Source organism: Vibrio sp. G-C-1, assembly GCF_021728015.1.
In the GTDB taxonomy this organism is placed as follows: domain Bacteria; phylum Pseudomonadota; class Gammaproteobacteria; order Enterobacterales; family Vibrionaceae; genus Vibrio; species Vibrio splendidus.
Map to the genome: position 1 here is coordinate 173,015 of NZ_JAKKCR010000010.1, position 57,671 is coordinate 230,685.

The window sequence follows — 57,671 nt, forward strand, 5'->3', positions numbered from 1 at the left end:
CATAGGGAATCTCGCTTTTAAACGAAGTTAAAGGTATGAGAATTTCAGTATTTTATCGACCGCCTAACCACGGGTAGTCAAACAGGAAAAATGTGGGATAATAAAATGTTGAACGGCAGAAACCAAAAAGCCCGAACATTTCTGTTCGGGCTTTTTAATTTGGAGCGATACATCGGGTTCGAACCGATGACCTCAACCTTGGCAAGGTTGCGCTCTACCAACTGAGCTAGTATCGCATTTGCTACATCCGTTAAGACGTAGACTTTAATAGATGGTGCCCCGGGCCGGACTTGAACCGGCACAGCGCGAACGCCGAGGGATTTTAAATCCCTTGTGTCTACCAATTCCACCACCAGGGCACGCAATTCTTTATTGCGATGCCGATTACTGAAAAGTAAAACACCATCTTAATGCTGACGCCAATCAACATTACAAATTTTGGAGCGATACATCGGGTTCGAACCGATGACCTCAACCTTGGCAAGGTTGCGCTCTACCAACTGAGCTAGTATCGCATTTTCATTACTCTTCTAAACGAAAGAGATAATGGAGGCGCCTCCCGGAGTCGAACCGAGGTCCACGGATTTGCAATCCGCTGCATAGCCACTCTGCCAAGGCGCCTTAGTAACTCCAATCGAATCGCTTATTGCCATCCTCTTGGGTACGGGATGCATTCTACGGATTCAGAGGATTGAGTCAATATTATTTTTGTATTTTTAATTCGTTTGAATAGATTTCATACGAAACAGGCTAAATAGCTGACTTTGTGTGCAAAGGACTTTGTGGACAGGCCATTCAAAGGCGATCTATATCACATTAGATATCCACTATTGATAACTTAACCTTAGGTTAAAGATCAAAAAAGCGAGCCTCAGCTCGCTTCTTCATCAATGATGTTTTTCGTCTAACAAATCGTCTTTGGCAGCCATCAAGTATTGCGCCATTGACCAGTATGTAAGAACGGTTGCAACATAGAGCGCAATGTAACCTACCCACACCATCCAGTCGTCGTATCGCCAGATCAGTACCCAAAGAGCGAACATCTGAGAAACGGTTTTGACTTTACCAACCCAAGATACCGCAACGCTTGCACGTTTACCGATTTCAGCCATCCATTCACGAAGCGCTGAGATAATAATTTCACGAGCGATCATGGTAACCGCTGGAATCGTTATCCAAATCGAATGGTAATGCTCAGTCATCAAGATAAGAGCCGTAGCAACCAGCACTTTATCCGCTACAGGGTCAATAAAGGCACCGAAGCGAGACGTTTGCCCGAGTTTACGAGCCAGCATGCCGTCTAGCCAGTCAGTAAAACCCGCTACCCAAAACACCATTGCAGCAGCAAAAGGAGCCCATTGGTAAGGTAGGTAAAAAACAACAACGAATACTGGGATCAAAAATAGTCTCAGTAAGGACAAAATGTTAGGTATATTCAAACGCATATTATTGGGCTCTTATTAATTGCGCTTTAATGGTGCGGGATTTTTACTATTGTTTCAATGCTTGATAAATGTTTTCTGCCAAAGAATGACTAATGCCCGGTACTTTGGCTATTTCTTCGACAGTTGCACGCTTAAGTTCTTGTAAGCCACCCATATATTTCAGCAAAGATTGACGGCGCTTAGGCCCTACCCCTTCAATTCCTTCAAGCGCACTGGTTCTACGCGTTTTACCACGTTTTGCTCTATGCCCTGCAATCGCATGATTATGGCTTTCATCACGAATATGTTGGATAAGGTGCAGTGCTGGCGCATCACTTGGTAAATTAAACTCTTCACCTTCAAGGGTCACCAAGGTTTCCAAACCCGGTTTACGTGTTACCCCTTTCGCAATACCCATCATTCTTGGTCGAAACGGCCAATCATCCCAATATTTGGAAATGATCTCATGGGCACGATTCAACTGACCTTTACCGCCATCGATAAAAATGATGTCGGGGATCTTGTCGACATCGAGTTGTTTTGAATAGCGTCTCTCAAGCGCTTGAGCCATTGCAGCGTAGTCATCACCACCGGTAATACCTGTGATGTTGTAACGACGGTATTCCGGTTTAACTGGCCCTTCTTGATTGAAGACCACGCAAGATGCAATCGTACTTTCACCCATGGTGTGACTGATATCGAAACATTCCATGCGTTTGATAACGTCCATCGACAGCACTTCTTGAAGCTCCTTAAAGCGCTGATTGATCGTCATCTTGTGATTAATCTTGGTGGTAATGGCTGTTAATGCATTGGTGTTAGACAGTTTAAGGTAGCGACCACGAGTTCCAGAAGGATTGGTATTGAAGTGGATCTTACGACCGGCAACTTCACACAAGGCTTCTTGAATCGGTGTGACATCTTCCATCAAATCAGCATTAAGGATGAGACGAGTTGGGATGGTTCTCGCTTCATTATGTGCAAGATAGTATTGGCTTAAAAAGCTCGAAAAGACTTCCTCTCGCACCGTATTGTTTGGAATTTTCGGGAAATGGCTTCTACTGCCTAAAACCTTTCCTTGGCGAATCATCAAGATGTGAATACAAGCCACGCCATTTTCTTGAGCAAAACCTAACACGTCCATATCTTCCATTGAGTCGTCAGATACGTACTGTTGCTCTTGCACGCGTCGAATCGCTTGGATCTGGTCACGGAAAGCAGCAGCTTGCTCAAAGCGAAGCTCTTGGCTTGCCTTGTCCATTTTATCGATGAGAGTCTCAAGAACTAGCTTGTCTTTCCCTTGCAGGAATAAACGAACGTAGTCGATAAGCTCGCTGTACTCTTTATCAGAGATGATTGAGCTGACACATGGCGCAGCGCAACGACCAATCTGATACATCAAACACGGGCGCGTTCTGTTGGCATAAACCGTATCTTCACACTGACGAGCAGGAAAGATTTTCTGTATTAGGTGCAACGTCTCACGCACAGCGCCGGAATCAGGATAAGGACCAAAGTACTCTCCCTTTTTCTTCTTAGCACCACGATGCATCGACAAACGAGGATGTTTGTGACCACTAATAAAAATATATGGATACGACTTATCATCACGCAGAAGTACGTTGTATTTCGGTAGATACTGCTTGATGTAGTTGTGCTCAAGGATAAGAGCTTCTGTTTCTGTATGCGTTACAGTGACATCGATTTTGTTGATATTGCTAACTAAAGCGCGCGTTTTTTCACTGTCGACTTTTTTACGGAAATAACTGGAAAGGCGTTTTTTGAGGTTCTTAGCTTTACCGACGTAAATAACAACAGCCTCGGCGTTATACATACGATAAACGCCGGGCTGTTCTGTTACTGTCTTGAGAAATGACACTGAGTCAAACAAGTTGGTCACTATACGATCTCAGTGTTAAAGGGTCTCAGTGTCTAACATTCCATGTCTAATCGCTAAATGCGTCAGCTCTACATCGCCACTGATATCCAATTTGCTGAACAAACGGTAGCGGTAACTGTTGACTGTTTTAGGACTTAGATTGAGTTGTTCTGAAATATCCGTCACTTTCTGACCTTTGGTAATCATCATCATGATTTGAAGTTCACGCTCAGATAAGTCTGCGAATGGATTTTCAGACGCAGGCGAGAATTGGCTCAAAGCCATCTGCTGCGCAATTTCTGGTGAAATGTATCGTTGGCCACTATTAACCACTCGAATTGCATTTACCATTTCATCCGGACCTGCCCCTTTAGTAAGGTAACCAGCAGCTCCAGCTTGCATCACTTTAGTTGGAAACGGATTTTCCGTATGAACAGTTAAAACGATGATTTTAACATCAGGGTTGAAACGCAAGATTTTCTTGGTTGCTTCTAAGCCACCAATACCAGGCATATTCATATCCATCAAAATAACGTCAGTATTATTAGTACGACACCATTTTGCAGCATCTTCACCGCTTTCAGCTTCCCCTGCTACGTTCATTCCACGGACGTCTTCAATAATACGTCGTATCCCTGTGCGAACCAGCTCGTGATCATCTACAAGGAAAACATTTATCAAACTTGTATCTCCACACTATTAATTGGCTCTGCAACCACTGTGTCATTTCATCTGTTTGAAACAATTGAACAAAGGAACAGTGGATCGCAGCATTGAGTACATCTTAACTTAATTACTAAAAAAAAGCTCTGTTGAATATGTGCTGAAACACGAACTTTAGCAAGTACTTATTAACAAATAAGCTAACTAAAACAACAAGCTTTTTCTAAAAATCAACCAGTTAAAACAACACCCAATAAAATTACACAAGATAAAGATATTTTCAATACCATTGAATAGCCATTCGCGACAATTTCACTTATTTGCTTATGGAGTCCCGTTATTTGCCTCTGTTAACTAGAATTTAGTTAGTATTTTGGTTGCCTGTTGTGCGCAGAGAGCCGCTAGATGGTAGTATTCGATTCCCCATTTCAATAGGTTACTACATTGGATATTCAGCAAGGCTTTGTACTCACAAGACAAGCGAGAGACTTTTCAGGGCGTACCCAAATTGATTTGTGGTTAAGCTCCCCTCAAGGCCCAACTCTGCTGACGATTCAAAATGAAAAACCTGTATTTTTTGTCGCTCAATCTGATGTTGAAGAATGTCAGGCAATCGCAGCGAAAGAGTCGATTGATTGCCAATTCAAGTCCCTAGAACTAGCCACATTCGATCAAATTCCTCTCGCCGCATGTTACACCTCACTATCGAGAAGTAGCGCTGGTTTAGCACAAGCCCTTCACAGCGAAGAGATTCAGACCTTTGAGAGCGATATTCGACTCGCCGATCGATATCTGATGGAACGCTTTATCAAAGGCAGCATTGAGTTCACTGGGACTGCCGTGCAAAAAAGTCAGCATCTTAGAGTTTCCAATGCAAAATGCAGAGCGGGCGATTACTTACCCAGTTTATCTGTGGTTTCGCTTGATATTGAATGCTCGGAAAAAGGCGTGCTTTATTCCATTGGCTTAGACAGCCAGATGGACAGTCGAGTCATCATGGTCGGCGAACCACAAGAGGCTGACACAAACGTCCAATGGGTTCCTAATGAGAAAGCTCTACTCGAGGCGATGATTAGATGGTTTTCTGAATTTGATCCCGACATCATCATCGGTTGGAATGTCATTGATTTCGATTTTAGGCTGCTGCACAAACGTTCAGAATGGAACGAAGTGAAGCTCAGCATCGGTAGAGACAATCAACCAAGTTTTTTCCGTAGTTCTGCACAAAACCAGCAAGGCTTTATCACTATCCCAGGCCGCGTTGTGTTGGATGGCATCGACATGCTCAAGACAGCGACCTACCACTTCCGCTCTTGGTCTCTTGAATCTGTATCTCAAGAGCTACTCGGCGAAGGCAAAGACATCCATAACGTTCATGACCGCATGGATGAGATAAACCGGATGTTTAAGTTCGATAAGCCTTCGCTCGCCAAGTACAACCTTCAAGACTGCGTGCTAGTAAATCGCATCTTCGAACACACTCACCTACTCGATTTCGCGATTGAGCGCTCTCGATTAACCGGTGTCGAGCTGGATCGTGTTGGTGGCTCTGTTGCGGCCTTTACTAATTTATACATGCCTCAAATACACCGAGCAGGTTACGTCGCGCCTAATTTAGAGCCCGAGAACTGGATCGCTAGCCCCGGTGGCTATGTGATGGATTCGATTCCCAATTTGTACGACTCGGTTTTGGTACTCGATTTTAAGAGCCTATACCCATCGATCATTCGATCTTTCTTGATTGATCCAATGGGGCTGATAGAAGGACTAAAGTTAGAGTTAGGCTCTGAAGAAGACCAAGCGGTGGCAGGGTTTCGTGGCGGTCAGTTCCACCGCTCTAAGCACTTTCTACCAAAGATGATCGAAAACCTGTGGGCAGCACGTGACGTTGCAAAGAAGAACAACGAAAAAGCGTTCTCTCAAGCGATTAAGATCATCATGAACTCCTTCTATGGTGTGCTTGGCTCTTCTGGCTGTCGCTTCTTCGATACCCGTTTGGCCTCATCGATCACTATGCGTGGGCATGAGATCATGAAGCAAACCAAGGTTCTAATCGAGGATAAAGGTTATCAAGTAATTTACGGAGATACCGATTCAACCTTCGTATCGCTAAACGGCAGTTACGATCAGCAAAAAGCAGATGAGATCGGGAACGCACTGGTCGCTTACATCAACGATTGGTGGACGAATCACTTAAAAGAAACCTACAACCTAACCTCAATACTCGAACTTGAATACGAGACTCACTATCGCAAGTTTCTAATGCCAACCATTAGAGGTTCAGAAACCGGTTCGAAGAAACGATATGCAGGCTTGATCAATCAAGGCGATCAAGAGAAGATCATCTTTAAAGGGCTTGAAAGTGCGCGAACCGATTGGACACCTCTCGCGCAGCAATTCCAACAAACCCTGTATGAAATGGTATTTCACGATCAAGACCCAACGGACTATGTCAGACAGTTTGTCGATGAAACCGCTGCTGGTAAACACGATGATTTACTGGTGTACCAAAAGCGTTTGCGCCGCAAACTACACGAGTATCAAAAAAACATTCCGCCACAGGTTCGCGCAGCTCGTCTGGCCGATGAGATAAATGCCAAACTTGGTCGCCCGCTTCAATACCAAAACAAAGGGCGTATTGAATATTTGATTACTCTGAGTGGCCCTGAGCCAAAGGAGTACTTGAAGAATGGTATCGATTATCAACATTACATCGACAAGCAGATTAAACCGGTCGCAGAGGCTATCTTGCCCTTCATCGGTTTAGATTTTGAACGAGTCAGCGGGCAGCAGCTAGGTCTGTTCTAGATTGAGCCCTCTTTTCGAGGCGACATTAGACTCGAGATATCTATTAAAACTCGAGCCAAACATCAAAACGAAAAAAGCAGAGAAGTGCTGTGTTACTCAGCCCGCTCTGCTTTTTAGTATTCATTAGGAGGTTACGAACCCCTACCCGATTCGAAACTCAGTTTTCTGATACTGCTTAACCAGCCACTCGCCAAAGCCATCAAGAATACCAATCACCGAACGTTTAGGAATCGGTCTACCAGAAAGTAAAATGCCTAACCTTTGGATTTCGACGTCTTTATCTGGATGATACTTCAAGAACTGTTGACCACACTCTATTGGGTCATCGAACCAATATTTGTCACGATACATTACCAAAGAGTAACTGGCTCGCAGAAGCTTCTTGGCAATAATCATCTGCGCGCCTACTTGTTGTTCAGGCGTTGTTGCTCGGGCGATCTTATTACGATAAACCGCCAACCAGTTTTCAGCGTCCATATTCCAGTGCTTGGCAATTTCCCAACTTGTTTCAAAGTCACCATAGCAATCTGATAAGTCTTCACCATGCACGCACACAGCCAAATGCTTAAGCATAAAGCCCCACGTGAATATGTTGTCGAAATCAACGATCTCGCTCACCAAGGTAGTTTTAATCGCCACTTGAGTGACCTGCGGGAAGCTCTTTTGAAAACGCCATTTGATGGTATTCAGCAGCGTGGTTCGTTGATCTGGGAAAGGACGATGGGTAACCACAACCACATCTAGATTCGAGCGACCGACGACGGCTTGTTTGCGTGCCACACTGCCATAAACATAGACACTGTGTAGATTGGATCCTAACCCACCTTTTAAAAAGGTAATCAGATCGTTAACCACAGGTTGGAATTCAGGTTGAAATGGCTGTGTTGGGTCAATAACAGGTAGCTGCATAGGTCGTTTCGGTAAATAAAATAATGATTTAACTGTCTCTCTATGATCGCTTAGGTGACTTTATGATTCAAGCTATTCCTATTTATAGCGTCTACGAGATATAATCACCGGATAGACCCAATAAGGACAAACACAAAATGCCTAGAGCAAGTGAGATTAAAAAAGGTTTTGCGATCAACGTTGATGGCAAAACAGTACTAGTAAAAGATATCGAAGTGACAACACCAGGTGGCCGTGGTGGTCAAAAGATTTACCGCTTCCGTGGTCACGATGTAGCAACTGGCGTTAAAACAGAAGTTCGCCACAAGGCTGACGAAATCGTTGAAACTATCGACGTAACTAAGCGTGCAGTGATGTTCTCTTACGTTGACGGCAACGAGTACATCTTCATGGATAACGAAGATTACTCACAGTTCATCTTCAACGGTGAAATGATCGAAGACGAACTACTGTTCATCAACGAAGAAACTCAAGGTATGTACGCGATTCTTATCGACGGTACTGCAGCAACGCTTGAACTACCAACTTCAGTTGAGCTAGTGATCGAAGAAACAGACCCTTCAATCAAAGGTGCATCTGCTTCAGCTCGTACTAAGCCAGCTCGTCTGTCTACAGGCCTTACTGTTCAAGTTCCTGAGTACATTGCAACTGGCGACAAAGTTGTTGTGAACACAGCTGAACGTAAATACATGAACCGCGCAAGCTAAGATATTTATTATGACCGAAGCTAACGACCTAATGTCTTACGACGACGCAATTGACACTGCATACGACATCTTTCTAGAGATGGCTCCTGATAACCTTGAACCAGCAGACGTGATCCTATTCACGGCTCAGTTTGAAGATCGTGGCGCTGCAGAGCTCGTTGAAACTGGTGACGATTGGGTTGAACATGTTGGCTTTGAAGTCGACAAAGAGATCTACGCTGAAGTACGCATTGGTCTTGTAAATGAAGCTGATGATGTCTTAGATGACGTATTCGCTCGTCTGCTGATCAGCCGTGACCCTGAACACAAGTTCTGTCACATCTTGTGGAAACGCGACTAGGCTCTTCTTAAATCAGCTCAGAGTACTGAGCTGATTTTCTTACGACTTCATAGCCTCATCACTTTACCAAACTGCAACTCTACAAAATTATGACCAAAGCAAAGACAGATACACTATCCAAAGGCTATGCCTGTGTTGGATTAGTAAACCCCAAAACACCTGAAAATGTTGGCTCAGTAATGCGAGCGGCTGGTTGCTACGGAGCAAACTCTGTATTTTATACTGGCACCCGTTATGACCACGCTCGACAGTTTCATACCGACACCAAAGAAAAGCACCTTGAGCTACCATTAATTGGTGTTGAAGACCTGAAAGACATTATTCCAGTTGGCTGCGTACCAATCGCGGTTGATTTGATAGAAGGCGCTAAGCCTCTGCCTGATTATAAGCACCCACCTCGTGCTTTTTATATCTTCGGCCCTGAAGATGGGACTCTGAAAAAAGAGATCACGGACTTCTGTCGTGAAACCATCTACGTTCCGACTAATGGCTGCATGAACCTTGCTGCTGCGGTCAATGTCATTTTGTATGACCGCATGGCGAAGGGTGATAACTTTTCTAATCATTTGAAAGTGACCTAAAACCAATCGTAGTCCATAGCTAGTCACCCTAGCTAGTGAAGCACTTCTACCTGGTTAATCGTTTCTACTTGGTAAGCACTTCCACATGATTTGAACTGCGCCATATTCAAGACGAAAAAAAACCTGCTAAGTTAGCAGGTTTTTTAGTATTCGAAACGTTGGATTAAGCTTTAAGCTTAAGAACTGTAGCAACTACTGGTGTAATTACTTACGTGATCTTGGCTTAGCCGGTTTAGCCGGGCGTCCGTTGTTCAGTTTAGGCTTTTTGGTAGCCTGAGGTTTGCCATTGGTCGCTGGAGCACTACGGCCTGAATCAGGTGTTGTAGTACCGCGAGTTGCAGGCTTCTTACGCTTAGTCTGGTTGCTACGGCCTTTAGGAGCATTTGCACGCTCTTCGTGACGCTTAACAGCACGACGAATTTTTTGGCTACGAGAACGCTCACGCTTACGAGAAGTGTTTGCAGGATCAAGATCCAACAGTGTCTCTTTTTCTGGCTGAAGTTCAACAAGCTCACGCAAGTAGTTTACTTCTTGAAGATCTAGCTCTTTCCAACCGCCACGAGGCAGTTTCTTATCAAGGTAGATATCACCGTAACGTACACGTTTCAGACGGCTTACTGTTGTTTCTTGTGATTCCCAAAGACGACGAACCTCACGGTTACGACCTTCGTTAATCGCTACGTAGAAAGTATGGTTCATACCTTCACCGCCAGCGTAAACCACGTCTTCGAAACGAGCCATACCATCTTCAAGTTGAACGCCACGAGTCACGTTCTTAACTTTTTGCTCAGTCACTTCACCAAACACACGTACTAGGTACTCACGCTCAACCTGACGGCTTGGGTGCATTAGGCGGTTTGCAAGTTCACCATCAGTAGTGAAAAGCAAAAGACCCGATGTGTTTGCATCAAGACGGCCAACTGAAATCCAACGAGAACCACGGATCTTAGGTAGACGATCGAAAACAGTGCGGCGGCCTTCAGGATCATGACGAGTACAAAGCTCACCTTCCGGTTTGTAATAAGCAAGTACACGACAAACCACTTCTTCAGAGGCTTTGCCTGTAATAGTGTGGCCATCGATACGGATCACTGAGTTCTCGTCTTCAAGACGCTCACCCAATTTCGCAACTTGACCGTTAACACTTACACGACCAGATTTAATTAAACCTTCTAGTTCACGACGAGAACCGTGACCAGCTCGCGCTAAAACCTTCTGTAATTTTTCGCTCATTTACTCTTTTCTACCTAATTGTCGTCTTCACAGACGTCGAATGAATTTTTCGCGACCAAATCGCGGTCGCGTATTATCGCAAATAACCTGCCAAAAAGCACTTGTTATTTACTCTGGCAGGTTTGCTGTTTCGTTACAGACTGTTAATCAGTAACGCTATTATTCAAACGGCGCTGGATCGCCGGCACCACGACGTAAAACAACGGCATCATCGTCACTGAAGTCAATAACCGTAGTCGGTTGCTCACCTAAGTAGCCGCCATTCAAAATGACATCAACCGCATGCTCTAGGCTGTCGCGAATTTCTTCTGGATCCGATTCAGTTGTCTCGTTACCCGGAAGAATCAGAGACGTCGACATCAATGGCTCACCCATTGCTTCCAACAGGTCAAGTGCAATCTTGTTGTCTGGGACACGAATACCAATCGTTTTACGTTTCGCATTCATCAAACGCTTCGGTACTTCTTTGGTTGCTTTGAAGATAAACGTGTAAGCACCGGGCGTGTGCGCCTTAAGTAAACGGAAAGCAACGTTATCAACTCGTGCATACAGTGACAATTCAGAAAGATCGCGGCATAACAACGTGAAATTGTGCTTATCATCGATTCGACGAATTTTACAGATGCGTTCAAGTGCTTGTTTGTTTTCAAGCTGACAGCCCAGCGCATAACCGGAATCTGTTGGATAAACCACAATGCCGCCATTGCGAATAATCGCAACCGCTTGAGTAATTAAGCGCGCTTGTGGGTTATCCGGGTGTACATAAAAAAACTGGCTCATTGTTGATCCTCGTTATCGAATCTCTCGACTCTATCATCAGAAGGAGCTGGTTCACCTAAATACTGTCATCGGTATCAGTTGGTGAAACCGTTTGAAACTCCCAATCTTTCCATACTTCTTCGACCCCAGAAGGTAGCCAGAGATTACGTCCAAGCTCCATCCATGGGGATGGGTAATGGAAGTCACTGCCTTGGGAGGCTAATAGTTTGTATTGTATAGCATAATCCGCAAGTGTGCGTCTTTCTTGTTGCGCTTGCTGAGGCTGAGCGACTTCCATAGCGTCACCTTTTGCTTCAACAAATGCAGCTAACAGACGCTTAACCCACTTCGCTGTTAAGCCATATCGGCCGGGGTGAGCTAATACGGCTTGACCACCAGCAGCATGAATAGCCGTTACAGCATCACTCATTGAACACCACGTTGGCGGCACATAACCTGGGTTATTGCGAGTCAGAAACTTTTTAAACACCTGCTGCATGGTTTTTGCGTAGCCGTTATCGACTAACCACTTAGCAAAGTGAGCACGAGTGATAGGCGCATCACCCGCAATCAATTTAACTTCTTCTAGCAAGCCTTCACGAGTCGCTTTCTCAAGACGTTGAGCAATCATCTCTGCACGCCCAACACGGTGTTGCTTCTGTTGTTCAATTAACGCTTTTAGCTCTGGTGACTCCGGATCAACATTTAACCCAACAATATGGATATCTTTGTTTTGCCAAACGGTCGAAATCTCAATGCCGTTGATCAACTGGATAGGAAGGTTGTTATCAGCAATATAGCTGCGTGCTTCAGCAAGCCCATCAGTCGTATCATGATCTGTAATCGCTAACGCTTCGATGTTAAAGCCTAGCGCTCGGTCAATCAGTTCAGGTGGAGTAAGTCGGCCATCTGAGGCTGTTGTATGACTATGTAGATCAATTCTCATATATTCTTTTTCATTGTTTTCAATTTTTATCGTTATATTTGTGTCAACGCACTTGACCTGCAAGCGCAAAACTAGTTAACTAGTACACAAATACGAAGTATCACATTTGATAGGTTCACCATGTTACAAGAATTTAACCAAAACCATAAAGATAAAGTTTTAGAACTTTCTTCAGTAGAAGCAAGTTCAGAGCTTAATTGGTGGCGCACGTGGACAAGTTCTTGGTGGGCTAACGTGTACTTCTAGTTAAACAGTTTGTTTATAAAAAAGTTATCACTAAGCCCGCTTTAATAGCGGGCTTTTTAATTTGTCGAACATCTCACATTCAACTGACTAACAAATCATCGAATTGACCATATTCTAGATTGGGTGAAAGGTATCTTTATGCGACTATGTACGGCAGGAAATTTAAAGAATCATAAAGGAGGTCTTGTGAACAAGGCCATTGAAATCAAAAAGCTGGGAACCATTGAGGTCATCAATTCTTCAGTTCCTTACTCGCAAGATCCAACCAGCGTTTTTCATACTTTGTGTGAAAACAAAACAGACAGCCTGTTGTTGGAATCTGCTGAGATTGAATCTAAACAGAACCTGACAAGCCTACTCCTTATCGACTCTGCTGTTCGCATCGTATGTCGCGGACACGAAGTAACCTTCCAAGCATTGACTGAAAATGGTCAAGCGCTTATCGAACATCTAACTCAAAACGTTAAAGCAGAAATTGAATCTGACCTTACCAATAACGTTTTGACGCTGACTTTTGTCGAGCCAAGCAACGAATTAGATGAAGACTCACGTTTAAGAGAAGCTTCTTCATTCGATGCACTGCGTTTGGTTCAACACAGCTTTGAGCAAGACGCTGATAACAAGCACGCGTTATTCATGGCGGGCCTATTCGCTTACGACATCGTGGCGAACTTTGAACCGCTAGGTGATGCTGAAGCGACTAACAACTGCCCTGACTTTGTTTTCTACGTTGCGGAAACACTATTGCGTTTCGATCACCAAGAGAACGAAGGTCTGCTTCACGCGAGCTTGTTCACTCAAGATGAAAACATCAGAACACAATTAACTGAGCGTCTAGCTGACATTCAGACACAATGCCAGTCATTGAAAGCCATCACAGAAGTGACGCCGCTCGACAACGTTGAAGCTGTACCAAGTGTTTCAGATGAAGACTTCTGCCAAACGGTTCGTGACTTAAAAGAGTACGTAGTTAAAGGCGATGTGTTCCAAGTGGTACCTTCACGCCGCTTCACGCTGCCTTGCCCTGCTCCACTTGCGGCTTATAAAGAGCTCAAGCAAAGTAATCCAAGCCCTTACATGTTCTATATGCAAGACGAGCTGTTTACTCTGTTTGGAGCTTCTCCAGAAAGTGCTCTGAAATACGAAACCGAAACCAACCAAATCGAGATTTACCCAATTGCTGGTACTCGTCGCCGCGGTAAGCGCCCAAATGGCCAAATCGATTTCGACCTAGACAGCCGTATTGAGCTTGAACTGCGTACCGACAAGAAAGAAAACGCTGAGCACATGATGCTTGTTGACCTAGCACGTAACGATGTGGCTCGTATTGCCGAAGCCGGCACTCGCCACGTAGCAGACTTGCTGAAAGTGGATCGCTACAGCCATGTAATGCACTTGGTTTCTCGTGTTGTTGGTCAGCTACGTGAAGACTTAGATGCTCTGCACGCTTACCAAGCTTGTATGAACATGGGCACGCTAACGGGCGCACCAAAAATCCGCGCAATGCAGCTTATTCGTGACGTAGAAAAAACGCGTCGTGGTAGCTACGGTGGTGCAGTCGGTTATCTAACCGGTGAAGGGACTCTAGATACTTGTATCGTGATTCGTTCTGCTTACGTTGAAGATGGCGTTGCACAAGTACAAGCTGGCGCTGGTGTGGTGTTCGATTCAGACCCACAAGCAGAAGCCGATGAAACTCGCGGCAAAGCACAAGCGGTTATCTCTGCGATTCAAGCTGCTCATACTAAAAATACGGCACCAAGCCAAAGCACACCAAATAAGAAGGAGTCGTAATCATGGCTGATATTGTATTCATCGATAACTTCGACTCGTTCACTTACAACCTTGTAGACCAGTTCCGTTCATTGGGTCACAGCGTGAAAATTTACCGTAACAACATTCCAGCAAAGGTAGTTGAAGCGGCGATCAACGAACTAGACAACCCTGTTGCACTGCTTTCACCAGGCCCTGGCGCTCCAGCGGATGCGGGCTGCATGCCTGAGTTAATTCAGCTGCTAAAAGGCAAAGTGCCAATGATTGGTATTTGCTTAGGCCACCAAGCGATTGTTGAAGCCTACGGCGGCACCGTTGCAGGCGCTGGCGAAATCATTCATGGTAAGGTGTCGATGATGGAACACCAAAACCATGCGACGTACCAAGGCTTACCTTCGCCGCTGGCTATCGCTCGCTACCACTCTTTAGTGGCAACGCATGTATCCGATAGCCTAACAGTGACCGCTGAAGTCGATGATTTGGTAATGTCTGTAGTTCAAGAACAAGACAAGGTTTGTGGATTCCAATTCCACCCTGAATCGATTATGACGACCTACGGTGCAACGCTTCTAGCGAACGCTATCGAATGGGCTCTTGAGAAACCTCTTCATCTAGAGAAAAGCTCTACTCTTGATAAAAAGACTAACTAGGAAACGATCATGGAACAGATTAATAAACTTTACGAACAACAGTCTCTTACTCAAGAAGAAAGCCAACAACTGTTTGATGTGATCATCAAGGGCGAACTAGACCCAATTTTGATGGCTTCTGCGCTTACTGCACTGAAAATCAAAGGCGAAACGCCGGATGAAATCGCTGGCGCAGCGAAAGCACTGCTTGCCAATGCAAACCCGTTCCCACGTCCTGATTACGATTTTGCAGACATCGTAGGTACAGGTGGCGACGGTCATGACACCATCAACATTTCTACAACTTCTGCATTTGTAGCAGCAGCGTGTGGTTTAAAAATAGCTAAGCATGGCAACCGCAGCGTATCGAGCAAATCAGGCTCTTCTGACTTACTGGATTCGTTCGGTATTAACCTAGCGATGACAGCAGAAGACACTCGTACTGCAGTCGACGAGCTTGGCGTAGCATTCCTATTTGCTCCGCAATATCACGTCGGTGTACGTCACGCGATGCCTGTTCGTCAGACGATGAAAACGCGCACTATCTTCAACATCCTTGGCCCACTGATTAACCCTGCTCGCCCTAACATCGAGTTAATGGGTGTTTACAGCAAAGAGCTAGTACGCCCTATCGCAGAAACCATGCTGCAAATGGGCATGAAGCGTGCTGCCGTTGTGCACGGTAGCGGCCTTGATGAAGTGGCTATTCATGGCGAGACTATCGTTGCTGAAATTAAAGATGGCGAGATTCACGAGTACACAGTGACTCCAGCTGACTTTGGTTTGAACACTCACCCTCTTGAAGCAATCAAGGGCGGCGAGCCAGAAGAGAACAAAGCCATCACAACTGATATCCTGACGGGTAAAGGCACTGATGCTCAAGTTGGCGCAGTAGCCGTCAACGTTGCTCTGCTGATGCGTCTATTTGGTCACGAAGATCTAAAAGCCAACGCACAACAAGCGATTGACGCGATGAACTCTGGCAAAGCGTACGAGCTTGTACAAAAGCTTGCTGCACACGCCTAACGAACGACGAGACAAAGAACATGACACAGACTACCGATAAACTGTCGACCCACGTTTCAGTCAAAGAAGCTGAAATGGCGGAAGTATTAGCAAAAATCGTTCGTGACAAATACCAATGGGTTGAAGCGCGTAAGCAAACTCAACCATTGGACGAGTTTAAAGCAGCGTTAACCGCAACAGACCGCAGCTTTTATGATGCACTGAGCGGCGAACAAACGGTTTTCATCACTGAATGTAAGAAGGCATCTCCGTCAAAAGGGTTAATCCGTGACGAGTTTGATTTGGACTACATTGCATCGGTGTACAACAACCACGCCAATGCAATTTCAGTACTGACAGACGAGAAATACTTTCAAGGTGACTTTGAGTTTTTACCAAAGGTTCGCAGCATTGCTAAGCAACCTATTCTTTGTAAAGACTTCATGGTTGATACCTACCAAGTTTACCTAGCTCGTCACTACTCAGCTGACGCAATTTTGCTAATGCTATCGGTATTGGATGACGAAGAATACAAAGCATTTGCTGACGTCGCTCACTCGCTAAATATGGGTGTACTAACCGAAGTCAGCAACGAAGAAGAACTTCATCGCGCTGTCGCTTTAAAAGCAAAAGTGATCGGTATTAATAACCGTAACCTACGTGACCTTTCGACTGATTTGAACCGTACCAAAGAGTTGGCGCCGCTGATTCGCGAACTGGCTCCAAACGCAGTCGTGATTTCAGAGTCTGGCATCTACACACATCAACAAGTTCGTGACCTTTCAACATTTGCAGATGGCTTCCTAATCGGCAGCTCTCTGATGGCTGAAAAGAACCTAGAGCTTGCGGTGCGTAAAGTGACACTCGGTGAAAACAAGGTGTGTGGTTTAACTCAATCTGACGATGCAGCAAAGGCTTATCAAGCCGGTGCAGTATTCGGTGGTCTGATTTTCGTTGAAGCATCTAAGCGTCATGTTGATATCGAAGCAGCTCGTTTAACCATGAGCGGCGCACCTTTGAACTACGTGGGTGTGTTCCAAAATCATAGCGTAACTGACGTTGCGAAAACGGTTTCTGAGCTAGGTTTATTTGCGGTGCAACTGCACGGTGATGAGTCTCAAGCATTTGTCGATGAACTAAAACAATCTCTACCTGAACACGTTGAGATTTGGAAAGCTTACGGTGTGGCTTGCAGTGCTGAAAACGGCGCTGAAAACGGTGCTAAAAGCACGCTACCAGAATTACTGAAAAGCAACGTGACTCGTCACCTGCTAGATACTAAAGTGGGTTCTCAAACGGGTGGTACAGGTCAAGCGTTCGATTGGAGCCTAATCAACAACCAAAGCGCAATCATGTTGGCGGGTGGCCTAAACCCAGACAATGCTAACCAAGCCGCTAAGTTAGGTTGTTTAGGATTAGACCTAAACTCTGGTGTTGAATCGGCTCCAGGTAAAAAAGACGCAGACAAACTGCAACGCGCTTTTGCAGCGATTCGTAATTACTAGTTCGGTTTCTAGAATTTGAAACCTAGAACTTGAAATCTAGAGTCCAGAGCTTAGAAGCTAGAAAGCAGAATCTCAAAACTAATTAGTAAGCTTTGCCTTTGCGAAGCTTAAACAAGATTAAATGACTTGGTGTGAATACACATCGATAGAATTGAAGGAATAACACAATGGCTAAACTCGATGCCTACTTTGGTGAATACGGTGGTCAATACGTACCGCAGATCCTAGTGCCAGCACTAGACCAACTGGAACAAGCATTTATCGATGCACAAGCAGATCCTGAGTTCCGCAGTGAATTCATGACGCTTCTTCAAGAGTACGCAGGTCGTCCAACGGCACTAACGCTAACGCGTAACCTGACTAAAGGTACAAAAACCAAACTGTACCTAAAGCGTGAAGATCTCCTTCACGGCGGCGCTCACAAGACAAACCAAGTTCTTGGCCAAGCATTGCTAGCAAAACGCATGGGTAAGCAGGAAATCATCGCTGAAACTGGCGCAGGCCAACACGGTGTTGCAACGGCTCTAGCTTGTGCTCTATTGGGCCTTAAGTGTCGTGTTTACATGGGTGCAAAAGACGTTGAACGTCAAAGCCCGAACGTGTTCCGTATGAAGCTAATGGGCGCAGAGGTTATCCCTGTTCATTCTGGCTCTTCAACGCTAAAAGATGCATGTAACGAAGCGCTACGTGACTGGTCTGCAACTTATGAAGACGCGCACTACCTATTGGGTACTGCGGCTGGCCCTCACCCATTCCCAACGATTGTTCGTGATTTCCAACGCATGATTGGTGAAGAAACGAAGCACCAAATTCTAGCGCGTGAAGGTCGCCTTCCAGATGCCGTTATCGCTTGTGTCGGCGGTGGTTCAAACGCTATCGGTATGTTCGCTGACTTCATTGAAGAAGAGTCTGTTCGCCTGATCGGTGTAGAGCCTGCTGGTAAAGGTATTGATACCGACCAACACGGTGCGCCACTTAAGCACGGTAAAACCGGTATCTTCTTCGGTATGAAAGCGCCACTGATGCAAGATGAGAACGGCCAAGTAGAAGAGTCGTACTCTGTTTCTGCAGGCCTAGATTTCCCATCAGTTGGTCCTCAACACGCGCACCTAAATGCTATTGGCCGTGCTGAATACGACAACGTAACCGACGATGAAGCGCTAGAAGCGTTCCAATTGATTGCACGCAAAGAAGGTATTATCGCAGCGCTAGAGTCATCTCATGCTGTCGCTCACGCTGTCAAAATGGCTCACGACGACCCAGAGAAAGAACAGCTATTAGTCGTTAACTTATCTGGTCGTGGTGACAAAGATATTTTCTCTGTACACGACATTCTTAAAGAGAAAGGAGCATTATAATGGATCGCTATCAATCACTCTTCACTCGCTTAGCTGAAAAGAATCAGGGCGCATTTGTACCATTCGTAACGGTTGGCGATCCTAACCCTGAGCAATCACTTAAGATCATGGAAACGCTAGTTGAAGCGGGTGCTGACGCACTTGAGCTTGGTATCCCATTCTCAGATCCGCTTGCAGATGGCCCGACAATCCAAGGTGCGAACATTCGTGCGTTAGATTCAAAAGTAACGCCAGATGTGTGCTTCGATCTTATCGGTCAAATTCGTGCTAAATACCCAGAGCTACCAATCGGCCTACTGATGTACGCAAACCTGGTTTACGCACGTGGTATCGAGAACTTCTACGAGCGTTGTGCTAATGCAGGTATCGATTCAGTATTGATTGCTGATGTACCTACCAATGAAAGCGGTGAATTTGTTGCTGCAGCTGAAAAGTTTGGCGTTCACCCAATCTTTATTGCTCCACCGACAGCAAGCGATGAAACTCTTCAATCAGTTTCTGAACTAGGTGGTGGTTACACCTACCTACTTTCGCGTTCTGGTGTAACGGGTGCTGAAACAAAAGCAAACATGCCAGTAACGGCACTGCTTGATCGCTTGAACAAGTTCGATGCGCCACCAGCACTGCTTGGTTTCGGTATCTCTGCTCCTGAACAAGTGAAAGAAGCGATTGTAGCTGGCGCTGCAGGTGCTATCTCAGGCTCAGCCGTAGTTAAAATCATTGAAAACAACGTTGAACAACCAGAAGCAATGCTTAAAGCACTTGCTGCGTTTGTTACACCAATGAAAGCGGCTACGCAGAAATAATCGACGCTCGTAATCAATGGTCATTAAATAGAACCAGCGATTCAAATACTCAAAGGCTCCACAGTTGTGGAGCCTTTTTTATTGCTCTTCATTTGAGCCAATCACTCATCGGCTTTCATCGCTTTCTTAATCGCTGCCTCATTGAGCGTCGCTTTGATCGGGTCGGTTATCTTCTCGACCAGATCGATGGGCATTGGGAATATGATTGTGGAAGTTCGCTCATTAGCTACTTCTGTTAGTGTTTGCATATATCGCAATTGAATGGCGTTGGGCGCTTGATTAAGAACCTCTGCAGCCTCTTTCAGCTTGGTTGATGCTTCTAATTCCCCTGTTGCATGGATCACCTTAGCTCGACGTGAACGTTCCGCCTCGGCTTGCTTAGCAAGGGCTCGCACCATACTGTCATCAAGATCCACATGCTTGATCTCGACATTGGCAATCTTAATCCCCCAGTTATCGGTGTGTTGATCCAGTATCGCTTGCAAGTCTCTATTGAGCTCTTCTCGCTCAGACAGCAATTCATCCAACTCATGCTGTCCTAATACTGAACGCAACGTTGTTTGTGACAGTTGACTGGTCGCTTCGAGGTAGTTCTCTACGTTATTGATCGCCATCTTCGGATCCAGCACTCGAAAATAGACCACGGCATTCACCTTCACTGACACGTTATCGCGTGTGATCAAATCTTGCGTCGGCACGTCCAACACGATAGTTCGTAGATCCACTCGCACAATTTGTTGGATGAAAGGAATGATGATAATTAACCCCGGCCCTTTAACACCGTAAAAGCGCCCAAGGAAAAACACCACTGCACGTTCATATTCGCGCAGCACTCTGAACATGCTGGCTATCAACAAGATAACGAGCACAATGACAATACCTATAGTGTGTATAAACATAACCGCCCCCTAATGGTAACGATGGCTAAGCAATTAATAATTCAATAACGTTTGTTCTAGCATTCCACTCTAACAGTCCGCGCTAGCTAGATTTCGATGATGTATCATCGGGCAGCGCCTCAACATCCAAAGATAGCCCCGTCAGCTTGGTCACTCTGATGATCTGCCCCACTTGCAATTCACTCGCACATTTGGCTTGCCAGATCTCACCTTCGACTAGCACATGCCCCGCACCGGGGAAGCCGCTTACCACTTTGCCCGTGTCACCGACTACCGCTTCCATCCCCGTAATCACTGGTTTGTTTCTCACTCGGACTAGCATTGATATTGTTACGACGATAAAGGCAACAGAGAACAAACTGATCCCGATAATTAACGGCAATGCGATTTGATAACCCGGCACTTCGGTATCCATCAACATGATCGAGCCGAGCGTAAACGCAGCGACGCCGCCCAAACCGAAGATGCCAAAACTGGGGCTAAAGGCCTCTGCGACCATCAAAGCAATTCCCAATAGGATTAAAGCAAGGCCCGCGTAACTCACAGGCAGCATTTGTAAGGAGTACATCGCTAATAACAGACAGATACCGCCCAAAACACCCGGTAGCCCGACGCCGGGGTTATAGAATTCGAGTAACAAACCGTAGATACCAATCAGCATCAAAATATATGCAACGTTCGGGTTCGTGATCACTGACAGCAAACTAAAGCGCCAGTCTTGTTCCCGCTCGATAAAAACCACCTCATTGAGCTGAACTTCCTGACTGACACCGTTGATGGTGACGGTGCGCCCGTTACTCAGTTCAACCAATTGCTGAAGGTCGCTAGCAATAAAATCAATCACGTTAAGTGTGAGTGCGTTCTCTGAGTCTAAACTTGCTGCCTCTCGCACCGCTTTTTCTGCCCATTCTTCATTACGGTTGTGTAGCTTAGCCAAACTGACAATGTAAGCCGCAGCATCATTGATGACTTTCTTCTCCATCGCAGTGGTGGCTTTTACTTGGTCTGAGTTCTCTTGTTTGGTTTCGTCTTGATCACTCGCCGAAGTGTTATCATCTTTATTAGCATCGTCTTGAGGAGATAACGGATTAGCAGGCGCTTTGCCCCCACCGAGCGACACAGGGGTTGCTGCACCTAGATTAGTTCCGGGCGCCATAGAAGCGATGTGACTAGCAAGTAAAATATAGGTTCCCGCACTCGCCGCACGTGAGCCTGCTGGCCCAACCCAAGTTGCTATCGGAATCGGTGACGTGGTGATGGATCGAATAATGTCACGCATCGACGAATCTAACCCGCCAGGCGTGTTCATTTTCAAAATGATGAGCTTTGCTTGCTCATCGTGAGCTTGTTCTATTTCTCTAGTGAGGTAATCACTGGTCGCCGGACCTATCCCTCCGTTCACCTCAATCACCCAGACATCATCGGCCTGAGCGAATACAGAGCTGAACAACAGAAGAAACGCAAACAAGTACTTTAATATAAAAGTCATAGCCCCCCTCCTTACAACTGAGATGCTAGATAGACGTTTTATTTAAAGCGCAGAGGTAACATCTTGGTAATAAATAGATACCTTAAGCATAGTTCAGGCTAAATTTCACACAACACGTAACTGTGGATTCACCCCCAACATAGGCGTTCAAAAAACACTCGCAAATGAAATCAAAATGTTAACAAGACGTTTTCAATACCAGCGCTTGCAAATCATTCACAAAATCTCCAGAGAAAAGGCTTTTATAAATTCAACAAATAACATCGTAATAAAAAACCAAGGCAAACGATTGCATTGTTGTTCAAAATCAACAAATGACATTAGACCACCTGTTTTTCAGAGACTTTCACCTCTGCTCATATTGATAAATGTAAAGGATACGTGTAAAACTCGTCGCGAAATATTAATCCAATGGTACATCGTACATTGGTGAGTAGTTCTGGGATTTTTATATTTAGTAGCACAGAGGTTATGGAAGTGTTAAAAGAAAAGAGTTTACTAAGCAACATCGGCGTTCAAGTCGTTATTGCAATGATCATCGGTACCGCTGTCGGTGCAATGATGGGTGACAGCGCAACAATGTTCGCTCCACTGGGCGCAATCTTCATCAGTTTAATCAAGATGCTGGTTATTCCTCTAGTCGCAGTCGCCCTAATTTCAGGTGCTGCAGGTCTAGGTAATAGCTCATCAGCAGGTAAAGTTGGTGTGGTTACACTGGGTTACTTTGCACTAACGTCTGCACTTGCTGTAGCACTAGCGCTTGTAATGGGTGAAGTATTCGAACCGGGTCGTGGTATCGATGTTTCTGGCGTTGAAGGTATGTTCTCTTCTGAATACGCTGCGAAAGGCGAACTTCCAACGTTCTGGGCAACCATCACGGGCATGATCCCGACCAACGTTTTCCAATCACTGAACGAAGCTAACATTCTGCAAATTCTCGTTTTCTGCTTATTCTTCGGTATTGCGATTTCTAAACAAGCGAAAGAAAAACGTGACCCAATCATCAATGGCGTAAACGCGATTGTTGACGCTATGGTATGGATGATCAACAAGGTTATGATCATTGCACCACTTGGTGTATTTGGCCTAATGGCAGAAGCAGTCGGTACATTCGGCTTTGGCGCACTTATGGTCGTGTTCAAGCTGTTCATTGTCTACATCGCTGCGATTCTGATCTTCGGCTTTGTGGCTTACCCACTGATGATTCAAATCTTCACTAAGACTTCTGCGAAGAAGTTCCTAGTGGCGATGAAGAAGCCTCAAGCGGTTGCACTATCAACAGCCTCTTCAATGGCGACACTGCCAGTAACAATGGAAACGGTAGAGAAGGAACTTGGCGTTCGTAACTCTACGGCTTCATTCGTTCTGCCTCTTGGTGCGACGATCAACATGTCTGGTAACGCAATTTACTACGGCCTAGTTGCTATCTTCTTCGCACAGCTGTTCAACATCGACCTATCTATGGGTGCTTACGTTGCTATCATCGTAACGTCTACCCTAGGTGCGGTTGGTCAAGCTGGTGTTCCAGGTCCTTCTTTCCTAGTGGTTGCGGTTCTTCTAGCAGCTGGTATCCCTATTGAAGGTCTACCTCTGTTGTTCGCTCTAGACCGTATCTTCGACATGATCCGTACTGCTCTAAACATCACTGGTGATGCAGCATGTGCAGTCATCGTTGATTCTCTAATCGAAGACGAAGCGAAAGAAGCTGAGCTACAAAAACAGCAAGCGTAATATTAAGCTTCAGTTTGATTTATAAATAAAACCGCCTTCATGAGGCGGTTTTTTATTAGGTAATGATCGATATTGATTCGGTAAATCTTACCCTTGTCAGGCTAATTGATGAGTCCAAACGCACGAGGCAGAGCCAAACTAATTTCAGGAATAAAAGTAATGGCCAACAGTGTGACGATCAATACGGCACAAAACGGCATGATACTTCTTATAACATTCTCAATCTTGGAGCCACTGACACTACAACCCACAAATAGCGCCGTGCCAACGGGTGGCGTTGCAATACCAATACATAAGTTGAAGATAATCATCATCGCAAAGTGAATTGGATGCATGCCTAAATGCTCAGCAATCGGCATAAAGATAGGGGTAAAGATCAATACGGCTGGCGTAAGGTCCATAAACATACCCACGATCAGTAAAATCAGGTTCATCAGAATAAAGATGATAATTGGATTATCTGAAATAGAGAGCATCCAATCGCTGATCATGGTTGGTAGTCCGGTAAACGCCATAGCCCATGACATGATGGTAGAAGCACCAATCAAAAACAGCATAATGCCAGTGACCTGAACGGTTTCTCTACAAATTATCGGGAAGTGTGCCCATTTAAGAGTTCGGTAACAGAGTGACAGTATAAAAGAGTATAGAACCGCTATACATGCCCCTTCTGTTGCAGTGAAAATCCCACCAATAATACCGCCAATAACCACAACAATAAGCCCTAAGCTTGGTGTTGCTTGCCAAACAATATTCAGCACATCTTTCGTTGTGAAGCCGTCATTCGCACTTGTTTTGTAGCCCTTCTTTTTAGCGATGAAATAGGCGACGACCATACAACTTAAGCCCATTAAAATACCTGGGACATAACCTGCGATAAACAGCGCCGCAACGGATGTTCCACCCGATACCACTGAAAATACGATCAGGGAATTACTCGGCGGTATTAGTAAGCCTGCCGGGCAAGATGCAACGTTTACTGCTGTTGCTAAGTTTTTATCATAGCCATCTTTTTCTAATTCAGGACCTAAGGTTTTACCAACCGCAGCAGCTGCTGCAACAGCTGATCCTGAAACAGCGCCAAACATCATATTGGCGAAGATGTTCACGTGAAAAAGTGAGCCCGGAATCCAACCAACCAAGAGCTTTGCAAGGTTGATAAGTCGACTCGCGATGCCACCCACATTCATTATATTCCCAGCGAGGATAAAGAAAGGGATGGCTAATAAACTGAAACTATCGATACCGGTAATGATTTTTTGACCCGCAGTAATACTCGCGACTTCAAACGGTAAGATGAAATACATGATGGTTAAAGATGACATGGCAATTGCAATCGCAATCGGCATGCTTATCGCGATCATGAATAAGAATAGGCCTAGCAGCCAAACACCAATGGACAAATCCATAATATAGAGTCCTTTTAAAACTTACTTTTTGTTGGGTTCACAAAAAAGATCAAACGTATTCATGACCAAATAGATGAGGATAATAACGGCTGAAATCGGCAATATTGAATACACCGTCGACATCGGTAATTGCAGTGCTGGAGAGAGTTGTTGTGTGGTCCTTCCCATTAAGGCAATACCACCTTGAAGCATTGCCAGAAATACAAATGCGCCAGAAATGACATTGATGAGTACATGTAATGCGATATGTGCTTTACCCTTAAGATAACCATCCAATAACGTTATAGCTAAATGCCCTTTGATACCGAATAAGTAGCTTGCTCCTAATAAGCCAAGCCATACCATCGCATAACGAGCAAGTTCATCAGTCCAGTTACTTGGATCATTCAAAACATAACGACTAAAGACCTGCCAAGTGACAGTAACGACAAGTAACATGAGTGCAAAAGAAGAGACAAAAAGAATCAGCCTATCAAGTAGGTTTCTGAAAGTTGCTAACATGGTGTGATACCTCAAAAAATTTTGCCTTAGCAAAGCCAAGGCAAAATTATATTTTCACTAAGACTGATTAAAGAGCTTCAATTTTTTCAATGAATGGAGCTAGTTTTGGATCTTTTTTCGCCTCATCAATCATAGGTTTAACAGCTGCACGGAAAGGGGCTTTATCAACTTCAACAAACGTTACGCCTTCTTTCATTCCTTTCTCTTTGTTCATGTCATCTGTTGCGTCCCAGATTTTGATCTGCTCTTCAAGAGACTCAGCAGCAGCTTCTTTTAAGATCTTTTGCTCTTCTGCCGTTAATGAACCCCATTTGTATTCTGAAATGATGATCACGTCAGGTGTCATCATGTGCTGATCCATAGAGTAAAATTTGGCAACTTCACTGTGTTTCATTTCAACTAAGCTAGAAATATTATTTTCAGCACCGTCAATTACGCCTTGTTGCAGCGCCGTGTATACCTCATTGAAAGGTACAGGCGTTGCTTTACCACCTAATAGGTTAACCATTTCCATCATCGTTGGAGAACCCGGAACTCGAACTTTCATACCAGCGAGATCAGCCGGTGAGTTAATGGCTTTTTTAGCGTAGAAGCTACGTGTGCCTGAGTCATAGAACGTAAGACCGATGAAGCCTTTACCTTCACTTGAAAGTAACATCTCTTGTGCTGCTTCACTTCGCATGAAGGTTCTCATATGTGGAACGTCACGAAATAAGAAAGGCAGTGCATTAACTTTAAACGTTGGTTCAAAAGATTCGGCTAGCCCACCGTTGATTTTAGCCATATCAATCGCGCCGGTAACAACTTGCTCAGCTTGATCACGTTCAGAGCCTAGTTGACCGTTTGGAAAGATCTTAATCGTAAGGTCACCATTCGATTTTTCTTTCACTTTATCAGCCATGATCACCATGCCTTGGTGAGCTGCGCTTTCTAATGACATTGCATGCCCTAAGGTCAAAGTTTTTGCTTGAGCGCCAAATGCCATAAGAATTGAAGCCGCTGCAATCGTCAGTAGGTGTTTTTTCATGTTCTTCTCCAGAATCCATTTTGTAAGAGGTACAGTTTTTATATGCAACGCTATAGCTAAGTTTGAAAGCTAACGTTCTATTGCACATCGCTCATAGCAGTAACGTTTCATTACAACATTCTTACCCTTATGAATTTTGTATTACAATACTATGTGTATATTTTGTGAACTAAGGTTTATCTATTGGCCTGAGAACCTAATTGATTGTGATACCAATCATATTTGGGACTAATTGGACCATTAAGCAGCCCTAATTTGTATTTTTTGGGAAGTTCGATTACTTTCAACTGCTTTAAGAACAATCTCTTAGCAAAGAAACACCTATATATTTATGTTATTTTAAGACATTAAATTCAGTTATGGAGCACGACAAAGAAGGTCTCCTCGATTGAAAAAGCGAGTCGTGAAATGCGGTTTCTGAGGTGGTCGAGGTAAGGTTTTAGGCTGAGCGTATGGAACAAGAGTGGATAAGCAGGGATAAAGACAACGGTGGGAATCTTACTAAGACGAATTATTTGTAACAAAAATCCGAGAGCTTTACAGCCCTCGGATTTTTGTTTTTAGTGGTCTAGTTTTTAGGCGTTAAACGAATTACAAATCAGCGCCATAAATATCAAACGTGAAGTACTTAGCAGCGATCTTGTCGTAAGTACCGTTCGCTCTGATCTCTTCAATCGCGGCATTGAATTGTTTCGCCAGTTTTGAATCCTGCTTTCTTAACGCTAGTGCCGTGCCTTCGCCAATGTAGGCTTTGTCGGTCACTGCTTTGCCTTTGAATTCAAAGTCCTCTCCTTCTTTTTTATCTAAGAAAGCTAATGACAGTTGATCCGAGTTACCAAACGTTAGATCTAAACGACCATTCTGCAGATCCAGATAAACTTCATCTTGGCCGGTATAGCGTTTAATGTTTGCCACATCACCAAACTTGTCTGTTACGTAGCGATCGTGAATCGTACCTTGCTGAACACCGATGGTTTTACCTGCTAAGCCTGCCTCATCGACGCTGAATTCCGCGCTTTTAGCAGCAACAAACACGGCTGGTGTTTGGTAGTACTTATCGGTGAACAAAATCTTACGCTTACGCTCTTCGGTAATACGCATTGAAGCCATGATCACATCTGACTTTCTTGCCAACAAACTTGGAATTAACGAGTCCCAACTTTGTGAAACCCAAGTACAATCGAGTTTGGCTTGCTCACACAAGGCATCAGCTATCTCAATATCAAACCCGACAGGCACACCGTCACTGTTTTTATAGTTGAATGGCGGATACGTAAAGTCCGACGCCAAACGGATTTCTTTCGCCTGTACCGTTGTACCAAGTAAAGCGGCCGCACAAGCGAGTCCTAGTATTATCTTTTTCATCATTACCATCCTAGATATGATCTTTATCGAGTTGAGATTGAGTTTCTTTATGTTGAGATTGTTGAATTTGTTTGCCTTGTTGATTCTTTTCTAATTCGGTTTGGTAACGTGTTAGTGACGTTATCACTTCTAACATGCTCTCTTGGCTACCAATACTGATTCGAACACAGTTACGCAAAGCAGGTTCATGGTTTTGATTCCTTGTCACAATGCCATCCTTCGCCAATACACTGAACACTTGATGCCCAGGTTTTTGACGCAGCAAAATAAAGTTCGTCGATGAAGGGTAAACAGACTCGATGAAATCAAACTGAGTTAACTCACAAGCAAACCAGTTACGTAGTTCGACCAGCTTTTGTGTGGCGTCTTGCATCACTGAAACTCGCTCATCAGACAATGCGTCTAACACGATTTGCGATGAGCAATCCGGCATCGGATAAGGTGGAATTAATTTAGCGACATACTGCATCACATTTTGACTCGCTAAGATAAAACCACAACGAACCGCAGCCAGTCCAAAAGCCTTAGACAAGGTGCGAATCACTACCAGATGCGAATAACGCTCAATAAGGCTCACCGCTGACGTTTGTGGTTCAAACTCGATATACGCTTCATCGACTACCACTAGAGACTTTCCAATCGTACCTTCCAGTACCTGAATCAAATCCGATTTAGGAATCACATTGCCCGTTGGGTTATTTGGTGAGCAAAGAAACACGATATTAGCCAACTTCGCTTTGTTCACAATATCAGTGACGTTAAGGCTGAAGTCTTCCTGCAATGGAGAATCCAAGGTATTAATCGCTAATGCATCGGCGCAAAACTCATACATTGCATACGTTGGTGAACAAATAAGTATATTGTCACTCGCTGGCTTACAGAATGTTCTGGTCAGTAAATCTATCGCTTCATCGGCGCCACGAACGGCAACCGTTGCAACATCAGTTCCGCAATACGCTTGATAAGCCTTAGCAATATCTTGCGGTAAAAAATCTGGGTATCTATTGTGGCTTGCTTCTCCTGGAAACAACGAGCTTTCCAATTCATTGGCGTTTAGCCAGACTCGTCCATCACCACCAATTCTTCTTGCTGATTGATAAGGTATTAATTTTTTTACAGCCTGAGGTACTAAACTATCGATAAAAGATGTCAAGAAGCTATCCCTTTCACAAAATCACAATGTCTTCACCACTGCGTTCATATTCAATAAATGCGACTTATACACATATTGAATCACAAATGATGATTAAGTATTTACATTCAAACAGAACACTATTGATAAATGAATCGAAATAATCACATAATAGCCATGATAAAAAATCATAGGTAAAGATATGAATCGCACACTTCCTTCAACCAAAACTTTGCTCGCGTTCTTGTCGACGGCAAGGCATCTCAACTTTACGCGCGCGGCACATGAGCTCAATGTTACGCAAGGTGCAGTAAGTCGTCAGATATTGTCGTTTGAAGAAAGCCTTGGCTGTGATCTCTTCTATCGACACGCTCGAGGATTGTCTTTAACTCCGAAAGGCAAAGAACTGGTTCCCCTGATACAAGGAACGATTCATCAACTGCAATCGGCTCTCAATCAAGTGGCAAGTTCTCCCTCTAAGATCAAACTCAACGCCCCCAGCTGTATTACCTCTTGGCTGCTACCCAAATTGATGTCTTTTCAGCAAGCCTACCCTGAAATTGATGTCGAGCTCACGTCGACCATCAAGCACGTTTTTGAACCAAGCTTTGACCCGTTTGACGCCGTAATCACCTATGGAAAGAAGCCAAACCAACAATCGATTGTGAGCCAGTTATTGTTCAACGAGCAGCTGGCTCCGGTCTGCCAGGCGCAAAGCATTACGCAGGGCCATCTTGTAAGTAGCGCTTCTACTTTCATCAAGCCACACAAGCTCGCTCAATACACTTGGCTACACGCCAACAATGAGCAGAGTGATTGGCGACTTTGGTTAGAGCACATAGGAAGTCATGACCTTTCAAGTAAGAACAACCAACAATTCGCGACACTTGATCAAGCGATGAATGCAGCCATTCAAGGGTTTGGCATTGCCATAGGCGATATCACGCTGGCTAAGCAAGATATTGATTTGGGCAGGTTGGTGAAAGTGAGTGAAGGCAGTGTCTTTTCTGGAAATGGTTACTTCTTGCTGCAGCCTAAGAATCGACAAAATACATCTTTATCTACGCTGGTTGATTGGCTTGTCGATTAGCGGCAATCACCATAGATAGAAGCACACTATAAACGGCAGTAGAGCGTCATAATGAGAATTTCATCGTTCTCAAAATGAAACTATTTTATGTCTGTTACGTATTGGTTGTCAGAGAATAGAACGTACCTCGCCTTAACTATTTGAAAAGAAGTTCAATTCTATCTGGTAGGGAAAATGTTCCGTTCAACTAGAGAAAATGGCATTCGAATTGCTTTGTCATAGATAACCCAACCAATATACAGCAGGTTGCAACAGTTTCACTGCAGCTTGTCACGGAGGATAGGCTATGACCTTACAAAGACATACGTATTACGGCTTGATTCACCATGGAATTAAAACCTTATTAATGGACAGAATTGGCCACTTCACAGAGCGTGAATATCACGAGTATCTCGACCTAACGACAGGCAAATCGACGTGTTTTGCCATGAGTGAGCAAGAGCTCGAAAACACCTTAGACAGCTTAAAGAGCGAAGGTTACCTTGAAGATATCAAGAAGCTAATACCTCGCTACCAAACCACATCAATGCGATAACGTTATCCGACTCGATGATGAAAAGATCCGACTCAATAAACCAACTAGATAGAATTAATTAGCACCCAATTGTCTCGGGCTATTTAGCATCGAGACAGTTTTCGTTAGACTGTCTGCAACTCAACTAACTGGACAGTCAGTGCCACATGAAGCAAATCCTTGATTTCATTCCTCTCATTATTTTCTTTGCGCTGTATAAGATGTATGACATCTACACGGCTACAGGTGCATTGATTGTTGCTTCCGCAGTACAAATCGTTTTGACATACGTCATCTACAAGAAAGTAGAGAAAATGCAGATCATCACATTTCTGATGGTTGCCGTATTTGGTGGCATGACCATTTTCTTGCACGATGACAACTTCATTAAATGGAAAGTAACCATCGTTTATGCATTGTTCGCTATCGGCCTGACCGTCAGTCACTTGATGGGCAAATCAGCAATTAAAGGCATGCTGGGTAAAGAGATCACACTTCCTGAAGCGGTATGGAGCAAGATCAACTGGGCTTGGACTTTGTTCTTTACTCTATGTGCCATTCTCAACGTTTACGTTGCTTTCAGCCTACCCTTGGATGTCTGGGTAAACTTCAAAGTGTTTGGCTTACTGATCGCTACTTTTGCATTTACCTTGCTAACGGGTGTCTATATTTATAAGCATTTGCCAAAAGACCAGCATCTACAAAAAGATCAGCATTTGCCAAAAGAACAGCATCTACAAAAAGACCAGCAGAAAGAGTTAACGGATAAAAATACCGACGAGAAGTAACCCTAAGGGATGAGTCCTCATCCCCTTTTTGATACAATTATTATCAATACGCTATTTAACAGTGGCCAATGATACTCGTGATCATTGGCCACTGATTGTTTGTGTTCGGTGAATACGTTAAAAATACGACCACCGCGAGCCCCGCAAACACATCTATTTAAATTTAAAACAATCAATACCATTAAGAGTACAACAATGACTATTCAATCAACTTTGAACCCGATTGGTTCTTTACTTCTTCGCACTTTGGCGATGCCTTCTGATACCAATGCAGCAGGCCAGATTTTCGGTGGTTGGATAATGTCTCAGCTCGACCTTGCTGGCGGGATACTGGCGAAAGAGATCTCTAACGGCAAGATAGTCACGGTTTCAGTATCAGGTATCGAGTTCAAACAACCAGTTTCAGTGGGTGATGTGGTATGTGTTTATGGTGACTGCACCAAGATTGGTCGCAGCTCGATGAATATCGACCTAGAAGTATGGGTTAAGCCGGTACTTGATCACGGCATCGGCGATCGTTACAAGGTATGTGGCGCGACATTCAACTACGTTGCTGTAGACGAAAGCGGTAAACCCCGCCCAATTAATAAATAGTACTTTCGACAGCCCTATCGTACTGTAAGGTCTTTAGCCATTTCGATTAAAAATGCTAAAGACCTTCTCACTCTCCCGCACCATTTCACAATTTCTTATCATTAGCTCTTCCAATACCAATTAGTTCGCGTAAATTAGCAAGATAGCGAATTTAAACGCCCTCAATTTAGTGAAGTAAAATAAGGATATCTCAATATGTGGTACGTGATTTTTTCTCAAGACGTCGAAAATTCATTAGAAAAACGCCTAAGTGTTCGCCCACAACATCTAGAACGCCTACAAACACTTCACGATGAAGGCCGCCTTTTGACAGCAGGTCCAATGCCAGCGATTGATTCAGATAACCCTGGTGAAGCGGGCTTCACAGGTTCTACTGTGATTGCTGAGTTTAATTCTTTAGACGATGCACAGGCATGGGCAGACGCAGACCCGTACATTGCTGCAGGTGTATACCAAAATGTGATTGTTAAACCATTCAAGAAAGTATTTTAACGTGAAAAAATGGATTATCGGTTCACTGGCCGCTGTTCTGCTTGCAGGCTGCAGCTCATCAAGTGAACAAGACAAACAAAGACAGCTAGAAATGATGGCGCAGCATCGCGCTGGCGTTTTATCCGCAGGCCTTCCGATTGAGTATGGCCCGCTGTCGGTCATGCGCGTGCTGGCAAAGAACACGGTTATCGAAATCATGATGATCTACAACCAAGATGCAAAAGGTGCTAAACCTTTAAACCAAGTTGTAGACATGAGTGTGAATAGCTACTGCACCAACTCTGAAGTAAGAGCAAACCTCGACATGGGCTTGGCTTACAACATCAAGATTCGCAACACTCGCGGACAACTGATCGTTGAGAAGCTGATCAGTAAAGATACGTGTCAAAGTAGCAGCTAGTTTCTAGCTCGAGATTCGAACAAGTATAAAACCAGAAGGCCTCGCAAATGCGAGGCCTTTGTTGTGGTTCATCGTGGATTAACGGATCAATCAAAATCTTAGACTGAATTATACCTCAGCTGATTCCCACTCTTTACGCAGTGTCTTAGTCGCCGAAACTAAGTTAGTCAGTGCGGCTTCTGTTTCTGCCCAGTTACGCGTCTTCAATCCACAATCTGGGTTCGCCCACAAACGTTCTGCTGGGATTTTTTCTGCCGCTTTCTTAAGTAAATCCACAATCCACTCCTCTGAAGGAATGTTTGGCGAGTGAATGTCATAAACACCCGGTCCAATCGCATTCGGGTAGTTAAACTCTTCAAACGCTTTCAGTAGCTCCATGTTCGAGCGAGAAGTCTCAATGGTAATCACATCGGCATCTAGCGCGGCTACTGAATCAATGATCTCGTTGAACTCGCTGTAACACATATGGGTATGGATCTGAGTTTCTGGTTTAGCACTCGCCGCTGAGATCTTAAAGGCATCGACCGCCCACTCTAGGTATTCTGCATGGTCGCGCTTTTTCAGTGGTAAACCTTCGCGAATAGCAGGCTCATCAATTTGAATAATGTTGATGCCTGCGTCTTGTAAATCAGACACTTCATCGCGCAGAGCAAACGCCAGTTGATTCGTGATTTCTTTGCGTGAGATGTCTTCACGTGGGAATGTCCAACATAGAATAGTGACGGGTCCTGTCAGCATGCCTTTCATCTGCTTCGAAGTCAGAGATTGTGCATAGGTCGACCATTCCACCGTCATCGGTTTCTCACGTTCTATATCCGCGACCACAATCGCGGGCTTCACGCAGCGAGAGCCATAGCTTTGTACCCAACCAAACTTGGTGGTTTGAAAGCCTGCTAGATTTTCTGCAAAGTACTCCACCATATCATTACGTTCCGCTTCACCATGAACCAACACATCCAAATCTAAGGCTTCTTGGCGCTTAACGGCATCCGCGATGTGACCTTTCAATGCAGAGTTATATTCCGCTTCACTCAATTTGCCGGTGCGGTAGGCACTGCGTTGAACACGGATTTCTCCGGTTTGTGGGAACGAACCAATGGTTGTGGTTGGTAATAGCGGTAAGCCGAGAACTTCAGACTGATGTGCCGCACGTTCTGCATAAGGCGCACTTCGATTTGCTAGTGCTTTCGTGATGGTATTAAGGCGCTCTCGTACCTGAGGCTTGTTCACATGAGTCGCGCTCTTGCGTGCAACAATAGGTTGGCTGTAAGTCTCACACGCTAAAATGGCATTTTGATCGCCATCTAACGCAGCCCCCAGTAAACTCACCTCGGTGACTTTCTGTTTCGCGAAAGCAAACCAACTCTTCACTTCTTCGCTGAGCGAATCTTCTAACTCCAAATCTACTGGGCTATGCAGTAGTGAACATGAACTTGCGACCCATAGTTTATCGCCTAGCTTTTCTTTCACAGGTTGCAATAACTCAAGCTGAGAAGCTAAGTCTGCTCGCCAAACATTGCGTCCATTGATTGCACCCGCAGAAAGTACCCAATCTTCCGGTAACTTATTCACCACTTCATCGAGTTGCTGCGGTGCGGCAGCCAAATCAATGTGTAAGCCGTTGACGGGAAGCTCCACGATCTTGTCTAACGTATCAGTCACAGAATCAAAGTAAGTGGTCAGCAATAGTTTCACATCGCCTTGAATCACTTGATAAGCCAACTTGAATGAATCAGCCCACTTAGTCTCAAGTTCCAGAGATAGAATGGGCTCATCGATTTGCACCCACTCAACACCCAGCTTGGCAAGTTTAGCAAAAATCGCTTGATAGGCAGTAAGAAGGCGAGGCAACAGAATTAAGCGATCAAAGCCCTCTTCCACTTCTTTGCCTAAGTACAAATATGACAGTGGGCCGAGAAGTACAGGCTTAACTTTGTGTCCTACTTTTATCGCTTCGTTCACTTCGTCAAACAGCTGCGGCCAGCTCACATCAAAGGTGTCGTCTTTACTGAACTCAGGAACAATGTAGTGGTAGTTAGTGTTGAACCATTTCGTCATGTCGGAAGCAGCTGAACTGTCTTTCGTGACATCATTCGACGTATGCGTACCACCGCAGCAAGTAGATTGAACTTGAGATTGACCACGACCAACGCGGAACAAGGTATCTAAATCAGGGAAAGCTTTTTCATCTTCAGAACCACCAGCATGGCGTTTTGGCACGTGGCCTAGAAGTAATGTCGTTGTCAGAACATGGTCGTACCATGCGAAGTCACCCGCAGTTGCAAAGCTAAGATTCGCGTCAGCTTGTACATTCCAGTTACGATTTCTTAATTCGCTGCCGAGTTGCTTGAGCTCAGATTGATCGATTTCACCGCGCCAGTATTTCTCGAGCGTGAATTTGAGTTCTCTTTTCTCGCCGATACGTGGGTAGCCAAGAATATGCGTTGTTGTCGTCATGAGTCTTTTCCTTATTCGATAATTTTAATTTCCGGTCAGACTGCCTTTGATGATTTCACTTTCCCACAAAGGCGTCTGGATGGCTAAACTATCTCCTTAATCCGATCTATGGACAACGTCCAAATATTCATCTTGTTTATTAATAATATTCATCTTGAATCATCCAAAGATGAACAGTTTAAATCCATCTGGACATCTAGACGTTTACAAAAGATCAAAAACACCGTAGGGTGATTATTAAGAAATATTGAATTGGCTTAGGGAATATGAGGAATACTCATGATAGAGCTTAAACACCTTCGAACATTGACCACCTTGAGAGACAGCGGATCGTTAACAGCCACTGCGACCTCTCTTCACCTGACTCAGTCGGCGCTTTCTCATCAATTGAAAGACCTTGAAGCGCGTATTGGCGGTCAGCTTTTCCTGCGTAAAACTAGGCCAGTGAAATTCACCTCTGAAGGTGAAATCTTGCTTAAGCTCGCGGATGAGATACAACCAAAGATTGCTAAAGCAGAGAATGAGTTGGCGAGCCTGAAAGAGGATGTGAATGGTCGGTTGCACATGGCGATCGAATGTCACTCATGCTTCCAATGGCTAATGCCCGCTTTGAAAGAGTACCAAGTTGCTTGGCCAAGCGTGACGCTAGATTTCTCGTCAGGGTTCGGGTTTGAGCCTCTACCGGCATTGATGGCAGGTGAGTTAGATTTGGTGATCACCTCCGATATACAGCCCCGTTCTGAAGTTCACTACGAACCGCTTTTCGATTTTGAGATGCGTCTTATCACCGCGATCAACTCTCCTTTGGCCGAAAAGTCGAGTATTGAGCCGCAAGATCTTAGTGATATCACGATGCTCTCTTATCCGGTTCAAAAACAGCGTCTTGATGTTGTGAAACACTTTTTGCAACCGGCAGGCGTAGAGCCGAAGAAATGGAAACAAGCAGACAACACATTAATGTTGGTGCAAATGGTATCAGCTGGCTTAGGGGTTGCAGCCTTACCTAACTGGGCGATCAGCGAGTTTTCAAGACAAGGATTAATCGCCAGTAAACCACTGGGCAAAGGACTTTCAAGACGACTATTTGCGGCGGTAAGAAACTCCGAGAAAGACAAACGTTATCTGCAAGCTTTCTTTAGCACGGCAAGACAGCAAAGTAAGAGTCACCTAGATGGCATTGAAGTCGTTTAAGAGACGCGTTGTTGGGTTAGTTTATGCCTGCGTTGAACCTGATAGGCATGCGCCAAAAACAAAAAAGTCACAGATTATCTGTGACTTTCTTCTTTTAGCTTTAGTACCGACGATGGCGGTACTTGTTCATTCACGATAACTGGCTCACAATCGATAGCTAGTTCATTCTCGATAACTGGCTCACTATCAATCAATAGAACATGCGCCAGTTTGTTGCTTATCTTGGATAAGACTTAAACTGGTTAGTTAATGGATCGTATTGATAGCCAAGCATATCAAGCTTACCTACAACACTTTCTATATCCATTTCATACATACTGATCAGCTCTTCAAAGCTATCGCATTCTAAGCGAAGTTTTTCATTCACGATTCCCAGCAAAATAATGCTATCGAAACCTTTGACGTTGCTTAAATCCATCCCGTACTCCTAACGAACACACCGACTAGATTTAAGTTTAGAACGCTAACCAACACCACGCTAAAAAACAGATCACACTTTTTCGATTCAACACCGAAAGGCGTGTGAGATCAGTAACCGCCTACATCGCCCAAACTGGCGTTAAACCAACGGCCGCCACCAATAACATCAACAATGAAATAGTCAGCTGTAGCTTTTCAGGGGTTTTAACGAACAATAGATGCCAACACCACACTACGATAGCTGAGATTAGCAAAGCAAAGCTAAACAGTAGGGTTGAAATCATTGGCTCTAATTGAGCTTCAGACAGAGAATAAACATTTACGACCGTCGCCAAAACCACCAGCATGCCGGTTAATACGCCCACAACAGGCAGCACACGGTGAAATGCTTGTAAGCGTGTTCTCGCAATCGTCAGCAGTAAATGACCAAACGCAGACCCCAACAGTGCCACTAGCAGTAAAGTAGTAATAATACCGACGGTGGTTGCTTGCTCAGTCGCTTGAATAGCAACGTATGAAAGCGCCAAACCACACGCAAGGTACATCACCCAAATAGGACCAGAATCACGTGTCTTCTTAGTTTGAACTTGAGAATAGAAATAAAAGATCGCGAACACGACAAGAAACGCTTCAATTCTTAATGAAGCAACAGCAAGCCAAAGCACGCCAATCGCAGGTAACATCTTGTGAATACGGCCACGTTGACCAGGGCAAATATCACCCTTCACTAAGATTAAAGTTAAGATCAGTTGGGCTCCTAATAGCATGGGAGCAAATTGTACTAATAATGATTCGACCATTGTGGATCTACTTATTCAGACTTATTTTCGCGAATAATATCAAAAACTGCTGCGAACACTAATCAAAATCACAAATTAGCGACGTTATTCAAGGCTTCAACTATGCTGTTGTATGGTTCTTTTGTCAGCATTATCTGCAAAATGGCGAAAGACATCAGAACTAACAGGGGCATGTTCTACTGGCTAGTCTAGGCTCATGCCGCTATAATTCCCGCCTCAAAAATCAGAGGTTGAAATATGTACAGCGATATCACTCCTATTCACGAACACAAAAAATACTGGGCCGAGTGCTACGGAACAGCACCCTTTTTGCCTACCAGTAGAAAGGAGATGGATGCTCTTGGATGGGATAGCTGTGACATTATTATTGTAACTGGTGATGCTTATGTCGATCACCCGAGCTTTGGTATGGCTATCATTGGCCGTTTACTTGAAGCTCAAGGTTTCCGCGTGGGCATCATTGCTCAACCAAAGTGGGACAGTAAAGATGCCTTCATGGAACTGGGTAGACCTAACCTATTCTTCGGCATCACTGCGGGTAACATGGATTCCATGATCAACCGCTACACCTCTGATCGCAAACTTCGTCACGACGATGCCTACACACCAAACAATGAAGGTGGTAAGCGTCCTGACCGTGCAACTCTGATTTATTCTCAACGTTGTCGTGAAGCTTACAAAGGCACACCAATCGTTCTTGGTGGTATTGAAGCGAGCTTACGTCGCGTTGCGCACTACGACTACTGGTCTGATAAAGTTCGTCGCTCTGTATTGTTTGATGCAAAAGCAGACATTCTTCTTTTCGGTAACGCTGAGCGTGCACTGGTTGAAGTCGCACACCGAATTGCCGACGGCGAAGATATGTCAACGCTGACAAATATTCGCGGTACTGCTATCAACTTGCCTGCAGCGCCTGAAGGTTACAAAATTATTGATTCTTCTCGTATCGAAAAACCGAACAAAGCCTACGTTCCGGTTAACCCGTACGAAGTAGAAACGCAGTGTGATACCAAGAAAGATGAAAAAGAAGAAGTAAAGGCGCAGCCAATTACTATTCGTCCTTCTCGTCACGATGCAAAAACAACCGCGGTTCGTATCCCTGGTTTCGAAAAGCTCAATAACGACCGTATTCTTTACGCTCACGCTAGCCGTATTCTGCACCTAGAGACCAACCCGTATTCAGGTCGTGCTCTTATTCAACGTCACGGTGACCGCGAACTATGGGTAAACCAAGCGCCAATTCCTCTTGCAACTGAAGAGATGGATTACGTGTTTGGCCTTGCTTACAAGCGTGTTCCGCACCCTATGTATGGCAAAGCAAAGATCCCTGCATACGACATGATTAAAACTTCGGTTAACATCATGCGTGGTTGTTTTGGTGGTTGTTCTTTCTGTTCAATCACAGAGCACGAAGGTCGTATCATTCAGAACCGTTCGAAAGAATCGATCTTGGATGAAATCGAAGACATTAAAGATAAAGTACCTGGCTTTACCGGTACCATATCTGACTTGGGTGGCCCAACGGCGAACATGTATCGTCTAGGTTGTTCTGATCCTAAAGCTGAAATTAACTGTCGTCGCCCATCATGTGTGTTCCCTAAAATCTGTGAAAAACTGAACACAGACCACCAGCACACCATTGATCTTTACCGCTCAGCGAGAAAGGTTCCGGGCATCAAGAAAGTAATGATCGCATCAGGCGTTCGTTATGACCTTGCGATTGAGTCTCCAGAATACGTACGTGAGCTTGTGACTCACCACGTTGGTGGTTACTTGAAGATTGCTCCAGAGCACACTGAAAAAGGCCCTCTGGATCTGATGATGAAACCGGGCATGGGCACTTACGATCGTTTCAAAGAGATGTTCGAGAAGTACAGCGCTGAAGCGGGCAAGAAACAGTATCTAATTCCTTACTTCATCTCTGCTCACCCGGGCACGGAAGATGAAGACATGCTTAACCTTGCGTTGTGGCTGAAAAAGCACAACTACGAGTGTGACCAAGTACAGAACTTCTACCCATCGCCAATGTGTAATGCGACGTCGATGTACTACTCAGAGACCAACCCTCTGAAACGCGTGAAATACAAAAAACGTGAAGATGTTCCTGTACCGAAAGGTGATCGTCAACGTCGTCTGCATAAAGCACTGCTTCGTTACCACGATCCTGAGAACTGGAAGATCATCCGTGAAGCACTGATCAGCATGGGCAAAAAGCACCTAATTGGTGACAAAGCGAACTGCTTAGTGCCAGAAGAAGATTTTGAGGCTCAAACACCAGCACAGCGTCGTAAGTCTGGTCGTCACGGCTCGCAACGTTTTGCAACTAAGCACAGTAAAGCTCAACCGGGTCTTGGCGGCGAAAGCCCACGTAACCATTCTAAGCCTGGTGGCAATAAGCCTAAACCGGGTGGTAAGAAGCCAACAGGTAGCCAAAGCAACGGCAATCAGGGCAACGGGAAGCAGAACGGTAATGGTAATAAACCAGCGACTGGCTTCATCAAAAAAGCCCCTGCTAGTCAGCAATCGCAAGGCAATGCCGGCGGAAATGGCAAGCCAAACCGCAACAAAGCGGGCAATGGTCAAGGTGGTAAACCAGCAAGTAACGGAAAGAATCGCCAGCGCGCAACACAGCGTTAATATCGCGAGCCGATTTACTTCACTATCGTAAAAATACAAAGCGCAGCTATTTAGCTGCGCTTTTTTGTGTCTGTTACCAATATTTTTAATTGGCTAATTGATTACAAGAGAGCTTAACGGGTGAAGACCCAATACTGACTAAACAAATAGTTAGTGACCATGCCCACCAAGATACCAACGGCCATTGCGATAAATACAGCCCCAGTAAATGCAGGCAGCAATTCCGTCATCAACTTAAAGCACAGCAAGTTAGGTATCGCCGATATCGATGCGGAAAACATGAACTTTTGCCACTGAATCAACTTCTCTGACCAACTACCCTGCCCTTTGAAGTCAAAAGTTAGCACTCGATTACCAAACCACGTTGTCGTTGCGGCTGCAATGAAAGATCCTATCCTTGCACTCATCAAAGGCAGCCCAACGACATAATGCAGTAACGCAAACACTAAGCAATCAACAGCAAACCCACCAACACCAACCACAGCAAATCGAACCACCTTGTGGTGGGACTGTAACCTCTGACTGTGCGTTTGAAGCTTGTTGTTGAACATTCGTAACCCCGAGTTAACGCTGAACATCGCTGCCACTTTGAATATGACTCAACGATAGATTTGGCTTGATGCTTGAGCTATGACAGCTGAATAAAGCACGCTTTATTTTCACCGTTGGCTCTAGAATACACGTTAATGCGTTCTCTTTAATCTTGGTTTCCACTTCAGATCTTTTACCAATCAGATAGAACTTATCAATGCCATCTATCTGCTCGATATCGAGAAGTCTTTTCGCTTGACCATGACTGTAAAATTGCCCAGAGAATGGTCGTTTACCCACGTAAAAGCTTGGCGCAGAATCCGTAATCTGTTCGAAAATAATACGGTCACTTTTCTCGTTCGCCTTTCCGAGATTCAGGTAGACCATCGCGATCATTAGCAACACAGGTAGAACCAAAGCCACGCTCGAGAACCACTTCTTATCTTTTTCCACTACGAGTATAGCAATCAACAAGCCAAGGGCTGGAATACCTGGTAGGACGTAAGCTGGGAGAATATTGCCCGCCATAGTGAAAAGAATCAGAGGTGAAATCAACCAACAGACAAGAAATGAAAACAAGCCGCGATTTTCAATATTAATTTCTGCAATTTTCTTACGTCGAGCAAATGCCAATATAGGTAATACAATCGACCACGGCGCAGCCGCTTGAAGCCAAAACAGCCAGATCATGCCTCTTGCTTGGTCATGGGCAGAACCGTATAAATCGCCCTCCCAGCCACTCACAACAAAGCGCTTAAAGTGTTCGCCAACAATAAAGTAATCAATGAAGCCCGGTGTTGCCATTTCAGCCATGATGTACCAAGGCAAAGCAATCGCTAGCATCACACCCAAGCCAGACAACAATGGAAAGCGTTGCCAAAGCACTTTGAAAGCACCAAAGAAGCCATGTTGTAATACTAACCAAGGGAAAACTGCGATACCCATGATCACAATCGCTACTGGCCCTTTTGCAAGCAGGCCTAGTGCTAAACCAATGAAACCGACATAGCCCCAAGATCGATTAGTCTTCGCACTGCCTTCACCTTTCCAACCTTCTCCTCCTAGCCAACACAAGTAGAAGCCTAACATGGCAATGGTCATCGCTAAGGTTAATGCTATGTCTGTCATCACAGCGCCCGCGGCAATAGAGAAAATACCGCATGTCGCCAACACTACCGCGGCAACCAACGCACTTTGCCCAGTTCGCTTCGCCATGTAAGCGGTTAACAAAATTGTCGCTACTCCCGCTAACCAGTGAGGTGCACGAACAGCAAACTCACTCAAACCAAACAGCTCAATACCAGCAGCACTCATCCATGTGAACAACGGTGGCTTGCCCCAAAAAGGAATGCCGTAATCAAACTGAGGTGTTAACCAATTGCCGGTTTCCACCATCAAGCGAGCCATTTCTCCGTAGCGCGCCTCCGTAGTATCCATTAACGGATAAGTCGCCAAAGATAGGAGTCTTAGAACCAATGCAAAAGCTAACAAATACCATAGGTGCGTTCGGTTCAGGCTCATGCTGACTCCTCTAATTTGAAATGTGTTTTTAATGCAGGTGTATCGACCACCGACTGAATCAGATACAGAGGGCGATTCTTGGTTTCGATAAAAATACGACCTATGTACTCACCCATTAAACCAATACTCAGGAGTTGAATACCGCCAAGGGCAAGTTGCACGACCATCATTGACGGATAGCCCGTGATAGGCTCGCCAAACATAGTGGTTTTGAATACGATGAAGACGCCATACACAAAAGCAGTAAGCGCCACTAAACCACCAACGGCCGTCGCAATACGCAGAGGTCGGATAGAGAACGAGGTAATCCCATCCATCGCCAAACCGATTAATTTGAGGTAGTTCCACTTGGTCTCACCACAGAAGCGAGCATCACGCTTAAATTGGAGCGTCGCTTGTCGGAAACCCGGCCAAGAAAAAATGCCTTTCATGTAGCGGTTACGTTCTGAAAGCTGATTGATATGGTCGACAACTTCTCGGCTTAACAGTCGGAAATCACCCACATTCTCAGGAACATCAATCTTCGCCGCCACGTTCATTACTTTGTAAAAGCTCGCTGCTGAAAACTTCTTAAACCATGTTTCACCGTCGCGCTGGCTACGCTGCATATTGACGACGTCATAACCTTCGCGCCACTTGGCAATCATTTGCGGAATCAACTCAGGTGGATCTTGTAAGTCAGCGTCTAGCAAAATCACCGCTTGTCCACGACAGTGCTCAAGGCCTGCGCTCATCGCTGATTCTTTGCCAAAATTACGGCTTAAACCGATAACAGAAATTGAGCTATTGATTGAAGTGAATGAACTCACCAACTCCAAGCTGCTGTCTTTGCTACCGTCATCGACATAAACGATTTCACTCTTGATGGGTAAGCTATCAAGCACCTTGGTAAGGCGAGAGTGGAACTCTTCCAACACCTCTTGTTCATCGTAAAAAGGCACAATGATAGACAGAGAAACCGCAGGGTTGATCTGCGATGTAGATATCTTGGGGCGGCTTATATGAAGTTCAGACATAATACGTTCTTCTATTTTTTAATCTGAATCCAATCTACCCTCCCATAAGTGAAAGTTATGTTATTGACATATTTTTCACGCTCACTCAGGATAATGTTACCGTCTATTTCTGTATGAGAATCAAAATGAAACGAGTTCTATTAGTCGAAGATAACCGTGAAATCGCAGGTGTCTTGTTTGATTATTTTGAGTGTATTGGCATGGAACTCGATTATGCGGACAACGGCGAACTCGGCCTGCAACTCGCGTTGGAAAACTCATTTGATATCATCATATTGGATCTGATGTTGCCAAGAATGGACGGCCTCACGGTTTGTAATAAACTGCGAGACCAAGGCAACGCGACACCTATTTTGATGTTGACTGCGTTAGATAGCCGCGATGATATGTTAAAAGGGTTTGAGCATGGTGCCGATGACTATCTAACTAAACCTTTTGATTTGGATATTTTGGAAGCCAGAATGAAAGCGCTTGTTCGTCGTTACCGAGGAAAAGTGGCTTCTTCTAAGCTTCAGTTTGATGAACTCACCATTGATCAAAAAACCCGTAAAGCCTACCGTAAAGACAAACTGCTCGCGCTTAACCCAACGACTTACACCATCCTTGAGATGCTGTGCCAAAAAGCACCTGAAGTAGTGACTCGTGAAGATATTTCCTACAAGCTATGGCAAGAAGACGAACCCAACAACGATGTGTTACGTAGCCATATCTATCAACTGCGTAATCAACTCGACAAGCCTTTTGACACCCCAATGCTGATTACCGTTCCTAAAGTTGGATTCCGTCTGGAGCCATCGAATTGATTTCAAATGTTCTGACAAGCACCAAAACCCTCACAGGGCGCCTAGCGCTTTTCTTTGGGTTGATGGCCGTGATTGTGTCTGCATTCGTCTATGTCGTTTTTGTTGCCGGGTTGTATATGTCAGAAGACCGGGTTGGAGAAAGACGCATCCTGATTGACCGAAACTATGCTGTCGAACTCTTTCAAGCTGGCGAGAGCGGCGCAATACGTATTGACGGTCTCACCATGGCGTACAATGACCTCTCATTTGTACCAAAAGAGTACACACCTTATATAGAAGGTAAGGATAACTTCCTTGGTGAAGTCGGCGACGAGCCGGAATCACGAATGATCTATGTGGGAGAATACTCTCATGAAGGTAAAACTTACCCGATCATCCTTATGTCTGAGATAGATCGCGTCGAATTTGATACCTATGAATTGGTATACGCCATCTCGTTCGTGTTGGTGCTGTTATCCATTTTGATATTTAGCTTTGGCACCTTACTCTCTCGCCTTTCCAAACGACTGATTGAGCCTTTCAATTCCCTATCTGAGCAACTCAACTCGAACAAACTCGACCTAGGTGAGGAGTTTGATGTCAGTGAAGGTGCAGCTGTTGAGTTTCGTCAGTTAACAGACCAACTCAATCAATACCGTAGAGAAATCAATTCCTTGATCAAACGTGAACAGGCATTTGCTCGTTATTCAAGTCATGAGTTAAGAACCCCACTAACGGTCGCTCGTGGTGCGAATAAATTGCTATTAAGAAGCGAAACAACGGAATTTCAATCTCGTCAGGTTGAGCGCATTGATGAAGCCATTATCCAGATGTCAGAAATGGTCGATGCCCTGCTCGGTTTAGTTCGTTATGAAAGAAACAGTGACGATGCACCGCTGCGCTTGTTTAGTCAGCAAGAGTTAGAAGCTATCGTTTCCAAGAATTCATTACAGGCGGATGAAAAGCTAGTCGAGATATCCCTACACATTCAATCAGAGCCGACCATTCAAGCCACCAGCGCGATCATGAATATGTTGGTCGGCAACTTATTGAGGAATGCCATTGCAGCGACCAATAGTGGCACTGTCACGGTTACCCTGTCCGAACAGAGTATTGTGATTGAAGACCAAGGTGAAGGCCTTCAGGAACAATACAATCCGAATGGTCATGGATTAGGTTTATTGATTGTCGACGACTTGTGCCAACGCTTCCATTGGGGCTTTGAGTTGGTCAATCGCAACTCTGGAGGGTGCACTGCCAGAATCGCCTTTCAGACAGATTCAACCTCATCTAAACAAACATCTACAAAAACATAAACTAGATCAGCACCAAATAAACTCTTAGAGCTGTACTCAATATCCGACGAAAACTTGATTTAGTTGGTTTACAGCACTTGCAGGCTACTAGATACTTGTTAGTCCTATTTGAACTAAAAATGCTGGCTTCTTAGTCAGCATTTTGTCTAAGCGCGATGAAACTAAATAATAGCCCTGTAACTCAACATCAATACAACGACCACACCTTTTTCTTAAAGCGTGACGATCAACTCCACTCTCACTTTTGCGGCAATAAAGCACGAAAGTTCATGAAGCTACTCGAAGACGAACACCCGAATACGACAACCTTAATCAGCTACGGTTCTGCGCAAGCTAACTCTCTATTCTCACTCGCTGCACTTGCAAAAATTAAAGGCTGGACGCTTGAGTTTTACGTTGACCACCTTCCTCAATGGCTACAAGAACGTCCAATCGGCAATTACCGTGGCGCTGTAGACTTGGGCGCTAAGGTTATTTCAGTCAAAGAGACTGGCTCTGAGCTTCATCCGCAGGAGTATATTGAGCAAATAAAGCAACCAGGTTCCGATTGTATTGTGTTACCTGAAGGTGGACGTTCTCAGCTTTCTGAATACGGCGTGAAGCAACTGGCGATGGAGATACTCAGTTGGACTCGCTTCGAAAACAAACACGAATTTGTGGTTGCACTGCCCGCTGGTACTGGTAGCACAGCGCTGTATCTTCATAAACATTTAAAACTGCACAACATCCCGGTTTTAACCTGTGCTTGTGTTGGTGGCAGCGACTATTTAACGCAGCAATTTAATGAGCTAGGTGAAACCAATCACCCGCAGATCTTACCGCTCAAAACCAAACACCACTTTGGTAAGTTGTATCAGCAGGATTATCAAACTTGGTTAGATCTACAAGAACAAACCGACATTGAGTTTGACCTGCTGTATGACCCATTAATGTGGCAATGTTTAGAACAATGGCAAGCAGATAACCCAACCAAAACCATCATCTATATCCATCAAGGCGGCATCTTAGGCAATGAATCGATGTTGCCACGCTATCAGCGTAAGTATCCAGAGATGAGCATTAGCAAAACCAACGCATCTTGGTAGTTGTTTTCCTTTATTCCCCAGTTTAGCTATTCAAGTTTTGGTAAGCTGAAAACATCACAAAACAACCATCGCACTCCCTCTCGATGGCTATTCATCAGCAATAGCCACCGGCTATCCCTGCCATACATTTCAAGTTAGAGACAGAAATATGGCGAGAATCATCGCGTTATCTATACTTTCGATTGGAACGTCAATTGTCATCGAAAGGAATAACGCATGCGAACACTCACCACGCTAGGCTTGTTTTCAGTTTTACTGCCCTTCTCTGCGATTTCAGGAGAAAACATCACTTACCAAGTCGATGGTATGGATTACGAAGGTTATTGGAGTGAGGCCAGTGACCAAGCGCCTTTGGTGCTGCTAATTCACGATTGGGATGGCTTAACTGATTACGAAAAGAAACGTTCTGAGATGCTCAACGAACTCGGTTACAACGTATTCGCCATCGACCTGTTTGGTAAAGGCATTCGTCCAACACAAGTAAAAGATAAAAAGCAACACACAGGCGAGTTGTATAAAGACAGAGAAAAAATGCGTGCACTACTTAATGCGGGAGCGATGGAAGCGAAAAGGCTTGGTGGTAACTTAGATAACAACGTGATGATGGGTTACTGTTTTGGTGGCGCAGCCGTTTTAGAAGCCGCTCGTGCGGGCATCCCATCGAAAGCTTATGTCACCTTCCATGGCGGTTTATCGACACCTAAAGGACAAGACTACTCTGAGACAAAAGCTCCGGTTGTCGTGTTCCATGGCACAGCAGATTCGATGATTACAATGGAAGATTTTGGCAGCCTTGCCGCTCAACTTGAAACAACCAAGGTTCCGCATGAAATGATCACCTACAGTGGTGCGCCACATGCCTTTACCGTATTCGGCTCAAACAACTATCAACAAGAAGCAGACCAAAAATCCTGGGATAGATTTACCCATGTGCTAGAAACCACCACCAGATAACTTTCGACACCCACCCAGAAAAAGTAACCCCATTCTAAAACTTAGAATGGGGTTACTTTCACCATCATTACATCATGTTGTTACAAATAACGATGAATACTCAAGTCATCTGTTTTGATATCACTTGAAGAACCACTGACTACACTTGCCAAGATCTTCCCTGAACCACACGCCATCGTCCAACCCAATGTTCCATGGCCCGTATTGGTAAATAAGTTCTTAATCGGAGTCTTGCCGATAATAGGCGTGCCATCTGGCGTCATTGGTCTTAGCCCAGTCCAGTATTCAGCCTTAGAAAAGTCACCCGCTTGTGGGAAAAGATCTTTGACAACCATATCAATCGTGGCTTTGCGTTTTTCTGGGATTAGGTAATCAAAACCAGCGAGCTCTGCCGTACCCGCAATACGAATTCGGTCATCAAAACGCGTCATCGCCACCTTGTAGGTTTCATCCATAACAGTAGAGGTTGGTGACTTATCTGCATTCACGATCGGTAGTGTTAGCGAATACCCTTTCACTGGATAAACAGGAATAGACAGGTCAACTTGCTTCAACAATTCTCGAGAATAGCTTCCTGAAGCAACCACGTAAGCATCCGCTTTGAACTCGCCTTGAGTCGTTATAATACTCTCAATGGTTTGATTCTGATGATTGAGCTTGACCACTTCGGTATCAAACACGAACTGAACACCGAGTTGCTTGGCTTTCTCAGTCAAGGTTAAACAGAATTGATGGCAATCACCAGTTTCATCATGTGGTAAATACAGGCCACCCACCAGCTTATCTTTCACGTCCGCTAAACCTGGTTCAATAGATAGGCATTGCTCAACGTCAAACAACGAGTGCTCTATCCCGCTCTCTTGTAGCAACTTCATGTCTTGCTGAATGAAATCCAATTGCTTCTCGCTTCGAAACACTTGTAGCGTCCCTTTCTGCCTACCTTCATAAGCCAATTGCTCACAGGTTCTTAGCTCAGTCAGACAATCTCGGCTGTAGTTTGCGACTCTCAACATCCGCGATTTGTTCTGTGCATATCTAGCTTCGTTGCAGTTGGCGAGCATCTTCGTCGCCCAAGAAACTAACTCAGGAGAAAGCGAAGGCTTTACTTTGAGAGGGGCATGTTCTTGGGTTAACCATTTCATCGCTTTCAAAGGGATACCAGGCGCAGCCCATGGTGAAGAATAGCCATAAGAAATTTGTCCTGCATTCGCAAAGCTGGTTTCTTTGCCACTGCTATCTTGACGATCAATAACCGTGACCGAGTGACCTTCTTTCGCCAGGTACCAAGCACTGGTCAATCCAATAACACCGCTGCCAATTACAATAACTTCCATTCTCTTCCCCTAATGCCCGACAAAGCCAAAACCAGCCGAACACAGCTGTCAGTCTAAAACTCATTTCATTAATGCTTTGTAACTTATTCCGCACATGTTGACTTAACAATAGAGAGAGCGTTGACAAAAAATCAATTTAACTTAAAAACGAATTCGGCAGTTTGGAACTGTGATACAAGAAGGCTTAAAAGACTTTAAAAACGAACTATCTTCTTAATTAGCTCACGCTCAACGCGTAATACGAGTAGTTAGCATCAAGCCAATGTAAAAAAGCGACTCACTTGAGTCGCTTTGGATTTATTTAGTATTAGTTCCTAATAAAAATCACTATACAGAATCGGTGTTGCCGGTGGGAATTCAATAGGCTGCCAACGATCATTGAATGTATATTTGGCATAGAGCATAAAATGGTTTGGTGTGTAAAATTCCGAGCGCTGTAAATCCAGTAATGCACCTAAATACCAACGCTTACTCACTCGTTTTTCAACAGCCGCTTGAAAAGATGAACCAAAACCCCCACCCGATTCAGACGTACCATTTGGGCTCAGATATGGTGCGTCTTCTTGCGTCCATGAATTGGAAATAGAGCCACTTAATAAATATGACCAAGTGTTGTCGTATCGACCGTAGTAATTGACGGGTAACGAAACCGACAGATAACTTTGCGGGCTGTAATAGCCGCCATGGCCAAGCGAGTACTCACCAAGGTTTTTATCATACCCAAGATAAATCAGGTTTGTTCCGATACTCAAACGCTCGTGATCGTTAGAGATCAACTTGTAATAAGCACCACCAAGAACACCAAGTCGATTGTTATCCTCGACATTTTCACCCGTTAGCGTGTGATATTGAAGGCTACTCCAAAACCCATAAGGCCCCCCTATATCCCAACTGGTATTAAACTTAACTCCCGTTCTTACAACTCCACCCCACTTAGTTCCTTCTATGTCGGGAGTACCGGAAGGAACTGACATTCCCGCGTAAGAGAGTGTACTGCTTGTTTCTGGACGACGAGAGGCAACTGCCGTCCAACCAAACTGCCCTAGATCACCATCAAAACTAACACCACCAACCCAAGTCGTGTGGTCAAAACCTACAGGTGTTGTACCAATATCAGCACTCCAGTTTTTAGCTTGCCAACCAACCCCCAAAGCCATACCCGATGCACTATCTTGGAAGGAAGTAACTTCTTGATTCGTTGATTTGTCATAATATTCGAGGTTACCTGAATCTATTGATACATAGTCGGCTCTAAGTAACAAATGACCATCCCACTCTTCAATTGGCAATCTAGCTTCAATCGGTACTTGATTCGATTGATTTTGACCATCACGAGCACTGTAATCCCAACCAATAAGTATGTGACCATCACTACGGTCATGTAATGTATCTAAATCCGACTTAACATTGCGTGTTAACCAATAATCATCACTATTATTGTACAACTCTCGCAACGTAGGAGTCGTCGTTTCTGCAGGGCTTTGTTGTTCTGCTTTGTCTATTCGGTCATTGTTCAATGCTTGATAAGCTCTCTCTTCAGCCAATAACCACTGTTCATTTTCCATCGCAATTGCCATACCGTCTCGGTATTCGAGCACACCCGCATCTGCCTTGCTATCGAGTAATGCATTGAGTTGATTTGCGTCATCTACGTGTCCTTGCTGATTAAATACACTCGCCGTGGTCATCAATTGTGATGCCGTTAACAAGTCAGCCTTTTGCTTTAAGATGGGATGATATTGGTTATAGACCGGAATCTCCCCGCTCAAGGCACTAACTCTCAACATTCCTATTTGAGCCTGGGTTTTGTAAGGTTCAGGTTCCGACAACGCCCTACTATAAAGCTCTAAAGATCGGTCTAAGCTTTCATTCTCTAGCATTAAGTCAGCTTCAGCCAAAATACGACGTGTTCTAAGTTCATCAAACTGTAAAAACTCTGACGCACTAAAGTCTTGCGCTTCAAAACTAGGAGTTAATTCGTCAAACCAAGCATCAAAATCTTCGAATTCATTCAAACTTACTATCAACCCACCATACGCAAGCTGCTCGTCAATAGAAATAAGTGAAGACGATTCGATACTCCGGTAAATTCTCTCAGCTTCTGGTACTTCACCAACATCTATCCAAGCACCTGCAATGCGAGACAAGGCTTGGACCTGACCTTGATACTGTATCTCTAAACCCTTCAAAAGATCCGAGACTGCTTTAGGTGATTCTTGGTAACGCGTGTCAAGACCTTGGAGCTTAGAGTCTAACTTTAACCGAGTAAGGGTTCTCTGCATTGAACTGGTTACTTGTTGCTCTGGAACACTTTCCAGTTCTGCTATAGCTCGATCAACTCTAAAGCTCTGTGCAAGATAAAGCGCATAAGCGAACTTCATTTCAGGATCAGAGCCCTCTTTTGCCCAATCCTCCATCAACTGATCCGCACGAGGCTGATCTCCCATAGAACGAACAACGCCAGCAATATCCAATCTAAGCCAAGGAGAACTAGGGTTTAATTGGATAAGCGCTTCGACTGACTCAACCATAGCTTTATCATCATTGTTAGCAATTGCATTTCTTAAGCGAATAAGAATGATCTCAGAATCGATACTGCTGATCTTATCTTCAACAACTTGCTGCTGAGTTGATGAGTAGCTATTTGCGACTTCTCGAGATCCATCCCAATCCCCTTGATTGATCTTAACGTCAAGTCGCCCTCGCAATGCGGACCCATTCAACTTTTCGAGAGTTAGTGCCTGTGAGTATGCTTTATCTGCAGAAGAATATTTTTCTTCCTCAAGGTAAAGAGCACCTAAAGCAACAAATGCATACGGTTGTGTGTTATCGAGTGCTATCGCCTTACGGTACAAGCGTTCCGCTTTACCCCTTTCGCCTTTTGCTAACTGGAGATCACCTTGATCTAAATATGCCCAATACTGAGAGGTTTCAACCAACGTTGCCCATTTGGACGAGGAGTCTGGGTTTTTATCCAATTGTTGCGCTTGCTTGAAATATTCTAGTGCTTTTTCTTGTTGTCCTTTTCGCAGATAAACCTTACCCATCCCCCCTAAAATTTCAGGATCCTTGGGGCGGGTCGTGAGTGCATAACGCAACTGAACTTCAGCTTGGTTTGTTTTACCTAGTTCGAGAAGCTTTAACCCTTTCAATTTTGCAAGATAAGTGGGGTCTTTGCGTAACTCCTGCTCTAGTTTCCAACGTTCCTTCGCCGTTTGATTCGCTTTTTGAATCTCTAAATCTGAAGGATAGTAACTCGCGAGGATTGCGTATTGCTCAGCCACTTGCTTTGAGATGGGCAATTGTTCTAAAGCTCTTAACCAAGAAGTAGCCGCACTCGTTCCAACAACGGGCGCCAACGCTAGTTGTCGATAAGTATCTAAAATCCAACGGTCACCCGGATTTTCTTTGCGTATATGATTGGCTAATGCAAGCTGGAATTGAGGAACTCCTGAGTATTCAACATTGAGACGTTCAAGTCCAATCTTCACTTTACTCCAGTTATCATCCAAATTGGCTTGCAGTTGCAGATACTCAAGCTCAAGCGCTGCTGAGGGCATGCCGTTGGGGAAAATAATTTGGTAAGCTTTAATGGCCTCTGTGTAGCGGCCAGATTTAGCCAATAACTTTGCTCGTTGATAATCGCTTCTTTTGTCACCTTGAATGGCCATTATCGAAGACAAAGAACGGGCTTGTGAGGAATTAGGAGCGATATCCTTTAAGCGCTGATAGCTTTGTTCTGCCAATTCCGGCTGCTTACGCTTCAAGAACATCATTGCTTGATAGTAAAGCCCAGACAAATTCGCTTTTTCGATAGCAAACAGCCTCTGTAGAGTACTTTCTACAATATCGTCCCGATCGATAGCATCAGCAAGCTTTAGTTGGTTGACTAGCCATTCCACAGAATCAACTCTAGCAAGTGAAGAAGAAAACTGAACAAGCTGCACTGGTTGATAAACAAGATCAAGCTGAGCCTTCGATAGAGGCGCTGAATTCACGCCTATCGCCTTAACCGTACCCACAGAAAAAAGACCACTCACCACAATAGCAATGGGTACTAGCCAATAAGAACCTACTCTTACTGACATTGCTTGCTCCATGCTGGTTGCAACTCTCCATGTTCGCCAAATCGAAAACGCTCGTTGTGCCAACCAAGACCAAACAAGCTCAAAACATTGTCATAATAATGGTCGTTTTTGCCAGTCACTAGTTCATTTTTAGCCCGAATAGCCTGTGCTTCAAGTAGTTCGGAATAGTCCATCGAAGCAAGTAATGGTAATGCGGCGGCTGAAAACCCTGCGCTTCCTTTTTGAGAATACTTTCCAGTTACTGTATCAACCTCGCGTGGTGGTGCTCCCAACCGTTTAACCGCTGAAGCAAATGGCTGCATTCGATTAACTAGTTGTTCTTTATGTTGATTCTTTTCATTGAGCATACCCGCCCACAAATAAGTGCGAATTGCGTTATAACTCCCAACAGAGCCCGTGACTTTATCTGCGGTAAATTGTTTTTCGTTTAAAGTTACCCAGTCAGGACTGAAACCTTTCGTCAATGTTTGATCAAGCATTAGAGCGCTTGATTGGTACATAGAATCCCACGAGTATTGCGGGTAAAGTTGCTTCATACGGCCAATCAACTGTAAAGGGACGTAGCTAGGGTTCAAACGGTAGCCATCATCACCGAGATCAAAACCCTTGGGTGCTGGAAGTAAAATAGTACCAACATCAGTAAGTTGAACTGACTCTTCCCTCAATATACGAGCTGCTAATAAATGCCCTAAAGATTGATAGTAATAGTTATCCCACAAGCGGCCCGCCTCACCCAACGCATAAGCAATCCACAAGTCAGAATCTGATGCAGGGTTTGCATCGAGTATGCCAAATTGACCATCGACTCTCTTTCCCCACAGCCAAGCGGGTAACCTTGCAGTCAAGTCGCCACCCGCTAAATTTGTTTGAGTCCAATTCAATACTTGCTCAAACGTTTCTTGATCATTAGCAACCAACGCAAAAAACAAAGCATAAGACTGACCTTCAGACGTGGTAATTAAGCGCTCATCACTACCATCAATTACTCGTCCACTATCAATATATCTCGATTTAAAACTGTTCCATTGAGGCCACTCACACGTAGCAGCCATAAGCTGAGGAGATAGCAATAGCGATATCAATAAGATTAGCTTTTTCATTGTTCATCCTCCTCAGTTTTCTCTAGACGCTTGGCTGCGACCTGACGCAATACTCTCCACAGCACTATAGTTACAATAACCATCATCAACGCGGCAAAGCAGGCAATAAGAATCGGGTGACTAGAAAAGTGATACCAAATTAACTGCCAAACAGGCAACTCACCAACATAGTAGTGAGCACCTACATTGTAACTTGCGACTTCATCGTTCCTGAGCGTAATCAGGGAGCCAAACATATGTTGCACTTTACCGGAATCACTTAAAGCACTATCTATTAACGCAAAATCAGATGGGTGCGATGCCATGATCGATACCAAACTACGATTGCTTGTAAATGGTGACTCCATTCCATAAATCGCTGCAAATGACCCATTAGCCTCAACTGAAACATAATCTGTGGCATCTTGTTTAGCATTCGAAGGGTTCATCCAGTTCATCCCAAGCTGTTGCTCATTTTTACTTGGCAATCGAATTTGACGCTGTCCGGCTTCAATTACAAGATTAAGTTGCTCTGGGTCATAGCCAGCCTCTTGAAGCTCGCTTGCAACGCCAATACTTAATATGTCTTTGTCTGCCAAAGATTCACGATCCCATTGATCGGTCACCATTACCTGAACACCCGGATAACCAGAGTCGCTACCTAATGAACCCATAACATTGAGAAAAGTTTGCAGTGCTTCTATCGGCGCATGCTTCGGTAGAATTACCGCAGTTTCCGACAAATCAGCCATCCGTGTATATGGGAAGCCAGATGTCGCAAATGCACGCATATTAGGCATCTCGATGTAGTGAGGGAAGCCACTAAAATCGATAGTTGAATCACCATCAACGACCGCATACTGCTTACTAGGTTGAGTAACTTGGCATTGTCCATCCGTCACCGAAGCAAAGCCAAATTCAAAGTCGATTTGGTTCTTACTACCTACTTTAAATGCAGGGATTCTTACTCGGTCGTCCGAACTCAAAAAACTATCATCAAGCAGCGGGACTCGAACACGGTTAGAATCACCACCTTGCCCTTCTGTCGTTAAGTTGAATGCTTGAATAAACTGATCATTAATACTCAACGTCAAACGAGATCCCGAATGATCGTCGGTTGGTGGAGAATAGCGATAGTTTAAGTCCATCGGTATACCACGACTCTGCCAAGTGAAGAGATCCGGTGGCAAACGCAAGCTAACACTGATCGGTGGAGGTGTACGCCCTTCAACTTGGAGTGCACTTTTTTGTTCCACGAGCTCAGATAGAGCCACAGGACGATCGGTACTCACCCAATTAGGCGAATCATAAGGCACTCGTGGCTTTATCTGTTTAACTTCATTAATCTTCGCGATTGGTCCAGTCAAGATTTGGTTGCCTAACGCCAAACCTTGCACTGCCGTATTCAGGTCATCACTGTCACGTCCAACGACTAAAAGAAGTTTCACGTAAGGATTAGTCGGATGAGTAATAACTTGTAAGTAAGGGCCATCGGTGTCGGGAAAGTCTCGTAAGAAATCGGGTTTGTTATCATTAGTGATAAACACCACTGCATTCCGGTCTGGCAAAGTATCCAAGCTCAAAGGAAATTGTGATCCACGCCAACTCGCTAATGCACCAAAATACGAACTGAGTACACCAGCAGCTTTGATATCATCAAGGTCGTATTGATCGCCAATAACCACAGGTAAATCTAATTGACTGAAATCACGGATATCAAAAAACGGTGCTGGTAATAAGCTCAAATCACTCTTGATCAAAGTTTTCTGAACAAACATTTCAATTCGACTACTTTGACTTATCTCCGCCCAAATACTCGAATCATTTGGATTTGCACAATCTGTTTTTGTATTGCCAATCAGCTCAAAGCGTATTTGATTATAATTGCTGAAATAACGTGTATCTAATGGCATAGACAAACTCAACTTTTGCCCTTGCTGCCCTTCAACAATAGAAGTCACACCCATCAGTTCATTGTTCAAGTACACTTTTACGTGTGAAACCAATGAGAGAAGTGCTGGGGATGGAGTGATATCAAAGTACAAAGTCGCCTTTGAAACGACTTCATCAAGTCGAGAACCGAACCCGACGTAGGCACTTGCCTCACTTCCTTGAATCGCAATCGAGCCTGTATAGCCAAGTTGACTAAATGGAATGACGCGTTTAACTACTGCGGCATTTTTATTATCTACCTGTAACGCCTCAGCAGACATTTCTGACTGATATTGTTTAATATTTTGTGCGGCAACGTTGCCCGACAAACACGCGATGGAGAGTGCAGCTAACGCTGTTATTGTTTTATTATTTAGCATGACTTGGGGTCCTGATTGGGACATAGCGTGGTCTTAGTGACCAAATAAATTCGAAACACTTTAAAAATATATCCACACTATCCCTTATAAATTTAGGGCTGTGCTTCAATAAACGTTTATAGCCGTTAAACCCTACCTGAAGTACGGCTCCCATACTCGATAGCGGCTTATCTGACTGATACCCTTGTTGCCATTTCGCCCATGTATCAGCCCGAGCGAATGTACATTGGACATATTGAATTTGTTGCTGGTGAGACAATTGCTCTAACTGAAGACCAAAGATACCTTTAGAAGCATAGGCAACGGTCATTGGGAAAACGAACTCTTGTCCACCACGTTTGAGTACGACTTCTAAACACTGGCCAAGCAAATGCTCACAGGTTTTGTCCTCAACACCATCAATCTCGACTCTAATCCCACCTAGAGAAAAGTCTTTCATTTCCGCTTGAATTAGGTGCCCGGTATTAAGCTTCACAGCAACCGGCATCGAGACTTCTACTCGGTGATCTTTACGAACTTGTTTTGCCTCAACCGCTACGGCAACCGCAGCACCCAAGATCAAGAGGTTATATAAAGTCCAAACAAGATTCACAATGACCGTACCGACCTCATCATTCGGCCCCCAACCTAAACGGTAGAAACCCACGCCAGCCCCTAGAATATTCAGTGCAACGAGGACGAGATAAGGCCTAGAGATTACCCAATCGTAGTGAGACTTTTCGACTAAGCCGCCTTTAGCCGTTACGTTAAAAGTACCTTTATGGGGAGCAAACAATGCAACAGTAGTTGGTCTTGCGATATACCAAGCTAGAACTGTCTCGTAGACCTCCCCCCAAAAAGAATAACGATGGTCGCCCTGCATTCGCGAGTTAGTCATGCTGGCATGCACCATATGTGGTAACACATAGAGAATAATAGCTAGCGCCGGAGCGTAAATCACATATGAATGCAGTATCAAAAAGGCCAGAGGTGCAATTAGAAACACTATCCTTGGGATACCGGACAAGAAATGCATCATCGCGTTTAGATAGCAGAGTCGTTGTGACAGCTTGAGCCCTTTTCCTTTAAGGGGATTATCTACACGGAATATCTGAGCCATACCTCGAGCCCAACGGATGCGTTGACCAACGTGTGCAGATAAGGTTT

49 protein-coding genes, 4 tRNA genes and 1 other annotated feature (1 of these 54 cut by a window edge) are annotated in these 57,671 nt (G+C 44.5%); of the genes, 24 read left to right on the forward strand and 29 right to left on the reverse strand.

Annotation, left to right across the window (positions count from 1 at the left end):
* Positions 1-160 precede the first annotated feature (160 nt).
* The 7 genes from L3V36_RS15800 to uvrY all read right to left on the reverse strand — a co-directional run bounded on the left by L3V36_RS15800 (position 161) and on the right by uvrY (position 3,984).
* Positions 161-236, reverse strand: a tRNA-Gly gene (locus L3V36_RS15800).
* Positions 237-272: 36 nt separating this feature from the next.
* Positions 273-359: transfer RNA gene (locus tag L3V36_RS15805), tRNA-Leu, on the reverse strand.
* Between the two features lie 80 nt (positions 360-439).
* Positions 440-515, reverse strand: a tRNA-Gly gene (locus tag L3V36_RS15810).
* Positions 516-547: 32 nt separating this feature from the next.
* Positions 548-621, reverse strand: a tRNA-Cys gene (locus tag L3V36_RS15815).
* Positions 622-887: 266 nt separating this feature from the next.
* Positions 888-1,445: a CDP-diacylglycerol--glycerol-3-phosphate 3-phosphatidyltransferase gene (gene pgsA, locus L3V36_RS15820; protein WP_017078221.1), complete on the reverse strand. Its 558-nt coding sequence runs from the start codon at positions 1,443-1,445 to the stop codon at positions 888-890.
* Positions 1,446-1,491: 46 nt separating this feature from the next.
* Positions 1,492-3,324 (reverse strand): excinuclease ABC subunit UvrC, encoded by a 1,833-nt coding sequence (gene uvrC, locus L3V36_RS15825; protein WP_208775666.1) that lies wholly within the window; start codon positions 3,322-3,324, stop codon positions 1,492-1,494.
* A gap of 15 nt (positions 3,325-3,339) precedes the next feature.
* Entirely contained in the window at positions 3,340-3,984 is a 645-nt protein-coding gene (uvrY, locus tag L3V36_RS15830) for a UvrY/SirA/GacA family response regulator transcription factor (protein WP_004729778.1), read from the reverse strand.
* A gap of 426 nt (positions 3,985-4,410) precedes the next feature.
* On the opposite strand from uvrY, the gene L3V36_RS15835 reads away from it, so the two are divergent.
* Positions 4,411-6,774 (forward strand): DNA polymerase II, encoded by a 2,364-nt coding sequence (locus tag L3V36_RS15835; protein ID WP_208775665.1) that lies wholly within the window; start codon positions 4,411-4,413, stop codon positions 6,772-6,774.
* Positions 6,775-6,915: 141 nt separating this feature from the next.
* On the opposite strand, the gene L3V36_RS15840 is transcribed toward L3V36_RS15835, so the two are convergent.
* Positions 6,916-7,683, reverse strand: coding sequence for a nucleotidyltransferase (locus tag L3V36_RS15840; protein ID WP_065681542.1), 768 nt, complete (start codon positions 7,681-7,683; stop codon positions 6,916-6,918).
* A 137-nt stretch (positions 7,684-7,820) separates the two neighbouring features.
* Here L3V36_RS15840 and yeiP point away from each other — a divergent pair, with 137 nt between their 5' ends.
* The 3 genes from yeiP to L3V36_RS15855 all read left to right on the forward strand — a co-directional run bounded on the left by yeiP (position 7,821) and on the right by L3V36_RS15855 (position 9,311).
* Entirely contained in the window at positions 7,821-8,390 is a 570-nt protein-coding gene (gene yeiP, locus L3V36_RS15845; RefSeq protein ID WP_004729781.1) for an elongation factor P-like protein YeiP, read from the forward strand.
* A 10-nt stretch (positions 8,391-8,400) separates the two neighbouring features.
* A complete protein-coding gene (locus L3V36_RS15850) occupies positions 8,401-8,730 on the forward strand; it encodes an HI1450 family dsDNA-mimic protein (protein ID WP_004729782.1) in 330 nt (109 codons plus the stop codon).
* Positions 8,731-8,819: 89 nt separating this feature from the next.
* On the forward strand, positions 8,820-9,311 hold the full coding sequence (locus L3V36_RS15855; RefSeq protein WP_004729783.1) for an RNA methyltransferase: 492 nt from the start codon (positions 8,820-8,822) through the stop codon (positions 9,309-9,311).
* Between the two features lie 204 nt (positions 9,312-9,515).
* Here the strand turns inward: L3V36_RS15855 and rluB are convergent, their stop codons facing one another.
* The 3 genes from rluB to L3V36_RS15870 form a co-directional block, all read right to left on the reverse strand.
* Positions 9,516-10,544, reverse strand: a complete 1,029-nt coding sequence (gene rluB, locus L3V36_RS15860; protein ID WP_004729784.1) for a 23S rRNA pseudouridine(2605) synthase RluB — start codon at positions 10,542-10,544, stop codon at positions 9,516-9,518.
* Between the two features lie 159 nt (positions 10,545-10,703).
* Positions 10,704-11,324 (reverse strand): L-threonylcarbamoyladenylate synthase, encoded by a 621-nt coding sequence (locus L3V36_RS15865; RefSeq protein ID WP_102249579.1) that lies wholly within the window; start codon positions 11,322-11,324, stop codon positions 10,704-10,706.
* A 55-nt stretch (positions 11,325-11,379) separates the two neighbouring features.
* On the reverse strand, positions 11,380-12,249 hold the full coding sequence (locus tag L3V36_RS15870; protein ID WP_004729788.1) for a PHP domain-containing protein: 870 nt from the start codon (positions 12,247-12,249) through the stop codon (positions 11,380-11,382).
* A gap of 120 nt (positions 12,250-12,369) precedes the next feature.
* Between L3V36_RS15870 and L3V36_RS15875 the strand changes: the two genes are divergently transcribed.
* The 7 genes from L3V36_RS15875 (at position 12,370) to trpA (ending at position 19,571) form a co-directional block, all read left to right on the forward strand.
* The gene (locus L3V36_RS15875; RefSeq protein WP_009848753.1) at positions 12,370-12,495 is read left to right on the forward strand and encodes a trp operon leader peptide; all 126 of its coding nucleotides are present in this window, start codon (positions 12,370-12,372) and stop codon (positions 12,493-12,495) included.
* Positions 12,442-12,556, forward strand: a sequence feature (Trp leader region). (Overlaps the previous gene by 54 nt.)
* Positions 12,557-12,681: 125 nt before the next feature.
* Positions 12,682-14,289, forward strand: coding sequence for an anthranilate synthase component 1 (locus tag L3V36_RS15880; RefSeq protein WP_102447675.1), 1,608 nt, complete (start codon positions 12,682-12,684; stop codon positions 14,287-14,289).
* A gap of 2 nt (positions 14,290-14,291) precedes the next feature.
* Positions 14,292-14,918, forward strand: coding sequence for an aminodeoxychorismate/anthranilate synthase component II (locus L3V36_RS15885; protein ID WP_004729794.1), 627 nt, complete (start codon positions 14,292-14,294; stop codon positions 14,916-14,918).
* 9 nt (positions 14,919-14,927) lie between these two features.
* Positions 14,928-15,923 (forward strand): anthranilate phosphoribosyltransferase, encoded by a 996-nt coding sequence (trpD, locus tag L3V36_RS15890; protein ID WP_017085903.1) that lies wholly within the window; start codon positions 14,928-14,930, stop codon positions 15,921-15,923.
* A gap of 20 nt (positions 15,924-15,943) precedes the next feature.
* A complete protein-coding gene (gene trpCF / locus L3V36_RS15895) occupies positions 15,944-17,407 on the forward strand; it encodes a bifunctional indole-3-glycerol-phosphate synthase TrpC/phosphoribosylanthranilate isomerase TrpF (RefSeq protein ID WP_102447674.1) in 1,464 nt (487 codons plus the stop codon).
* A gap of 167 nt (positions 17,408-17,574) precedes the next feature.
* A complete protein-coding gene (gene trpB, locus L3V36_RS15900; protein ID WP_004729801.1) occupies positions 17,575-18,765 on the forward strand; it encodes a tryptophan synthase subunit beta in 1,191 nt (396 codons plus the stop codon).
* Positions 18,765-19,571, forward strand: a complete 807-nt coding sequence (gene trpA, locus L3V36_RS15905; protein ID WP_208775664.1) for a tryptophan synthase subunit alpha — start codon at positions 18,765-18,767, stop codon at positions 19,569-19,571. The genes trpB and trpA overlap by 1 nt, the downstream gene beginning before the upstream one ends.
* Before the next feature lie 101 nt (positions 19,572-19,672).
* Here trpA and L3V36_RS15910 read toward each other — a convergent pair whose 3' ends face one another.
* Both L3V36_RS15910 and L3V36_RS15915 read right to left on the reverse strand, forming a co-directional pair.
* Positions 19,673-20,470, reverse strand: coding sequence for a slipin family protein (locus L3V36_RS15910; protein WP_004729804.1), 798 nt, complete (start codon positions 20,468-20,470; stop codon positions 19,673-19,675).
* Positions 20,471-20,552: 82 nt separating this feature from the next.
* Positions 20,553-21,959 carry a nodulation protein NfeD gene (locus L3V36_RS15915; RefSeq protein ID WP_102575487.1) on the reverse strand — a complete coding sequence of 469 codons (1,407 nt, stop codon included), beginning with the start codon at positions 21,957-21,959 and terminating at the stop codon, positions 20,553-20,555.
* Positions 21,960-22,370: 411 nt separating this feature from the next.
* Here L3V36_RS15915 and L3V36_RS15920 point away from each other — a divergent pair, with 411 nt between their 5' ends.
* Positions 22,371-23,690 (forward strand): dicarboxylate/amino acid:cation symporter, encoded by a 1,320-nt coding sequence (locus tag L3V36_RS15920; RefSeq protein WP_338418946.1) that lies wholly within the window; start codon positions 22,371-22,373, stop codon positions 23,688-23,690.
* 101 nt (positions 23,691-23,791) lie between these two features.
* On the opposite strand, the gene L3V36_RS15925 is transcribed toward L3V36_RS15920, so the two are convergent.
* From L3V36_RS15925 to hisC, 5 genes are all read right to left on the reverse strand, one after another.
* Positions 23,792-25,099, reverse strand: coding sequence for a TRAP transporter large permease (locus L3V36_RS15925; RefSeq protein ID WP_010438025.1), 1,308 nt, complete (start codon positions 25,097-25,099; stop codon positions 23,792-23,794).
* A gap of 21 nt (positions 25,100-25,120) precedes the next feature.
* A complete protein-coding gene (locus L3V36_RS15930) occupies positions 25,121-25,600 on the reverse strand; it encodes a TRAP transporter small permease (protein ID WP_102441651.1) in 480 nt (159 codons plus the stop codon).
* A gap of 67 nt (positions 25,601-25,667) precedes the next feature.
* On the reverse strand, positions 25,668-26,627 hold the full coding sequence (locus L3V36_RS15935; RefSeq protein WP_017076380.1) for a TRAP transporter substrate-binding protein: 960 nt from the start codon (positions 26,625-26,627) through the stop codon (positions 25,668-25,670).
* 591 nt (positions 26,628-27,218) lie between these two features.
* A complete protein-coding gene (locus L3V36_RS15940) occupies positions 27,219-27,992 on the reverse strand; it encodes an ABC transporter substrate-binding protein (RefSeq protein ID WP_102450290.1) in 774 nt (257 codons plus the stop codon).
* 10 nt (positions 27,993-28,002) lie between these two features.
* Entirely contained in the window at positions 28,003-29,145 is a 1,143-nt protein-coding gene (hisC, locus tag L3V36_RS15945) for a histidinol-phosphate transaminase (RefSeq protein ID WP_102575485.1), read from the reverse strand.
* 181 nt (positions 29,146-29,326) lie between these two features.
* Here hisC and L3V36_RS15950 point away from each other — a divergent pair, with 181 nt between their 5' ends.
* From L3V36_RS15950 to gspS2, 6 genes are all read left to right on the forward strand, one after another.
* The gene (locus tag L3V36_RS15950) at positions 29,327-30,214 is read left to right on the forward strand and encodes a LysR substrate-binding domain-containing protein (protein WP_017094465.1); all 888 of its coding nucleotides are present in this window, start codon (positions 29,327-29,329) and stop codon (positions 30,212-30,214) included.
* Positions 30,215-30,500: 286 nt separating this feature from the next.
* The gene (locus L3V36_RS15955; protein WP_004736516.1) at positions 30,501-30,749 is read left to right on the forward strand and encodes a hypothetical protein; all 249 of its coding nucleotides are present in this window, start codon (positions 30,501-30,503) and stop codon (positions 30,747-30,749) included.
* A gap of 146 nt (positions 30,750-30,895) precedes the next feature.
* Positions 30,896-31,516: a septation protein A gene (locus tag L3V36_RS15960; RefSeq protein ID WP_017094464.1), complete on the forward strand. Its 621-nt coding sequence runs from the start codon at positions 30,896-30,898 to the stop codon at positions 31,514-31,516.
* A 195-nt stretch (positions 31,517-31,711) separates the two neighbouring features.
* On the forward strand, positions 31,712-32,110 hold the full coding sequence (gene yciA, locus L3V36_RS15965) for an acyl-CoA thioester hydrolase YciA (protein ID WP_004736513.1): 399 nt from the start codon (positions 31,712-31,714) through the stop codon (positions 32,108-32,110).
* A 195-nt stretch (positions 32,111-32,305) separates the two neighbouring features.
* Positions 32,306-32,602 (forward strand): YciI family protein, encoded by a 297-nt coding sequence (locus L3V36_RS15970; RefSeq protein WP_004736512.1) that lies wholly within the window; start codon positions 32,306-32,308, stop codon positions 32,600-32,602.
* Position 32,603: 1 nt separating this feature from the next.
* Positions 32,604-33,002 (forward strand): GspS/AspS pilotin family protein, encoded by a 399-nt coding sequence (gspS2, locus tag L3V36_RS15975; RefSeq protein WP_004736511.1) that lies wholly within the window; start codon positions 32,604-32,606, stop codon positions 33,000-33,002.
* 108 nt (positions 33,003-33,110) lie between these two features.
* On the opposite strand, the gene metE is transcribed toward gspS2, so the two are convergent.
* Entirely contained in the window at positions 33,111-35,459 is a 2,349-nt protein-coding gene (metE, locus tag L3V36_RS15980) for a 5-methyltetrahydropteroyltriglutamate--homocysteine S-methyltransferase (protein ID WP_208775663.1), read from the reverse strand.
* A gap of 279 nt (positions 35,460-35,738) precedes the next feature.
* On the opposite strand from metE, the gene L3V36_RS15985 reads away from it, so the two are divergent.
* Entirely contained in the window at positions 35,739-36,650 is a 912-nt protein-coding gene (locus L3V36_RS15985) for a LysR substrate-binding domain-containing protein (protein WP_102497985.1), read from the forward strand.
* Positions 36,651-36,867: 217 nt separating this feature from the next.
* Here L3V36_RS15985 and L3V36_RS15990 read toward each other — a convergent pair whose 3' ends face one another.
* Positions 36,868-37,068, reverse strand: coding sequence for a DUF4250 domain-containing protein (locus tag L3V36_RS15990; protein WP_004736508.1), 201 nt, complete (start codon positions 37,066-37,068; stop codon positions 36,868-36,870).
* A gap of 121 nt (positions 37,069-37,189) precedes the next feature.
* Entirely contained in the window at positions 37,190-37,870 is a 681-nt protein-coding gene (locus L3V36_RS15995) for a hypothetical protein (RefSeq protein ID WP_017080955.1), read from the reverse strand.
* 237 nt (positions 37,871-38,107) lie between these two features.
* On the opposite strand from L3V36_RS15995, the gene L3V36_RS16000 reads away from it, so the two are divergent.
* Entirely contained in the window at positions 38,108-40,507 is a 2,400-nt protein-coding gene (locus L3V36_RS16000; protein WP_102447668.1) for a YgiQ family radical SAM protein, read from the forward strand.
* A 113-nt stretch (positions 40,508-40,620) separates the two neighbouring features.
* Here L3V36_RS16000 and L3V36_RS16005 read toward each other — a convergent pair whose 3' ends face one another.
* The 3 genes from L3V36_RS16005 to L3V36_RS16015 are packed head-to-tail and all read right to left on the reverse strand — an operon-like array spanning position 40,621 to position 43,575.
* A complete protein-coding gene (locus L3V36_RS16005) occupies positions 40,621-41,085 on the reverse strand; it encodes a GtrA family protein (RefSeq protein ID WP_102538186.1) in 465 nt (154 codons plus the stop codon).
* Positions 41,072-42,559 (reverse strand): glycosyltransferase family 39 protein, encoded by a 1,488-nt coding sequence (locus L3V36_RS16010; RefSeq protein WP_065681553.1) that lies wholly within the window; start codon positions 42,557-42,559, stop codon positions 41,072-41,074. The genes L3V36_RS16005 and L3V36_RS16010 overlap by 14 nt, the downstream gene beginning before the upstream one ends.
* Complete coding sequence (locus L3V36_RS16015) at positions 42,556-43,575, reverse strand: glycosyltransferase family 2 protein (RefSeq protein ID WP_208775662.1); 1,020 nt, start codon at positions 43,573-43,575, stop codon at positions 42,556-42,558. The genes L3V36_RS16010 and L3V36_RS16015 overlap by 4 nt, the downstream gene beginning before the upstream one ends.
* Positions 43,576-43,700: 125 nt before the next feature.
* Between L3V36_RS16015 and L3V36_RS16020 the strand changes: the two genes are divergently transcribed.
* From L3V36_RS16020 to L3V36_RS16035, 4 genes are all read left to right on the forward strand, one after another.
* On the forward strand, positions 43,701-44,378 hold the full coding sequence (locus L3V36_RS16020; RefSeq protein ID WP_029224595.1) for a response regulator transcription factor: 678 nt from the start codon (positions 43,701-43,703) through the stop codon (positions 44,376-44,378).
* A complete protein-coding gene (locus tag L3V36_RS16025; protein WP_065605473.1) occupies positions 44,375-45,673 on the forward strand; it encodes a HAMP domain-containing sensor histidine kinase in 1,299 nt (432 codons plus the stop codon). Before L3V36_RS16020 ends, L3V36_RS16025 begins: the two co-directional genes overlap by 4 nt.
* Before the next feature lie 155 nt (positions 45,674-45,828).
* Positions 45,829-46,758: a pyridoxal-phosphate dependent enzyme gene (locus L3V36_RS16030; RefSeq protein ID WP_208775661.1), complete on the forward strand. Its 930-nt coding sequence runs from the start codon at positions 45,829-45,831 to the stop codon at positions 46,756-46,758.
* Positions 46,759-46,974: 216 nt separating this feature from the next.
* Entirely contained in the window at positions 46,975-47,712 is a 738-nt protein-coding gene (locus L3V36_RS16035; RefSeq protein WP_054541905.1) for a dienelactone hydrolase family protein, read from the forward strand.
* 80 nt (positions 47,713-47,792) lie between these two features.
* Here the strand turns inward: L3V36_RS16035 and L3V36_RS16040 are convergent, their stop codons facing one another.
* The 5 genes from L3V36_RS16040 to bcsA all read right to left on the reverse strand — a co-directional run.
* Complete coding sequence (locus L3V36_RS16040; protein ID WP_208775660.1) at positions 47,793-49,046, reverse strand: D-amino acid dehydrogenase; 1,254 nt, start codon at positions 49,044-49,046, stop codon at positions 47,793-47,795.
* Positions 49,047-49,360: 314 nt separating this feature from the next.
* A complete protein-coding gene (locus L3V36_RS16045; protein ID WP_102447665.1) occupies positions 49,361-53,134 on the reverse strand; it encodes a cellulose synthase subunit BcsC-related outer membrane protein in 3,774 nt (1,257 codons plus the stop codon).
* Positions 53,125-54,234, reverse strand: a complete 1,110-nt coding sequence (bcsZ, locus tag L3V36_RS16050) for a cellulose synthase complex periplasmic endoglucanase BcsZ (protein WP_102447664.1) — start codon at positions 54,232-54,234, stop codon at positions 53,125-53,127. Before bcsZ ends, L3V36_RS16045 begins: the two co-directional genes overlap by 10 nt.
* Positions 54,231-56,525, reverse strand: a complete 2,295-nt coding sequence (bcsB, locus tag L3V36_RS16055) for a cellulose biosynthesis cyclic di-GMP-binding regulatory protein BcsB (protein ID WP_102447663.1) — start codon at positions 56,523-56,525, stop codon at positions 54,231-54,233. The genes bcsZ and bcsB overlap by 4 nt, the downstream gene beginning before the upstream one ends.
* Positions 56,515-57,671, reverse strand: partial view of a UDP-forming cellulose synthase catalytic subunit gene (gene bcsA / locus L3V36_RS16060; RefSeq protein ID WP_102447662.1) — the 3' end only. It continues 1,477 nt past the right edge of the window; the window shows 1,157 of its 2,634 coding nt (coding positions 1,478-2,634); its start codon lies beyond the right edge, outside the window; the stop codon is at positions 56,515-56,517. The genes bcsB and bcsA overlap by 11 nt, the downstream gene beginning before the upstream one ends.

Bases quoted from the DNA above. Each gene is read 5' to 3' on its own strand.
- L3V36_RS16030 (WP_208775661.1), top strand. From the start codon at position 45,829: ATGAAACTAAATAATAGCCCTGTAACTCAACATCAATACAACGACCAC.
- bcsB (WP_102447663.1), bottom strand. From the start codon at position 56,525: ATGCTAAATAATAAAACAATAACAGCGTTAGCTGCACTCTCCATCGCG.
- L3V36_RS15850 (WP_004729782.1), top strand. From the start codon at position 8,401: ATGACCGAAGCTAACGACCTAATGTCTTACGACGACGCAATTGACACT.
- L3V36_RS15970 (WP_004736512.1), top strand. From the start codon at position 32,306: ATGTGGTACGTGATTTTTTCTCAAGACGTCGAAAATTCATTAGAAAAA.
- L3V36_RS15930 (WP_102441651.1), bottom strand. From the start codon at position 25,600: ATGTTAGCAACTTTCAGAAACCTACTTGATAGGCTGATTCTTTTTGTC.
- L3V36_RS15955 (WP_004736516.1), top strand. From the start codon at position 30,501: ATGACCTTACAAAGACATACGTATTACGGCTTGATTCACCATGGAATT.
- L3V36_RS16040 (WP_208775660.1), bottom strand. From the start codon at position 49,046: ATGGAAGTTATTGTAATTGGCAGCGGTGTTATTGGATTGACCAGTGCT.
- L3V36_RS15990 (WP_004736508.1), bottom strand. From the start codon at position 37,068: ATGGATTTAAGCAACGTCAAAGGTTTCGATAGCATTATTTTGCTGGGA.
- L3V36_RS15840 (WP_065681542.1), bottom strand. From the start codon at position 7,683: ATGCAGCTACCTGTTATTGACCCAACACAGCCATTTCAACCTGAATTC.
- L3V36_RS15865 (WP_102249579.1), bottom strand. From the start codon at position 11,324: ATGAGCCAGTTTTTTTATGTACACCCGGATAACCCACAAGCGCGCTTA.
- L3V36_RS15915 (WP_102575487.1), bottom strand. From the start codon at position 21,959: ATGACTTTTATATTAAAGTACTTGTTTGCGTTTCTTCTGTTGTTCAGC.
- metE (WP_208775663.1), bottom strand. From the start codon at position 35,459: ATGACGACAACAACGCATATTCTTGGCTACCCACGTATCGGCGAGAAA.
- rluB (WP_004729784.1), bottom strand. From the start codon at position 10,544: ATGAGCGAAAAATTACAGAAGGTTTTAGCGCGAGCTGGTCACGGTTCT.
- L3V36_RS15985 (WP_102497985.1), top strand. From the start codon at position 35,739: ATGATAGAGCTTAAACACCTTCGAACATTGACCACCTTGAGAGACAGC.
- L3V36_RS16010 (WP_065681553.1), bottom strand. From the start codon at position 42,559: ATGAGCCTGAACCGAACGCACCTATGGTATTTGTTAGCTTTTGCATTG.
- L3V36_RS16035 (WP_054541905.1), top strand. From the start codon at position 46,975: ATGCGAACACTCACCACGCTAGGCTTGTTTTCAGTTTTACTGCCCTTC.
- L3V36_RS15870 (WP_004729788.1), bottom strand. From the start codon at position 12,249: ATGAGAATTGATCTACATAGTCATACAACAGCCTCAGATGGCCGACTT.
- trpA (WP_208775664.1), top strand. From the start codon at position 18,765: ATGGATCGCTATCAATCACTCTTCACTCGCTTAGCTGAAAAGAATCAG.
- trpB (WP_004729801.1), top strand. From the start codon at position 17,575: ATGGCTAAACTCGATGCCTACTTTGGTGAATACGGTGGTCAATACGTA.
- L3V36_RS15935 (WP_017076380.1), bottom strand. From the start codon at position 26,627: ATGAAAAAACACCTACTGACGATTGCAGCGGCTTCAATTCTTATGGCA.
- L3V36_RS16045 (WP_102447665.1), bottom strand. From the start codon at position 53,134: ATGTCAGTAAGAGTAGGTTCTTATTGGCTAGTACCCATTGCTATTGTG.
- L3V36_RS15885 (WP_004729794.1), top strand. From the start codon at position 14,292: ATGGCTGATATTGTATTCATCGATAACTTCGACTCGTTCACTTACAAC.
- L3V36_RS15925 (WP_010438025.1), bottom strand. From the start codon at position 25,099: ATGGATTTGTCCATTGGTGTTTGGCTGCTAGGCCTATTCTTATTCATG.
- L3V36_RS15950 (WP_017094465.1), top strand. From the start codon at position 29,327: ATGAATCGCACACTTCCTTCAACCAAAACTTTGCTCGCGTTCTTGTCG.
- L3V36_RS16005 (WP_102538186.1), bottom strand. From the start codon at position 41,085: ATGTTCAGCGTTAACTCGGGGTTACGAATGTTCAACAACAAGCTTCAA.
- L3V36_RS15960 (WP_017094464.1), top strand. From the start codon at position 30,896: ATGAAGCAAATCCTTGATTTCATTCCTCTCATTATTTTCTTTGCGCTG.
- L3V36_RS15920 (WP_338418946.1), top strand. From the start codon at position 22,371: ATGGTACATCGTACATTGGTGAGTAGTTCTGGGATTTTTATATTTAGT.
- L3V36_RS15940 (WP_102450290.1), bottom strand. From the start codon at position 27,992: ATGAAAAAGATAATACTAGGACTCGCTTGTGCGGCCGCTTTACTTGGT.
- pgsA (WP_017078221.1), bottom strand. From the start codon at position 1,445: ATGCGTTTGAATATACCTAACATTTTGTCCTTACTGAGACTATTTTTG.
- trpCF (WP_102447674.1), top strand. From the start codon at position 15,944: ATGACACAGACTACCGATAAACTGTCGACCCACGTTTCAGTCAAAGAA.
- yciA (WP_004736513.1), top strand. From the start codon at position 31,712: ATGACTATTCAATCAACTTTGAACCCGATTGGTTCTTTACTTCTTCGC.
- L3V36_RS16015 (WP_208775662.1), bottom strand. From the start codon at position 43,575: ATGTCTGAACTTCATATAAGCCGCCCCAAGATATCTACATCGCAGATC.
- L3V36_RS15855 (WP_004729783.1), top strand. From the start codon at position 8,820: ATGACCAAAGCAAAGACAGATACACTATCCAAAGGCTATGCCTGTGTT.
- L3V36_RS15995 (WP_017080955.1), bottom strand. From the start codon at position 37,870: ATGGTCGAATCATTATTAGTACAATTTGCTCCCATGCTATTAGGAGCC.
- yeiP (WP_004729781.1), top strand. From the start codon at position 7,821: ATGCCTAGAGCAAGTGAGATTAAAAAAGGTTTTGCGATCAACGTTGAT.
- L3V36_RS16000 (WP_102447668.1), top strand. From the start codon at position 38,108: ATGTACAGCGATATCACTCCTATTCACGAACACAAAAAATACTGGGCC.
- L3V36_RS16020 (WP_029224595.1), top strand. From the start codon at position 43,701: ATGAAACGAGTTCTATTAGTCGAAGATAACCGTGAAATCGCAGGTGTC.
- L3V36_RS15875 (WP_009848753.1), top strand. From the start codon at position 12,370: ATGTTACAAGAATTTAACCAAAACCATAAAGATAAAGTTTTAGAACTT.
- trpD (WP_017085903.1), top strand. From the start codon at position 14,928: ATGGAACAGATTAATAAACTTTACGAACAACAGTCTCTTACTCAAGAA.
- bcsZ (WP_102447664.1), bottom strand. From the start codon at position 54,234: ATGAAAAAGCTAATCTTATTGATATCGCTATTGCTATCTCCTCAGCTT.
- L3V36_RS15910 (WP_004729804.1), bottom strand. From the start codon at position 20,470: ATGTTTATACACACTATAGGTATTGTCATTGTGCTCGTTATCTTGTTG.